This is a genomic window from Sphingomonas sp. S-NIH.Pt15_0812 (assembly GCF_003951315.1).
Lineage (GTDB): Bacteria > Pseudomonadota > Alphaproteobacteria > Sphingomonadales > Sphingomonadaceae > Sphingomonas.
The window spans coordinates 56,790-114,460 of the sequence record NZ_QLJH01000011.1; the positions used below are offsets into that span (position 1 = coordinate 56,790).

Consider the following 57,671-nt stretch of genomic DNA (forward strand, 5'->3'; position numbering starts at 1 on the left):
CACAAAGGGCGGACGATTACGCCCGGCTCAACCCGCAACGGCTGGTGCCGACGCTGAAGGCCGGCGACCTGGTGCTGACGCAAAGCGTCGCCATCCTCGAATGGCTGGACGAATGCCATCCGCAGCCACCGTTGCTGCCCGGCGATCCGAATGGCCGCGCGATCGTGCGGTCCATGGCGGCGACCATCGCCAGCGACACGCATCCGCTCCACAATCTGCGCGTGCTCAACGCCCTGCGGAAAGAGTTCGGCGCCGATGACACGGCGGTGCAGCGCTGGATCGCGCATTGGCTTGGCGACGGGCTGGCGGCGGTCGATCGGCTGGTCGAGCGGCATGGCGACGGCTTCGCCTATGGCGACCGGCCGACGCTGGCGGATTGCTGCATCGTGCCGGCGCTCTACGCGGCGCGACGTTTCGCGGTCGACCTGACGCGCTTCCCGGCGCTGGTCGATGCGGGAGAGCGGGCGATGGCGCTGCCCGAGATCGCAGCCGCGCATCCCGACCGCCAGCCCGACGCGGATCGGTGAGCGACGAACGTCTGACCGCAACGCCGGCCGGGGTGGCGCTGGGCGCGCTCGACCTGGTGGCGGACGGCGCGGCGCGCAACTTCGTCGTGCAGATGCGCGCCGGGCGCTTCCATGGCTTCGTCGTACGGCGGGGGAGCGAGGTGCACGGCTATGTCGATCGCTGTCCGCATCTGGGCCTGCCGCTGGCGCAGACGATGGACGACTATCTGACGCCGGACGGCGGCCGGATCGCGTGCAGCTGGCACGGCGCGCTGTTCGAGGTGGCGGACGGCCTGTGCGTCGGCGGCCCGTGCGCCGGGCAGCGTCTGACGCCCTGGCCGGTGACGGTGGTCGACGGGATCATCCGCACCGCCTAGACTGATCCACCCGGTCCCAGGCTGCCGGGTCGAGCCGTTCGCGCAGGAAGGCGATGAACGCGGGCACGGCCGGCGGCACTATCGTCGCGCGCAGATGGACGGCGTGGATACCGACCCGGCTCGATCCCTGGCATTCGGGCAGGACGCGAACCAAACGGCCGCCGCGCAAGGCGTCGCCCACGTCCCAGAGCGAACGCAGCGCGACCCCCATGCCGGACAGGGTCAGCTCGCGGATCAGCTCGCTGCTGTTGGTGCGGACATGGCTGGGCCGGTCGATCACGACATGGCGATGGCCGTGCAGCAGTCGCCACGGCATCTGCCCGTCCGCCGCGAGCAGGCGATGCGCGGATAGGTCGTCGATCGTGCGCGGGATGCCGGCCTCCGCCAGATAGGCGGGAGCGGCACACAGCACTCGGCGGCTGTCGCCCAGTCGGTGGGACTGCAGGCTGGACGGAATGTCGGAGGCGATGCGGATCGCGCAGTCGATGCGCCCGGCCACCAGATCGACAAAGCCATCGGACAGGTCGACCGACAGCGCGACCTGCGGATGGCGGACCAGGAACTCGGGCAACAGGGGGGCGATGTACAGCCGTCCGAAGGAGGTCGGCGCGGATAGGCGGAACGGCCCGGACGGCGTGTCGAGCCGGCCGCTGACCCGGACCTCGGCCTGATGCAATTGCGCCTGGATCTGCTGCAACTCGCCATGGAAGCGTTCGCCGGCCTGGGTCAGCGCGAAGCGGCGGGTGCTGCGATGGATGAGTTGCGCGCCCAGCCGCTGCTCCAGCCGGGCGATCCGCCGCGACGCCATGGTGGCGGAAATGCCGAGTGCGCGCCCGCCCGCCGCCAGACTGCCATGCAGCGCCGCCGCGACGAAGAGGTCATAATCGGGGTCCATCATCATTCATTCCCCAGAGGAACGACTGCATCGACATATCGGCGTCTACAGAACGACCGGGAGTGCTGTATACCGGCGGCAGAGGAGTGGACAATGAGCGATACGCAGCATCGACATGCCGGCCTGACCGTCGATCCGGCCCTGGCGACGTTCCTGGAAGACCGGGCGCTGCGGGGCACCGGGATCGCCCCGGCGGCATTCTGGTCCGGTTTCGCGGCGATCCTGGCCCGCTTCGCGCCGGAAAATGCGGCGCTGCTCGCCGGGCGCGATCGGATGCAGGCGGCGCTGGACGATTGGCATCGCCGCCATGCCGGCGCGCCGGTCGACCAGGCCGCCTATCAGGCGTTCCTGCGGGACATCGGCTATCTGGTCGACGCGCCCGCGCCGTTCACGATCGACCCGCAGGGCGTCGATGCGGAAGTGGCGCGGCTCGCCGGGCCGCAACTGGTCGTGCCGATCCTCAACGCCCGCTTCCTGCTCAACGCCGCCAATGCGCGCTGGGGCAGCCTGTACGATGCGTTGTACGGCAGCGATGCGATCGCACCGGTCGTGGCGGGCGGCGGCTATGATGCCGGTCGCGGCGCGCAGGTGATCGGCTGGGCCAAGGCGTTTCTCGACGCGGCGGTGCCGTTGGCGGAGGGGACATGGGCGGACTGGACCGGTGACACGCCCCGGCTGGCGGATGCGGCGCAACTGGTCGGCCGGGCCGGCGACCATTGGCTGCTGCGCCACCATGGCCTGCACATCGAACTGGTCATCGACCGCGATCACCCGATCGGCCGCGACGATCCGGCGGGGTTGGCCGATATCCTGCTCGAATCGGCGCTGACCACGATCTGCGACCTGGAGGATTCGGTCGCGGCGGTCGATGCGGCGGACAAGGTGCAGGCCTATGCCAATTGGCTGGGCCTGATGCGCGGCGACCTGTCCGAAACGTTCGAGAAGCAGGGGCGGCGGCTCGCGCGCGATCTCGCACCCGATCGGGCCTATCGGGGACTGGACGGCCGTCCCTTCACGCTGAAGGGCCGCAGCCTGTTGTTCGTCCGCAATGTCGGCCATCTGATGACCACCCCGGCAGTGCGGATGGCCGATGGCCGGGACGCGCCGGAGGGGATCGTCGATGCGATCGTCACCAGCCTGATCGCACTCCACGATCGCAACGGCGCGCGCGCGAACAGTCGCGCCGGGTCGATCTATATCGTCAAGCCCAAGATGCACGGTCCGGCCGAGGCGGCGTTCAGCGACCGGCTGTTCGATGCGGTCGAGGATCTGCTGGGGCTGGAGCGCCACACGATCAAGATCGGCCTGATGGACGAGGAGCGGCGCACCTCCGCCAATTTGGCCGCGTGCATCCATGCGGTGCGGCATCGGATCGTCTTCATCAACACCGGCTTTCTGGACCGGACCGGCGACGAGATCCACACCGCCATGCAGGCCGGCCCGATGATCCGGAAGGGCGCGATGAAGGCGGCCGACTGGATCGCCGCCTATGAGGATCGCAACGTGCAGATCGGGCTGGCCTGCGGCTTCGCCGGGCGGGCGCAGATCGGCAAGGGCATGTGGGCCGCCCCCGACCGGATGGCCGAGATGCTCGACCAGAAGATCGCGCATCCTCGTGCCGGGGCGACCACCGCCTGGGTGCCGAGCCCGACCGCCGCGACCCTGCACGCGACGCATTACCACCGGGTCGATGTCGCCGCGCGCCAGGCGGAGCGGGCGGCGGAGCCGGTCGCCGCGGTCGACCGCCTGCTGGCCCCGCCGGTCGCGATCCGGCCCGATTGGGACGCGGCGGCGATCGCCGAGGAACTCGATAATAATGCGCAGGGGCTGCTCGGTTATGTCGTCCGCTGGATCGATCAGGGGATCGGCTGTTCCAAGGTGCCCGACATCCATGACGTGGGGCTGATGGAGGATCGCGCGACGCTGCGTATCTCGTCGCAGCATATCGCCAATTGGCTGCTGCACGGGATCGTCACGGCGGAACAGGTCGAGGCGGCGCTGGCGCGGATGGCGGCGAAGGTCGATGCGCAGAATGACGGCGATCCGCTCTACCAGCCGATGGCGGGGCGCGCGGCGGACAGCATCGCCTTCCAGGCGGCGCGGGCGCTGGTGTTCGAGGGATGCGCGCAGCCCAATGGCTATACCGAGCCGCTGCTCCACCGCTTCCGCGCCGAGGCCAAGGCGGCCGCCTGACCGGGCCCGAGACGGGACCTGGCTCGTTGCCGCCGGATGATGACGCGATGGTGCATGGTGGCCGCCCTGATGCTCGGGGGATGTGCCGGATTGGGCGAGACGGAGCGGTTCGCCGCGCCGTCCCCGCCGTTCGAGCCGGCGGCGTTCTTCGCGGGCGCCAGCCATGGCGAGGCACGGCTGAAGATCCTGTTCCGCGCGCCGCAGCGGGTGACGGTGGACAGCCTCGGCCGGGTCGGGGCGGACGGCGTGCTGCTGCTCGACCAGCGCATCCGCCAGGGAGACGCGCCGGTGCGCGAGCGACGCTGGCGCATCCGCCCCGACGGACCCGGCCGCTATGTCGGGAGCCTGACCGATGCCGAGGGGCCGGTGACGGGGGAGGTGGAGGGCAACCGGCTGCACCTCCATTTTCGCACGCATGGCGGCCTGGACATGGAGCAATGGCTGTTCCTGGAACCGGGCGGACAGGTGGCGCATAACCGCATGGTAGTGCGCAAGCTAGGGCTGACCGTGGCGGTGCTGGACGAGGTCATCCGCCGGGCCCCGCCGTCCTCAGAACCGGCGGCGCACCGATAGCGCGCTGGTGCGCGGTCGCACCGGAGTATTCTGCTCGCCGAGCGCGATTGAGAAGGGGTTGCCGAAGGCGAAGCTGTTCGCCCGCGTATCGAGGATATTGTCGATCCCGAGCCGGAGCGTCCAGCGCCCGCGGGTCGCGGTGATGCTGGCGGCGGTCAGCGTCACCGCCTGGCTCTGGCGGTCGAGACCCGGATCGAAGCTCAACCGCGCATTGCCGACGAAGCTGGCGCGCGCGCCCAGGTCGATCGCCCAGCCGGCCTGTTCGAAGCCATAGGCGATCTCGCCATGCGCGCTGACATCGGGGACGACCGGCAGGCGACGATCGGGATTTTCCACCGTCACGACGCCGGAGCCGATCCGCGCCCGTTGCAGCAACAGGCCGGTGGTGATCGTCCAATGCCGGTCCGGTCGCCATCCCAGCGTCGTATCGATCCCGGTATTGTTGGCGAAGCCCGCATTGCGCGTGATCACCAGCCCGTCGCTGCGCAGGAAGTCCGCCTGCACGTTCGACCAGCGCGTGGTGAACAGCCCCAGGTCGAGCGACAGCCCGGTGGCGGGATGCTGCCAGCGCAGCCCCAGGTCGATCGCGCGCAGCGTATCGGCGCGGTAGCGGGTCGGCTGGTCGCTCGGCCGCACCGCCGCCTGGATGCCGCCCGGCCGCAAGGCGGAAGCGATGCGCGCGAACAGCAGCAACCGATCGTTCGCCTGCCAGGCCAGCGCCGCGCTGGGACTGCCCCGCAGGGACGCGCGATCGGCGGCGGCGTCGCTCGCCACTTCGCGTCGTTCATCGGCCACGGCGGAGCGGAACAGCCGCAGGCCGAGCGTGCCGCGCAGGCTGTGGCTGATCCGGTAGGTCGCCTCGCCGAACAGCGCCGCCTCGATCACGCTGCGGCGGAAGCGCAGGATACGGAGCGCCTCGCCGGTCGGCGCGATCAGGTCGCCCGAGGCATTGGTGTCGGCGACCAGCAGCGATGCGCCCGCCAGCCAGTCGACCCGTCCATCGGTCCGGGCGGCGCGCAATTCGGCATTGGCCACCTCGTAGCGGCGATCGTCGCGATAGGTGGCGGGCGCGGTGCCGCCGAGCAGCGTCGCGCGCGCCGAGGCGTCGTAGCGCACGTCCAGTTCCTGGCGCGCGGTGCTGACCACGCCCGTCACCTTGAACCCGGCGAGCGGGCCGGTGGCGGTCAGGCTGGCGATGCGGATATTGGTCTCCTGCGGCTCGGGCAGGCGCGCGGCGCGCGACAAGGTCCCGCGCTGCTCGACATATTGGCTGTCGGCGATGCGCGCTCCTTGCGCCACGCCGACCAAGTCGACCGTCCAGTCGCCGGTCGGCTTCGCCCGGATCGCGATCCGCCCGCCGCTGCTCTCGCCACGGTTGACGTTCGGCCCGCGTCCCGCCTCGTCGATCCAGCCCGACTGGCCGATTCGATAGCCGACCAGCCGCACCGCCAGCCGGTCGGGCAGGATGGGCACGTTCGCCATGACGTCCGCCGCGCCCTGCATCCCGCCATGCGCGGTCGCCCCCAGTCCCAGACGGATCGCACCGTCGACCTGGTCGAGCATCGGCTTTTCCGGCACCAACCGATAGACGCCGCCCAGGGCCCCGGTGCCGTAAAGCGGGCCCTGCGGCCCCTTCAGCAATTCGACCTGCGCCATGTCGATCAGCCGCAGATCGGGATCGGGTGCATCATAGGTCAGCCGCGCCTCGTCGAGCTGGACGCTGACGCTGGACTGGCCGAAGCCATCGAATGGGCTGTCGCCGATGCCGCGCAGGAACAGCCGGTCGCGACCCGATCCCAGATTGGTGCTCGACAGGCCGTTCAGGATCGTCGCGACCCCGCCGGCATCCGGCGCGTCGCCGATCGCCGCGAGGGTGCGGGCATCGGCGACGGAGAGGGCCAGCGCCACCCGGCTGGCAGGCTCGGGCTGTTTGGTGGCGGTGACGATGATGTCGGGACCGGGAGGGGGATCGATGCCATCGGAGGCCGGCCAGGCGGCCTTGGGACCCGCCTCGATCCGCCAGGCGCCCGGCCCTGCCGGCTTGGCGCGCAGGCCGGTGCAGCGCAGCATCCGGTGCAGCGCGGCGGCGACCGGCATCTTCCCCCTGACGCCCCGGACCCGCACCGCCGCCAGCGACCCCGGCGCGCCGATCGCCGCGCCGGATTGCTCCGCCAGCGCCTTGATCGCGGCGGACAGGGGGGCGGCGGGGATATTGATCGCGGCCGTCTGGGCACAGGCGGGGGCAGCGCATCCGGCCACCACCGCCAGGCCGACGCCGACCGCCCATGTCCCCCCGCGCCTGCGCATGTCCCTGGTCGTCGACCCCTTCCGAAAGCGGCATAGCCGGCTGTGCTGCACGGGGCCAGCTACCCCCTTAATCGAAGGCGGTCGGCAAGGTCGGATCGCGGCGATGGGCGAACATCTGCCGCAACTGTCCGGGCTGGATCCGACCGAGTGACAGATCGTCGGGCAATGCATCTTCCGCGAACCAGCCGATTTCCGATGTCTCGATCGACGGCGTCGCCGTGCCGCCGAGTAGGTCGCACAGGAAGAAGGCCTTGGCGCAGGAGAAGACCAGGGGCCCGTGACCCTGGCGCGTCCGGTCCCACAGCGCGACCAGCTTGCGCGCGCGGACCGCATAGCCGCTTTCCTCGCGCACTTCCTTCACGACATTTTCCGCCGGGGTCAGGTTCACGTCCGCCCAGCCGCCCGGTAGCGTCCAGCGCCCGTGATCGGCGGTCTCGCGCACCAGCAGCAGCCGACCCCCCGCGTCGAACACCGCGCCACGCACGTCGAGCTTGGGCGTCGCATAGCCCGTCTCCGCCGCGAACAGCCCGGCGATCCGCTCCATGGGTGCATCGCTACCCGCCGCCATCATCCGCGCGGCGAGATCGCGTAGCGCCTCATAGCGCTCGCGATCATAGGGATCGCGGGTGAAGGCCAGGCCGGTCTGCGCCGTCGCCTGGATCTCCCGTGCCCAGGCCAGCCATTCGGGTTCGGTGCCGCTCATGCCCGTTCGTCCTGTCGTGGAACATGGCCTGCCTCCTGCCGCGTCGGGCGGGGGCGGGCAAGGGACGCCGCGCACGAAAAAGGGCGCCTCCTTGTCAGGAGACGCCCCTTTCCATTCGCGATCCTGGGATCAGGATCAGTCGTTCAGATACTCGCCGGCATCCGCATCGGTGCCGTTGCCCGAGGGCACGACCTCGGCGAGCGGGTCGGGACCCGTGCCGGTGTCGTCGCGACGGCTGCGCTTCTCCTCGGCGGCGCGGAGTTCCGCGGCCGAGACGGGGGCGACGATCGCCGCCGACAGCGCGCGCTGCTGCGCGCGAAGCGCCGCGTCGCGGCTGGAGGCCGCCACGCGCAGGCGGTTCATGCCCGCACCGGTACCCGCCGGGATCAGGCGGCCGACGATGACATTCTCCTTCAGGCCCATCAGCGTGTCCTGCTTGCCCTGGACCGCCGCCTCGGTGAGGACGCGGGTGGTCTCCTGGAACGACGCCGCCGAAATGAAGCTGCGGGTCTGCAGGCTCGCCTTGGTGATGCCGAGCAGGACCGGCTTGCCCTGCGCACGCGCCTGGCCCGGCTCCAGCTTGTCGTTGGTCGCGTCCATCTCCTCGCGATCGACCTGCTCGCCCTTCAGCAGCGTGGTGTCGCCGCCGTCGGTGATCTCGACCTTCTGCAGCATCTGACGAACGATCGTCTCGATGTGCTTGTCGTTGATCTTCACGCCTTGGAGTCGATAGACCTCCTGGATTTCCGCCACGAGATATTCGGCCAGCGGCTCGATCCCCATGGTCTCCAGAATGTCGTGCGGGTTGGGCGAACCACCGATCAGGTTGTCGCCCCGCTTGACATAGTCGCCTTCCTGGACGTCGATCACCTTCGACTTGGGCACCAGATACTCGACGACGTCGCCGCCATCCTCGGGCTGGATGCCGATCTTGCGCTTCGCCTTATAGTCCTTGCCGAACACGACCCGGCCGGAAACCTTGGCGATGATCGCCGCTTCCTTGGGGATGCGCGCCTCGAACAGTTCGGCGACGCGCGGCAGACCGCCGGTGATGTCGCGGGTCTTGGCGGACTCGCGGCTGACACGGGCCAGAACGTCGCCGCCCTGGACCTGCGCATTGTCCTCGACCGACAGCACCGCGCCGGGGGCCAGCATGTAGCGGGCCGCCTCGCTCTCGTCCGCGCCCGTCAGGGTCAGGCGGGGACGGAGATCCTCCTTCGACTTGGTGGAGGTGCGGTATTCGATGACGACGCGTTGGGCGATGCCCGTCGCTTCGTCGGTCTGCTCGGTCAGCGTCTTGCCTTCGATCAGGTCCTGATACTTCACGACGCCCGAGTTTTCCGTGATCACCGGCATGGTGAACGGATCCCATTCCGCCATGCGATCGCCCTTCGACAGCATGTGGCCGTCGTCGAACAGCACATAGGCGCCGTACGGGATGCGGTGCGTCGACAGCTCGCGACCATCCATGTCGACGATCGCGATCTCGCCCGAACGGCTCAGCGTCACGCGACGGCCACGCTGGTCGGTGATCAGGCGCAGGTCGCGGAACTGGGCGGTGCCGTCGACCGGCGCCTCCAGGTTCGACTGCTCGTTGAGCTGCGCCGCGCCGCCGATGTGGAAGGTGCGCATCGTCAGCTGCGTGCCCGGCTCACCGATCGACTGCGCCGCGATGACGCCCACCGCTTCGCCGATATTGACCGGCGTGCCGCGCGCGAGGTCACGGCCATAGCACTTGCCGCAGACGCCGATCTTGCTCTCGCAGACCAGCGGCGAGCGGATCTTCATGCCCTGGATGCCGATCTTCTCGATCTGCACGATCATCGCCTCGTCGAGCAGCGTGCCCGTCGGGATGACGACCTCGCCGGTCTTCGGATCGACCACGTCCTCGGCCGTGGTGCGGCCCAGGATACGCTCGCCGAGCGAGGCGATGGTCGAGCCGCCCTGGACGATCGCCTTCATCTCGAGCGCGCGCTCGGTGCCGCAATCCTCCTCGATGATGACGCAGTCCTGCGAGACGTCGACCAGGCGGCGGGTCAGGTAGCCCGAGTTCGCCGTCTTGAGCGCCGTGTCCGCCAGGCCCTTGCGGGCGCCGTGGGTGGAGTTGAAATATTCAAGGACGGTCAGGCCCTCCTTGAAGTTCGAGATGATCGGCGTCTCGATGATCTCGCCCGACGGCTTGGCCATGAGGCCGCGCATGCCGGCGAGCTGCTTGATCTGCGCCTGCGAGCCACGGGCACCGGAGTGGGCCATCATGTAGATCGAGTTGATGTCCTTCTCGCGGCCGGCCATCGGGCCGTCCTCGTACCGGCGCACCGCCTTGATCTCGTTCATCATCGAGTTCGCGACCTGGTCGCCGCAACGGCTCCAGGCGTCGATCACCTTGTTGTACTTCTCCTGCTGCGTGATCAGGCCGTCCTGATACTGCTGCTCGAAGTCCTTCACCTGCTCGCGCGTCTCGTCGACCAGCGCATCCTTGTCCGGCGCGATGATCATGTCGTCCTTGCCGAACGAGATGCCGGCGCGGAACGCGTGACGGAAGCCCAGCGCCATGATCGCATCGGCGAACAGCACCGTCTCCTTCTGGCCGGTGTGACGATAGACCTCGTCGATCACGTCGCCCACGTCCTTCTTCGTGAGCAGGCGATTGACGGTCTCGAACGGCACCTTGTGGCTCTTCGGCAGCGTCTCGCCGAGCAGCATCCGGCCCGGCGTCGTCTCGTAGCGCTTGAGGTACTGGTTGCCCTGCTCGTCGGTCTGCGGAACGCGGCTGATGATCTTGGTGTGGAGCGTCACCGCCTGGGCGTTGAGCGCCTGGTGCACCTCGGCCATGTCGCCCAGCAACATGCCCTCGCCAGGCTCGCCTTCCTTCATCATCGACAGATAATAAAGGCCCAGCACCATGTCCTGCGACGGCACGATGATCGGCTTGCCGTTGGCGGGCGACAGGATGTTGTTGGTCGACATCATCAGGACGCGCGCTTCCAGCTGCGCCTCGAGCGACAGCGGGACGTGCACGGCCATCTGGTCGCCGTCGAAGTCGGCGTTGAACGCGGAGCAGACCAGCGGGTGGAGCTGGATCGCCTTGCCCTCGATCAGCACCGGCTCGAACGCCTGGATGCCCAGGCGGTGGAGCGTCGGCGCGCGGTTCAGCATCACCGGATGCTCGCGGATCACCTCGTCCAGGATGTCCCAGACTTCCTTGCGCTCCTTCTCGACCCACTTCTTGGCCTGCTTCAGGGTCATGGACAGACCCTTGGCGTCGAGCCGCGCATAGATGAACGGCTTGAACAGCTCGAGCGCCATCTTCTTCGGCAGGCCGCACTGGTGCAGCTTCAGCTCCGGACCGGTCACGATGACCGAACGGCCCGAATAGTCGACGCGCTTGCCGAGCAGGTTCTGGCGGAAGCGGCCCTGCTTGCCCTTCAGCATGTCGGACAGCGACTTGAGCGGACGCTTGTTGGCGCCGGTGATCGTGCGGCCGCGACGGCCGTTGTCGAACAGCGCGTCGACCGCTTCCTGCAACATGCGCTTCTCGTTGCGGACGATGATGTCCGGCGCACGCAGCTCCATGAGGCGCTTGAGGCGGTTGTTGCGGTTGATGACGCGGCGGTACAGGTCGTTCAGGTCCGACGTCGCGAAGCGGCCGCCGTCCAGCGGCACCAGCGGACGCAGTTCCGGCGGGATGACCGGCACGACCTCCAGGATCATCCACTCCGGACGGTTGCCCGATTCCAGGAAGGATTCGACGACCTTCAGGCGCTTGATGATCTTCTTGGGCTTCAGCTCCGACTTGGTCGTCGCCAGCTCCTCGAGCAGGTCACGCTTCTCGCCCTCGAGGTCGAGATTCTCCAGCATGATGCGGACCGCTTCCGCGCCGATGCCGGCCGAGAAGGCGTCCTCGCCATATTGGTCCTGCGCGTCGAGCAGCTCGTCCTCGGTGAGGAGCGAGTATTTCTCCAGCGGGGTCAGGCCCGGCTCAATGACGATATAGGCTTCGAAGTAGAGCACACGCTCCAGCTGCTTCAGCTGCATGTCGAGCAGCAGGCCGATGCGGCTGGGCAGCGACTTCAGGAACCAGATGTGCGCGACGGGGGCGGCGAGCTCGATATGGCCCATCCGCTCGCGGCGGACCTTGGACACCGTGACCTCGACACCGCACTTCTCGCAGACGATGCCCTTGTACTTCATGCGCTTGTACTTGCCGCACAAGCACTCATAGTCCTTGATCGGGCCGAAGATGCGCGCGCAGAACAGGCCGTCACGCTCGGGCTTGAACGTGCGGTAGTTGATCGTTTCCGGCTTCTTGATCTCGCCGAACGACCAGGAACGGATCTTATCGGGCGACGCGATGCCGATCTGGATCTGGTCGAAGGTTTCCGGCTTCGCGAGCGGATTGGCGAAATTGGTCAGTTCGTTCATGATTTCAGTCCCTCTAGGGGTAGCTTTCCGGGCGGGGAGGGCGGGGCGCTGCCGTGACGACAGCGCCCGCGATCCTTATTCCGCCGCCTCGGCCAGCCCGTCGTCCTGCGTGTCTTCCATCGTCTTGAGGTCGACATTGAGGCCGAGCGAGCGCATTTCCTTGACCAGCACGTTGAAGCTTTCGGGGATGCCGGCCTCGAACGTGTCGTCGCCCTTGACGATCGCCTCATAGACCTTGGTGCGGCCGACCACGTCGTCGGACTTCACCGTCAGCATCTCCTGCAGCGTGTACGCGGCGCCGTAGGCCTGGAGCGCCCAGACCTCCATCTCGCCGAAGCGCTGGCCGCCGAACTGCGCCTTGCCGCCCAGCGGCTGCTGGGTGACGAGCGAATAGGGGCCGATGGACCGGGCGTGGATCTTGTCGTCGACCAGGTGGTGCAGCTTCAGCATGTAGATGATGCCCACCGTGACCTTGCGGTCGAACTTGTCGCCCGTGCGGCCGTCGAACAGCTCCGACTGGCCCGACAGGTCGAGACCCGCCAGCGCCAGCATGTCGGTGACGTCCTTCTCGACCGCGCCGTCGAACACGGGGGTGCCCATCGGCACGCCGGTGCGGACGTTGTGGACCAGCTCGGCCAGGTCCTCCGGCTCGCGCGACGCGATGTCGTCGGCATAGTGATCGCCATAGACCTCGAGCAGCCGGTTCTTGACCGCGTCGGGCATCTCGCCCGCCTTGGCGTCCGGATTGGCCTCGCGCCACTCCTCGAGCTGCGCCGCGACCTGCATACCCAGGTTGCGGGCCGCCCAGCCGAGATGCGTCTCGAAGATCTGACCGACGTTCATGCGCGACGGCACGCCCAGCGGGTTGAGCACCAGATCGACCGGCGTACCGTCCGCGAGGAAGGGCATGTCCTCCTGCGGCAGGATGCGGCTGATCACGCCCTTGTTGCCGTGACGGCCGGCCATCTTGTCGCCCGGCTGCAGCTTGCGCTTCACCGCGACGAAGACCTTGACCATCTTGAGCACGCCCGGCGGCAGCTCGTCGCCCCGCTCCAGCTTCTCGCGACGGTCGTGGAACTTGTCGGTGATCAGCTTGGCGGCTTCGTCATATTGCTGCTTGACCGCTTCCAGATCGCTCTGGCGCGCATCGTCCTGCACCGCGAATTTCCACCATTCGTGGCGATCGACGCTGTCCAGCATGTCCATGTCGATGACCGAGCCCTTCTTCAGGCCCTTCGGCACGGCGGTCGCGACCTGGTCGAGCAGCATCTCGCGCAGGCGGCTCCAGGTCGCCCGGTTGAGGATGGTGCGCTCGTCGTCCGAGTCCTTCTTCAGGCGCTCGATCTCCTCGCGCTCGATCGCCATCGCGCGCTCGTCCTTGTCGATGCCGTGACGATTGAAGACGCGGACGTCGACGATCGTGCCGGCCACGCCCGGCGGCAGGCGCAGCGAGGTGTCGCGCACGTCCGACGCCTTCTCGCCGAAGATGGCGCGGAGCAGCTTCTCCTCCGGCGTCATCGGGCTCTCGCCCTTCGGCGTGATCTTGCCGACCAGGATGTCGCCCGGCTCCACCTCGGCGCCGACGTACACGATGCCCGCCTCGTCGAGGTTGCGCAGTGCTTCCTCGCCGACGTTCGGGATGTCGCGGGTGATGTCCTCCGGCCCGAGCTTCGTGTCGCGGGCCATCACCTCGAACTCGTCGATATGGATCGACGTGAACACGTCATCCTTCACGATCCGCTCGCTGATGAGGATCGAGTCCTCGTAGTTGTAGCCGTTCCAGGGCATGAACGCGACCAGCGCGTTGCGGCCCAGCGCCAGCTCGCCGAACTCGGTCGACGGGCCGTCGGCGATCACGTCGCCGGCATTGACCACGTCGCCCACCTTCACCAGCGGACGCTGGTTGATGCAGGTCGACTGGTTGGAACGCTGGAACTTCATCAGCGTGTAGATGTCGACGCCCGACTTGCCGGCATCGACCTCGCCGGTCGCCCGGACGACGATGCGCGACGCATCGACCTGGTCGACGATGCCGGCACGCTTGGCCGAGATCGCCGCGCCGGAATCGCGGGCCACCGTCTCTTCCATGCCGGTGCCGACGAACGGCGCCTCGGCACGAACCAGCGGCACCGCCTGGCGCTGCATGTTCGAGCCCATCAGCGCGCGGTTGGCGTCGTCATTCTCCAGGAAGGGGATGAGCGAGGCCGCGACCGAGACCAGCTGCTTGGGGCTGACGTCCATCAGCGTGATCTGGTCGGGCAGCGCCATCAGGAACTCGCCGCCCTGACGAGCCGACACCAGATCCTCGGAGAACGCGCCTTCGTCGGTCAACGCCGCCGAGGCCTGCGCGATCGTGTGCTTGGCCTCTTCCATCGCCGACAGATAGACGACCTCGTTGGTCACCTTGCCGTCGATGATCTTGCGGTAGGGCGTCTCGATGAAGCCGTACTTGTTGACCCGGCTGAACGACGCCAGCGAGTTGATCAGACCGATGTTCGGGCCTTCCGGCGTCTCGATCGGGCAGATACGGCCATAGTGGGTCGGGTGGACGTCGCGGACCTCGAAGCCCGCGCGCTCACGCGTCAGGCCGCCCGGCCCGAGCGCCGAGACGCGACGCTTGTGCGTCACTTCGGAGAGCGGGTTGGTCTGGTCCATGAACTGCGACAGCTGCGACGAACCGAAGAACTCGCGCACCGCGGCGACCGCGGGCTTGGCGTTGATCAGGTCGTTCGGCATCACCGTCGACACATCGACCGACGACATGCGCTCCTTCACGGCGCGCTCCATGCGGAGCAGGCCGACGCGATACTGGTTCTCCAGCAGCTCGCCCACCGAACGCACGCGGCGGTTGCCGAGATTGTCGATGTCGTCGATCTCGCCCTTGCCGTCCTTCAGGTCGACCAGCGTCTTGACGACCGCGAGGATGTCCTCGGTGCGCAGCGTCGTGACCGTGTCCGGGCAATCGAGGTCGAGGCGCATGTTGAGCTTGACGCGACCCACGGCCGACAGGTCGTAGCGATCGGGATCGAAGAACAGACCGGCGAACAACGCCTCGGCCGTCTCCAGCGTCGGCGGCTCGCCGGGGCGCATCACGCGATAGATGTCGGACAGCGCCTGCTCGCGCTCCTCGGCCTTGTCGGCCTTCAGCGTGTTGCGGATCCACGGGCCGGTCGCGACATGGTCGATGTCGAGCAGCTCGATCGTGTCGACGCCCGCCTGGTCCAGCTTCTCGAGATTCTCGGCAGAGATCTCGTCGCCCGCCTCGACATAGATCTCGCCCGTGGTCTCGTTGATGAGGTCATAGGCGGAATAGCGGCCGAAGATCTCCTCGGTCGGGATCAGCAGCTGGGACAGGCCGTCCTTGGCCGCCTTGTTGGCGGCGCGGGGGCTGATCTTCTGGCCGGCCGCGAACACGATCTCGCCCGACGCCGCATCGACGATGTCGAACATCGGCTTGGCGCCGCGCCAGTTCTCGACCTGGAAGGGGATCTTCCAGCCGCCGTCGCCGCGCACGAAGGTGAGGCGGTTGTAGAAATAGTTGAGGATCTCTTCCGAGTTCATCCCCAGCGCATAGAGCAGCGCCGTCACCGGCAGCTTGCGCTTGCGGTCGATACGGACGTTGACGATGTCCTTGGCGTCGAACTCGAAATCGAGCCACGAGCCGCGATAGGGGATGACGCGCGCGGCGAAGAGGTACTTGCCCGAGGCGTGGGTCTTGCCGCGATCATGGTCGAACAGCACGCCGGGCGACCGGTGCATCTGGCTGACGATGACGCGCTCGGTGCCGTTGATGAAGAAGGTGCCGTTCTCCGTCATCAGGGGCATGTCACCCATGTAGACGTCCTGCTCCTTGATATCGATGACCGACTTGGCCTCGGTATCCGGATCGACCTCGAAGGCGGTCAGGCGCAAGGTGACGCGCATCGGCGCGGCATAGGTGATGCCCCGCTGGCGGCATTCCTCGACGTCGAACTTCGGCGGCTCGAGGACATAGTCGTCGAAGTCGAGATAGGCGGTGCCGGCGAAATCCTGGATCGGGAAGACGCTGCGCAGCGTCTTCTCCAGGCCCGACACATGGCCGGTCGCCTTGTCCGAGCGCAGGAACTGCTCGTAGCTCTCGCGCTGCACCTCGATCAGGTTCGGCATCTGCACCACTTCGTGGATGTTGCCGAAAACCTTGCGGATGCGCCGCTTGGCGGTGCCGCCCTTGTGCTCGCGCCGGGCAGAGCCGCCGTCGATCGCCTTGGTTGCCATGTCTCGTTCGTGCCTCGTCAGCCAGAAATCCGGGCGCGGTTGCCTTGGACGGAAAAAAGCCGATCGCATGGGAATGCGTCGGCTTCAGCGTCCAAGAACCAGCAGTTTCCTATTCGTAACGACACGCTGCGCGACGGCATGTCCTATCCCGGAAAGCTGTGGTGAGAGGCGGATATAGGCGGCACGTCCCGGGATGTCAAAGGGGTCGGGAGAATGCGGCCGGTCGCCGTCGCGGCGCGCTTCGTCGCAGCACCGCTTGCGTGGCGGCGGAAAGCGGGGACCGGCGAGGCGATGCGTTTCCGTATCGCCGCCCTTGCCCTTCTGCCGCTGGCCATGCCCCTGGCGGCGCAGGAGGTTCCGCCGACCCGCGACGACGCGATCACCGCGCCGCTGGTCCTGCCGACGACCCCGGCGCCGTCGCCATCTCCCGCGCCAATCCCCAGTCCGGTGCCCACGCCACCGCCACCCGTGGTCAGCTTGCCATCGCCGGTGCGTCCGTCGCCGACCCCCCGCGCCACGGCTGCGGCCGGAGCGGTCGCCCGCCCATCGCTATCGCCGACGCCGACGCCACGTCCAACACCTACCCCGTCAGCCACGCCGGTCGCCCGTCCGACAGAAGTCGCTCCGTCCGCGCCGCTGCCCGAGGTGACGCCGGCCCCTGCGGCATCTCCGACGCCCGCCGTCTCGCCGCCGGCGACCGTTCCGGAAGAGGGGGGCGGGGCATGGTGGCTGGTTCCGCTGCTGCTCGCCCTGGTTGCCGCCGGCTGGGTGATGCTGCGGCGGTCGCGGGCCGATGCCGCGCCGGATGAGCCGGAGGATCGCCTCCCAGCCGAGAGGCCGGCGAAGCCCGCGCCCGTGCCGGCCCCTCCGGCCGCACCCTCGGTCACGCTGCGGCCGCTGCGGATCGGCCTCAACATGCTCACCGCCACCTTCGAGGGCGAGATCCTGCTGTCGAGCGAGGAGGCGATGGAGGATGTCCGGGTCAGCCTGCATCTGATGGCGGCATCGAAGGATGAGGGGCAGGCCATTGCCGCCCTGCACGATGCCCCCATCGGTCGCACGGTGGTGCCGGCCTTCGGCCTCGCGCCCGGCAGTGCCCGTACGGTGCGCGGCATCGGCGTGCTGGCGCGTGAGGCGACCGGCGGGCTGGAGGCGGCGGGGCGCCCCTTGTTCGTGCCGCTGGTCGCGGTGCGGCTCGGCTGGCGCGACGCGGGTGGCGTTCACCACCTGATCCAGGCCTTTGCGGTGGGGGTGGAGCGCGTCGACTCGCCCAAGCTCGCCCCCATCTGGCTCGACCAGCCGGCGCGCAGCTACGAACAGATCGCTGCCCGGCCGCATGGCAGGCCGATGGTTCGCGACGCGGCGATCGTCGGGGAGCGTTAATTCATGATGCCCGTCGCTAGCGTCACGGAACCGTCATCAAACTGTCGCACGATCCCGCGATAGGCGGGGCATGGCCACTACAGCATTGACTGGCGGTGAATCCGAATCCCGGGTTCGCGGTCCGCATCTCGACGCCAGCCTGCATCCGGCGGGCCGTTGGATTTTCGCCGCCCTCGTGATCGGCGGCCTCGCCTATGCGGGGATCAGCATCGTCGACGACACCGCACAGGTCGGCGAGCGCCTGGCGACGGGGGCGCTGCTGTTTCTGGGGCTGGCGCTGGTCATCGCGCTCGGCTTCGAATTCGTGAACGGCTTCCACGACACCGCCAATGCGGTGGCGACCGTGATCTACACGCATGCCATGCCCGCGCCGCTGGCGGTGATCTGGTCCGGCGTCTTCAACTTCCTCGGCGTGCTCGTCTCCTCGGGTGCGGTCGCCTATTCGATCATCACGCTGCTGCCGGTCGATCTGGTGCTGCATGTCGGCAGCGCGGGCGGCTATGCGATGATCTTCGCGCTGCTGCTCGCGGCGGTGGGCTGGAACCTCGCCACCTGGGCAGTCGGGCTGCCCAATTCGTCCAGCCATGCGCTGATCGGCTCGATCCTGGGCGTCGGCGTCGCCAACCAGATGCTGGCGGGCGGCAGCGGCACCGCCGGGCTCGACTGGGAGCAGGTGCGCAAGGTCATGTCGGCGCTGCTGGTCAGTCCGCTGATCGGCTTCGTCGCGGCGTTCATGCTGCTGCTGGTGATGAAGCGGCTCAAGCCCGACCCGGTCCTCTATGCCGAGCCGAAGGGCGACCAGCCGCCGCCCAAAGGCATCCGCGCCCTCCTGATCTTCACCTGCACCGCCGTCAGCTTCGCGCATGGCAATAATGACGGGCAGAAGGGCATGGGCCTGATCATGCTGATCCTGATCGGCTGCGCGCCCACCGCCTATGCGCTCAACCGCACCCTGCCGGCGCAGGAGACGCCGGCCTTCCTCCGCGCCGCCGATGCCGCCGAGCTGGCCTTTCGCCGCCAGGCGCAGGGACTGACGCCCGATCCGGCGGCGGCGCGCGTCGCGCTGACCGATGCGCTGCGCCTGCGGCACATCGAGGGGGCGCGCACCTTCGCGGCGCTCGCCTCGCTGTCGGACGATGTCAGCCAGCGGATCGCCGCGCACGGGTCGCTGGGCAGGGTGCCGGCGGCGGAGACGCCGAACCTGCGCAACGACATGTATCTGGTGCTCGACGCCTCGATCCTGGCCAAGCAATCGGCGCGGACGCGCGCGGTCATGACCGCCGCCGAGCTGGATGCGGTCGATGCCTATGACAAGAAGCTGCAGGACGGCACGCGCTACATCCCCGGCTGGGTCAAGGTCGCGGTGGCGCTGGCGCTGGGCCTGGGCACCATGGTCGGCTGGCGTCGGATCGTCGTCACGGTCGGCGAGCGGATCGGCAAGACCCACCTGACCTATGGCATGGGCGCGGCGGCGGAGCTGGTCGCGGCCTCCACCATCCTGCTGGCGGTCAAGTTCGGCATGCCGGTGTCGACCACGCATATCCTGTCGTCGGGCGTCGCGGGCGCATCGGTCGCGAACGGCGCAGGGTTGCAGGCGCGGACGGTGCGCAACATGGTGCTGGCCTGGGTGCTGACGCTGCCGGCGGCGATGCTGCTGTCGGGCACGCTCTACTGGGCGCTGCTCGGCCTGGCCCGCACCCTCGGCCTGTAAGCGACTGGACGGCCGATTTTTCATATGCGGCAGTAGCCCTGTCCGTCTCTTTCCTTTGTGCGGCGATCGTGGAAGAAGGGTGCCATCGCCATGCAACAGAATGACAGCCCGCTCGCGACCGATCAGGTCCGCACGATCAACGACCTCGCCCGGCTGGCGGGCGTCTCCGCCGGCACCGTCTCGCGGGCGCTGGCGGGCAAGTCCGTCGTCAACGACGAGACGCGCCGCCGGATCGAGGAACTGGCGGCGCAGCACCAGTTCCGCCCCAACCAGATGGCGCGGCGCCTGCGCACGCAGCAGACGGGGCTGATCGGCGTCGTCGTGCCCCTGGGGCATGAGCGTCGCCAGCATCTGTCCGACCCCTTCTTCATGAGCCTGCTCGGCCCTTTGGCGGATGCGCTGACCGAGCGCGGCTATGACCTGATGCTGTCGCGCGTCATCCCCGATGCGGACGACTGGCTGGAGCGGATCGTCACCTCCGGGATGCTCGACGGCGTGCTGGTGATCGGCCAGTCCGACCAGTTCGAGACGATCGAGCGCGTCGCCGCGCGCTATCGCCCGCTGGTGGTGTGGGGCAGCACCCTGCCGGGACAGCGCCACTGCGCGGTCGGCGTCGACAATTTCGAGGGCGGGCGACTGGTCGGCGAGCGGCTGATCGCGCGCGGGTGCCGGCGGCTTGCCTTTCTGGGCGAGATCCGATCGCTGGAGATTTTCGAGCGGCATCGCGGACTGTGCGCGGCGGCGGCGGCGGCGGGGCTGGACGCACCGCTGCAACTCGACACGCATCTCGCATCGGACGGCATGGCGGGCGAGATCGCCGCGCATCTCGACCGGATCGAGGGTCAGGTGGACGGCATCGCCGCCGCGTCGGACCTGATCGCGATGCGCGCGGTGCGCGACCTGACCGACCGGGGCCTGCGCGTGCCCGACGACATGGCGATCACCGGCTTCGACGACCTGCCCTTCGCCGAATATATGATCCCGCGCATCACCACCGTGCGGCAGGATCTGGCGACCGGCGCCAAGGCGATGGTCGAGGCCTTGTTCGCGCGGATCGACGGCAGCGAGGCCCCGTCGGTGGAGATGCGACCGGTGCTGGTGGAGCGGGATACGGCCTGACGGGCTACATTTGTTCCGTTTTGTTGGACAAAGCAGGTACGAAGCCCTAGCCGCGCGACATGGCGGCCTCCCTGTTCCTTCTGCTCGCGGTGATCCTGGCCTTTACCGGTGGCGACGGACCATGGGTCCTTGGCGCCACGGTGGTGCTGGCGGCGGCGGCGGGCACGCGGTTGCCCGATCTGGATACACCCTTGCGGTTGGGGCATCGCAGCGCGCTGATCCACAGCGTCCTGCCGGCCTTGGTCGCGATGCTCGACGTCCGCACCTGGCCGGTCGCGGCGGGGCTGGGGCTTGGTATCGGTCTGCATCTGGCTGCCGACCTGTTTCCGGGCAGTATGCGCGGCTATGCGACGATCAAGCTGCCGCTGGGGGGATCGATCGGCGTATGGCCGTCCTATCTCTGGATCGCGGCCCATGCGGCGGGCAATCTGATCGGCGGCACCCTGTTGCTGGAACGGATCGCCGATCGGCCGGTGGCCGTCGGCGCGCTGGCCGCGAGCGGCGTGGTCGGCCTGGCCTATCTGGTGCGGGCGCAGGGCGGATTGTGCGCGCTGGCGCTACTGGGTACGATCGGCTGGTTCCTCCACCGATAGCGACGCGGCCGGACGGGGATCAGCCCGCCACGCGCCGGATCACCGCCTCGACCTGTTCGGGCGTCAGCGGATCGGTATCGACCGAGTCATGGATGCCGATCCCCTCGATCAGCGCATCGATCGCGCGGGCCGTCAGGGGATCGAAATGCCGCTCGAGCGCGGCCCGGCTCCGCGCCATCCAGCCGCGCATGATCGCCGCGATCTCCGGGTGCCGCGCAGCATAGGCATAGAGTTCGTAACTGAGCAGCAGGGTCTGCGGCGTCGACCAGAGATTGCCGGCGATGACGTCGACCGTCGCCGTGATCGCTTCCTCGCGCGTCGTCGCCTGTTCCAGCCGCGCCAGTACGCCGTCCGAACTCGCTTCCGCCACCTGCTCGAAGGCCAGGCGGATCAGTTCGTCCAGTCCGGTGAAGTGATAGGTGAGCGAGCCGAGCGGTACGTCGGCGACGGCGGCGATGCGGCGATGGGTGGTGCCGGCCACGCCCTCCGCCTCGATCACCGCGATCGTCGCATCGATGATCCGGCGACGGCGATCGGGATCGACGCGGCGGCGGGGCGGCGAGCTGGTCATGACGGCGGAGAAATCCCGGTTGCACGATGTGTACAAATGTACATAACGATGTTCAGCATAGCGCAGCATGGCGATCGGGCCATCCGGGAAAGGGATTTATGGACGCGATGACCAGGCGGGGCATGATCGGCGGCACGCTGGCCACGGGCGCGCTGATGGGACTGGAAGGCACGGCCAAGGCGGCGGCCGGGGGGCCCTGGTCGCAGGGCGTGTGGCTGAACCGCCCGGCCCGGACGAGCATCACCGGCGATGCGCTGGCGATCGTCACGGACAAGGGCACCGATTTCTGGCGCGAGACCCATTACGGCTTCACCCGGGATTCCGGCCATTTCCTCGGCTTCGAGACGGGCGACGCCTTCACCGCCCAGCTGCGCATCCGCGGCGCGTACCAGAAGCTCTACGATCAGGCCGGCATCATGGTGCGGCTCGACGAGCGGCGCTGGGTCAAGGCGGGGATCGAACTGTCCGATGGTCGGGCGATGCTGAGCAGCGTGCTGACCGACGGCCGGTCGGACTGGGCGACCGGCCCCTATGAGGGCGACGCCCGTGATTTCTGGATGCGCGCGACGGTGGCGAAGGGCGTGCTGCGGCTCCAGGTGTCGGCGGACGGCCGGCACTGGCCGCTGGTGCGGCTCTGCCCGTTCCCCGTCGCCACGCGATACCGCGTCGGCCCGATGGCCTGCACGCCGGAGCGTGCGGGCCTGGCGGTGCGGTTCAGCGACTGGTCGTTGACGCCGCCGCTGGGCAAGGACCTGCATGATCTGAGCTGACCGACACGATCGTCGCCGTCTCCCCCGCCAGCGCCAGCCGGAACCAGGGCGCGACGGTGCCACCGAAATGCGCGCGGCGGATGGCGGCGGTATCGGGCGCGCGGCCATCCAGGCCCCAGAAGTCGGCGAAGCTGATCACGTCCAGCTCGCCCGTCACCCACCAGCAATAGGCCTGGAACGGTTCGGCGGGCGGATTGCCGGCGACCAGCCCGCTGCCGTTGAGCGGCCGCCACGGCCCCGCCATCGAGTTCGCGACCATGCCATAGAGGCCGGTCGGCGCGCCTAGGCCCGGGGCGAAGCGCTTCGCCTGGGTCGACCAGAACAGATAGTAGAGGCCGTCCCGGACGATGATATGCGGGCGTTCCAACTCGCTGTTGACTTCAATCGCCTCCACCAGGGGGCGCTGGAGGTGCCACGCGCCATCGTCCCGTCGCGCCACGCCGATGACGCCGTCGATCCGCGCGTCGGTCCAGCCGGCCGAGCCGACGAACAGCAGATACTCGCGATCGTCGGCCGGATCGCGGAAATAGCCCGGATCGCGAAAGCCCTTGATCCCGTGGGCGGGGGCCTCCGCCTCGTTGGCGACGACATAATCCCTGCCATCTGCGAAGACCGATTCCACCGGCGTAGTCCAATCGCTCAGACGGCCCTCGGCGAACACGCCTTGCGCCTCGAACAGGCGCTGCTCGAACCGGGGGCCGCCCTCGCGCCGTCCGGAGGCGGTGAAATAGAGGGTGAGGGTGCGATCGTCCGCTGCCAGCACCGCCGATCCCGACCACTCGCGGCTGCCGGGCGAGAAGCCGTCCGGAAAGGCATCGCCATGGTCGCGCCAGCCATCCGCGCCCAGGCTGGTCAGGCGGATGCGCGCCAGGTCATGTCGGTCGTCCGGATCGTCGCATTGGGGCGCGTCGAGGAAGAACCACCAGCTTCGCCCGTCGATACAGGCGGTGCGACCATCGGCATAGCCGATCGGCCACATGTCCCAGACGTCGCGGCCGGGCAGTACCGGAACCAGGTCGCCGATGCGGATGACGGGCAGGGCGGCGGCCGGCTGATCGGCGGCCAGCGCGGCAGAGGCGGCAGACCAATGGGTGGGCGATGAAGACATGCGGCATCCAATGACGAAGAAGGGAAAAGGGGGAGGGGCCGGCCGGCGGTCAGGGCGTCGCGCCGAGCGGCAATCCTTGCGCGTTGCGGGTGCGGACCGACCAGACGGCGGCGGCCGCCGCGAACATCAGCACGCCGCACAGGCTCAGCACGTTGCGTGGATCGCCATCGAGCAGGGGCTGGTAGATGAAGGGCAGGGTGGCCGCGAGCAGCAGCATGGGGATGACGATCATCATGTTGAAGATGCCCATGTACACGCCGGTCCGCTCCGGCGGGATCGACCCGGCGAGGATGACATAGGGATTGCCCATGATGCTCGCCCAGCCCAGGCCGATGCCGATCGCGGGCAGGAACAGCATCGCCTTGTCAGTGACATGCGGCAGCCAGAGCATCCCCGCGCCGGCGACGACCAGGCACAGCGCATGGAGCGTCGCCGCGCCCAGCCGCCGGGCGAGCGGGACCATCGCGAAGGCGGCGACGAAGGCGACGCCATTGTAGAAGGCGGCCATCTCGCCATTGGTCAGCACGGCGGAGTGGAAGCCGGACGAGGTCGGCACGTCGGTGCCATAGACCGAACGGCCGATGGCATAGATGACATAGGCCCAATAGGCCGCCATCGCATACCATTGGAACAGGCTCATCAGCGCCAGCTTGCGCATCGCCAGCGGCATGTCGCGGATCGCGCGGCCGATCTCCGCCACCGCCGGTCCCAGGCCCTTGGGCTGCGCGGCGATATGCGCTCGCTCGGCCGTCGTCAGCGGCAGCTCGGGCACGCGCCGGATCGACCAGAGGATCGTGCAGAAGCTCAGCACCGCACCGGCCATGAAGGTGGCGCGCGCGGTATAGGGGATGTTGTGCGCGTCGACCCAATCCTGGTTCATCCCGAACAGCACGAGCAGGGAGGGCGTCAGGAAGGCGAGCATCTGCGCCAGCCCGGTAAAGGCGGATTGGGTAAGGAAGCCGATCTGGTGCTGGTCCTCGTTCAGCCGGTCGGAGACATAGGCGCGATACGGCTCCATGGTGATGTTGTTGCCGGCGTCGAGGATCCACAGCATCGACACCGCCATCAGCAGCGAACTGCTCAGCGGCATGAAGAACAGGCCGATCGCGCACAGCACCGCGCCGAACAGGAAATAGGGCGTGCGCCGCCCCCAGCGGCTGTCGGTCCGATCGCTCAGCGCGCCGATCAGCGGCTGGACGAGCAGCCCGGTGATCGGCCCGGCGAGTTGCAGCACCGGCAACGACGCCTCGGACGCGCCGAGATAGCTGTAGATCGGGGCCATGTTGCCCTGTTGCAGGCCGAAGGAGAATTGCAGCCCCAGGAACCCCAGGTTCATCTCCAGGATGCGGGGTAGCGACAGACGGGGTTTTGCGGCGGGGGCGTGCATCCGATCATCCTCTCGGCCGCTTGTCGGCGGCTCTGGCGGCATCATGGCGGCAGTTGGACCAACTTGCAACAATCGATTGCAGGAACGGTACGGGCAGGGTGTGGTGCACGGCCGGCTTCCCGCCGTGCGGATCAGCGTGTACCGGACGGCAACGACCGGCAAGGGGGAGCATGATGGCGGGATCAGGCATTTTCAGGCGCAAGGCGATCGCGCTGCCAGAGGCGAAGCAGCAACTGGCGCGGACCTTGTCCTGGCCGCATCTGGTGGCGCTGGGCGTCGGTGCGATCGTCGGCACGGGCATATTGACGCTGATCGGCGTCGGGGCGGACCGCGCCGGACCGGCGGTGATCCTGTCCTTCGCCATCGCCGGCGCTATCTGCGCCTGCGCCGCGCTCGCCTATGCGGAGATGGCGACGATGATGCCCGTGTCGGGCAGCGCCTATACCTATAGCTATGCGGTGCTGGGCGAGGTGATCGCCTGGGTCGTGGGATGGAGCCTGCTGGCGGAATATACGCTGGTCGTCGCCACCGTCGCGGTCGGCTGGTCGGGCTATGCCAACGGCTTCCTGTTGGGCCTGGGCGTGCATCTGCCCGATGCGATGACCCATGGGCCGGCGCTGGTCGACGGCCGTATCGCGCAATGGGGCGTCAACGTGCCCGCCCTGGTCATCGTCGCCCTGGTCGCCGGGCTGCTGACGCTCGGCACGCGCGAGAGCGCCACGATCAACGCGGTGCTGGTGGTGGTGAAGATGATCGCGCTGGCCGTGTTCGTCGTCGTCGCCTTGCCCTATTTCGATACCGCCAACCTCAAGCCCTTCTCGCCCTTCGGCTTTGCCAAGGCGATGTCGCCGGATGGCGTCGAGCGCGGCGTGATGGCGGCGGCGGCGATCATCTTCTTCGCCTTTTACGGCTTCGACGCGATCTCGACGGCGGCCGAAGAGGCCAAGGATCCCGGCCGCGACCTGGCGATCGGCATCGTCGGTTCGATGGTGGTCTGCATCGTCATCTATATGGTCGTTGCGATCGCGGCGGTCGGGGCCGTACCCTTCACCCGCTTCGGCGCCAGCCCCGAGCCGCTGGCGCTGATCCTGCGCGAACTGCGCCGCCCGGGCGTCGCCGCCTTCCTGGCCGGGTCGGCGGTGATCGCGCTGCCGACCGTGATCCTCGCCTTCCTCTACGGGCAGAGCCGCATCTTCTTCGTCATGGCGCGGGATCGGCTGCTGCCGGAGGGGCTGGCGCAGGTGTCGCGGCGCGGTACGCCGGTGCGGATCACCATCTTCACCGCCCTGCTGGTGATGGTGTTCGCGGGCTTCCTGCCGATCGATGCCATCGCCGCGCTCGCCAATGCCGGGACGCTGACCGCCTTCGTCGCGGTGGCGGTGTGCATGTTGGTGATGCGCCGCCGCGCGCCCGACATGGCGCGGCCGTTCCGCACCCCCGCCGCCTGGGTCGTCGGCGCGGGCGCGATCCTGGGCTGCCTCTATCTGTTCGTCAGCCTGCCGACGCGGACGCAGCTCTGGTTCCTGGGCTGGAACCTGGTCGGGCTGGCGGTCTATTTTTTCTACGCGCGTCGGCGCGTCGCATGAGCGGCTGGACGATCGGCCTGTTGGGCGGCTCCGGCCTGTACCAGATCGACGGGCTGGAGGAGGCGCGCTGGCAGCAGGTGGAGACCCCCTGGGGCGAGCCGTCCGACGCGATCCTGACCGGGCGGATCGGCCATGTCCGCGTCGCCTTCCTGCCGCGCCATGGTCGCGGCCATCGCATCGCGCCGGGCGAGATCAATGCGCGTGCCAATATCGATGCGCTGAAGCGACTGGGCGTCACCGACCTGCTCGCCATCTCCTCGGTCGGATCGCTGCGCGAGGACCGCGCGCCGGGCAGCTTCACGATCGTCGACCAGTTCATCGACCGTACCCGGGGGCGGGCGGAAAGCTTCTTCGGCACGGGCCTGGTCGCGCATGTGTCGATGGCCGATCCGGTCTGCCCGCGCCTTTCGGCGCTGGCGGCGGACGCGGTGCGGGCAGCGGGCGGGACGGTGACGCGCGGCGGGACCTATCTGGCGATGGAGGGGCCCGCCTTCTCGACCCGCGCCGAAAGCCGGCTCTATCGCCAATGGGGCGCGGACGTGATCGGCATGACCGCCATGCCCGAGGCCAAGCTCGCCCGCGAGGCGGAGCTGCCCTATGCGCTGATCGCGATGGTCACCGATTACGACGCCTGGCGCGAGGAAGCGGCGGCGGTCGATGTCGCGCAGGTGCTGGCGCAGGTCGGCGCGAATACGGCGCTGGCGCGGGAGACGCTGCGCCGCCTGTTGCTGGCGCTGCCGGAGGAGCGACCGGGCTCGCCCATCGATACCGGGCTGGATCAGGCGATCATCACGCCGCCGCACGCGCGGGCGCCGGCGATGATCGCGAGGCTGGATGCGGTGGCGGGGCGGGCCGTCCGCTGAACCCGATCCTCACTCCGCCCGGGGCGCTCCGGACGGGGTGACCGGCCGGGGTCCGTCCGCGGTCGCCTCCAGCGAGGAGTCGCCGCCGATCGCGCGATAGATCGCGACCCGGTTCGATGCGCTGGTGAACAGCGTCGCGATCAGCGAGCGTTGCGCCGTGTAGAGCGTCCGCTGCGCGTCCAGCGTGTTGAGGAACGGGGTGACGCCGCCGCGATAGGCGGCATCGGTCAGACGCAGCGTATCGGCATTGGCGCCCACCAGCCGGCGATTGGCGGCGAGCTGGTCGGCGATGGTGCCTTGCCGGGCCAGGGCATCGGCGGTGTCGCGAAAGGCGGACTGGATCGTCCGCTCATAGCTGGCCAGCGCGGCATCGCGCTGCGCCTCGGTATAGCGGACGTTCGCCCGGCCGGCCCCGGCCTGGAAGATCGGATAGCTGACGTTCGGCGCGACCGAATAGTTGAAGGCGTCGCCGGTGAAGAGCGATGACAGGGCGGTCGAGGCGAAGCCGACCAGCCCGGTCAGCGAGATGCGCGGGAACAGCGCCGCGCGCGCCGCGCCGATCTCAGCGTTGTAGGCGCGAAGCTGATATTCCGCCTGCACCACGTCGGGCCGGCGCAGCAGGATCGAACTGTCCAGCCCGGCGGGCAGGGCCGCGATGCTGCCGGCGACGTCCTCGATCGGGCCGGGCAACAGCCGCTGATCGAAGGGCGCGCCAACCAGCAGTTGCAGGGCGTTGACGTCCTGCGCCACCAGCGTGCGCTGCTGGGCGAGATCGGCCTCGGCGGTCGCCAGCACCTGTTGCGCCTGGGTCAGGTCGGTACGGGGCGCGATGCCGCCGTCGAGCCGGGCCCGGGTCAGCTGGACGATGCGCCGCGCATTGGCGGCGGTATCGTTGGCGATGCGGTAGAGGCTCTGGTCGGCGGCATAGGTCAGCCATGCATCGGCGATGTCGCCGACCAGGGTCAGCCGGGTGGCGCGCGCGCCGGCCTCGGTCGCGAAATAGCGGTCGAGCGCGGCGCGGCTCAGGCTGCGGATGCGGCCGAACAGGTCGAGTTCGAAGGCGGTGGTGCCCAGGCCCACCGACCAGGCGCTGCCCGAGCGCGAGGTGGTGACGATCGTGCCGCCGCCATTATTGCCGCCGCCCACGCCACCGGTGCCGCCGCCCGTGGGATCGCCGGTTCCACCCGTGCCAGTCCCGCCGGTGCCCGTGCCGCCCGTCCCGGTTCCGCCGCCCGAGAGGTTGGTCGCGCCGTTGCCGCCGCCCTGATAGCTGTAGCGACCGGTCGCCGCGATCTGCGGCAACAGGCTGGCGCGCTGGACGCGATATTGCGCGCGCGCCGCCTCGATATTGGCCACGGCGATGCGCAGGTCGCGATTGTTGACCAGCGCCTGGCCGATCAGCGTCTGGAGACGCTGGTCGGTGAAGACCTGCGGATAGGTGATCGCGGGCAGCGACGCCTCTTGCTGGCGCAGATAGGCATCGCCCACCGGCCAGCTCGGCGGCACCGGCAATTCGGCGCGCTGGTATTTGGGCGCGAGGCTGCATGCCGACAGCGCGACGGTGGCGAGCAGCAGGGGGACGTTACGCATCATGCGGGTTCCGGTCGGGTCTGATGGCCGTTTTGGGGCTGATGCGGGCCCTGCGGCCGAGGCGGGCCATAGGGCGTGTCGCCGTCGCCATGATCGTCGTCCTTGCCCTGGTGACCAGTCGGGCGACCGCGCAGCTTGGCGATACCGTCGCGCACGCCGCGACGGACCAGGACGAAGAACAACGGGATGTAGAAGATCGCCAGGAAGGTGGCCGACAGCATCCCGCCGATCACCGCCGTACCGATCGCGATGCGGCTGTTGGCGCCCGCACCGGTCGAGATGGCGAGCGGCAGCACGCCGAAGATGAAGGCGAAGCTGGTCATCAGGATCGGCCGCAGACGGATCTTCGCCGCCTCCAGCGCCGCATCCATCACCCGCTTGCCCTGGCGTTCGGCCTGTTCGGCGAACTCGATCATCAGGATCGCGTTCTTCGCCGCCAGCCCCATCGTCGTCAGCAGGCCGATCTGGAGATAGACGTCGTTGGTCAGGCCGCGCAGCGTGACGAAGGCGATCGCGCCGATCAGCCCCAACGGGATGATGAGCAGCACCGCGAACGGAATCGACCAGCTTTCGTACAGCGCCGCCAGGCACAGGAACACAACCAGGATCGACAGGCCGTAGAGGATCGGCGCCTGGCCCGAGGAGACATCCTCCTGATAGGACAGGCCGGCCAGCGCCACCGAGGTGCCGGGGATCTGCCCCGCCAGCCGCCGCATCGTCTCCAACGCCTGGCCCGAACTCTGCCCCGGCGCGGCCGAGCCCTGGAATTCATAGGACTGGATGCCGTTGAAGCGCGACAGCGACACCGGCGCCTTCTGCCAGTTGGTGGTGGCGAAGGAGGAGAAGGGGACCATCTGCCCCTGCGATCCGCGCACGAACCACTGGTCCAGGTCCGATGGCTTCGAACGATACGGCGCGTCGCCCTGCACGAACACGCGCTTCACGCGACCCCGGTCGAGGAAGTCGTTGACATATTGGCCGCCCCAGGCCGCCGACAACGTCGCGTTGACGTTCGCCTGGGTCAGGCCGAAGCTGGACAGCTTCTGCGGATCGACATCGACATGCAGGGTCGGCACGTCGGGCAGTTCGGTCAGGCGGACGCCGACCAGCGATGGTTCGGCCGACGCGGCGGCCAGCAGCTTGTCGCGCTGGGCCTCGAACTTCTCGATGCTCATGCCGCTGGTGTTCTGCAACTCGATCGTGAAGCCGTTGGACTGGCCCAGACCGCGCACCGCCGGCGGCACCAGCGCATAGACCTGCGCGTCGCGCAGGTTGCTGAACGCGCCCGATGCGCGGCCGGTGATGGCGTCGGCGCTGTTCTCCTTGCCCTCGCGCTCCGCCCAGTTCTTGAGCGCGACGAAGCCCAGGCCGGTGTTCTGCCCGCCGGGCGCGCCGCCGCCGCCGATGCCGCTGACCGAGAAGGCGGTCGCGATGTTCTTGCCCTCGTTGGTCAGGAAGTATTTCTCGACTTCCTTCTGCACCTCGAAGGTGCGGTTCTGGGTCGAGCCGGGCGGCAACTGGAACTGGACGATGCCGATGCCCTGGTCCTCGGTCGGCAGGAAGCCGGTCGGCAGGCGCAGGAACAGCAAGGCCAGCACCGCGACCACGACGACATAGATGCCCAGCCACAGCCATTTGCGCGCGACGATCGCCTTGACCGCGCCGACATAGCGGTCGCTCGCCCGATCGAAGCCGTTGTTGAAATTGTCGCGCGCGCGTTCGAAGAAATGCGCGACCTTGGGGAAGCGGCGGCCGAGGAAGCTGTCGTCGATCGGATCGCCGCTCTCGTCCTGCTTCTTCTGCTTGAGCAGCGTCGCGGTGAGCGCGGGCGACAGGATCAAAGCGACCAGCACTGACAGGATCATCGCCGAAACGATGGTCAGCGAGAACTGCCGATAGATCACGCCGGTCGACCCGCCGAAGAACGCCATGGGCAGGAACACCGCCGACAGCACCAGCGCGATCGCGATCAGCGCGACGGTGATCTCGTCCATCGACTGGATCGTCGCCTCGCGCGGCGACATGCCGGGATTTTCCTCCAGCAGGCGCTCGACATTCTCCACCACGACGATCGCGTCGTCGACCAGCAGGCCGATCGCCAGCACGAGCCCGAACAGGGTCAGCGTGTTGATCGAGAAGCCGGCCAGATAGAAGACCGCGAAGGTGCCGAGCAGCACCACCGGCACCGCGATGGCGGGCACCAACGTCGCGCGCCAGCTTTGCAGGAAGACGAACATGACGATGACGACCAGGATGATCGCCTCGATCAGCGTCTTCACCACCTCCTCGATCGACAGCTTGATGAACTCGGTCGAGTCGTTGACGAAGGTATATTCGTAGCCGGGCGGGAAGGACTTGGCGCTCTCGGCGACCTGCGCCTTGACCAGCTCGGCGGTCTTCAGCGCGTCGGCGCCGGGGGCGAGCAGCACCGCGATGCCGGCGCCCGGATGCGCGTTGACGCGGCTGAGCGCGGCATAGCTTTCCGCGCCCAGTTCCACCCAGCCCACATCCTTGATGCGCACGGCCGCGCCGTCATTGGTGGTCTTGAGCAGGATGTTGCGGAACTGCTCGGGCGTCTGGAGCCGCGACTGGGCGGTGACGACCGCGTTCAGATACTGGTTGGCGCCCGAAGGCTGGCCGCCCAGTTCGCCCGCCGCGACCTCGGTATTCTGGGTCTGGATCGCCTGGACCACGTCCGACGGGATGAGCTGATAGGCGTTGAGCTTGTTGGGATCGAGCCAGATCCGCATCGCATATTGCGAGCCGAAGACATTGGTGTCGCCGACGCCCGGCGTGCGGCCGAGCGGGTCCTGGAGCGATGAGGTGAGATAGTCCGACACGTCGCGATTGGTCGTACGGTCGGTGGTGTCGTAGACGGCGGCGACCAGCAGGAAATCGGGGTTCGACTTGCGGACGATCAGGCCCTGCTGCTGCACCTGCTGGGGCAGGCGGGGCAGCGCCTGCTGCACCTGGTTCTGCACCTGGACCTGGGCGATGTCGGGGTCGGTGCCCTTGTCGAAGGTCACGGTGATCGTCACCTGGCCACGGCTGGACGAGGCGGACTGGAAATAGAGCAGCCCGTCGATGCCGGTCAGCGTCTGTTCGACGACCTGGGTGACGCTGTTCTGGATGGTCTGGGCGTTGGCGCCCGGATAGGTGGCGCGGATCGACACCTGGGGCGGGGCGACGTCGGGATATTGCGCGATCGGCAGGCCGAGGATGCCGCCCACGCCCGCCAGCATCACGATGATCGCGAGCACCCAGGCGAAGATCGGACGGTCGATGAAGATCCGGCTGAGCATCAGCGGCCCTTCTGCTGGCCGGCACTGCCGCCGCCGCCCTCACCCTGGGGCGGGGCCTGGACGTTCTGCGGCGTGTTGGCGGGGACCGGCTTCACCGTCTGGCCGGGGCGCAGCTTGCCCAGGCCCTGGACGATGATCTTGTCGCCGTCCGACAGGCCCTTGGTGACGACCCAGTTCGGTCCTTGCGTCCGCTCGGCGGTGACGGTCTTCTGCGTCGCCTTGTTGTTCGGGCCGACGACGATGACCGTGGCATTGCCCTGCGGATCGCGGCTGACGCCCGCCTGCGGCACCAGGAAGGCGCGGCGGTCGATCGCCTGGGCGAAGCTGGCGCGGACGAACATGCCCGGCGTCAGCAGCCCCTGCGCATTGGGGAAGCGGGCGCGCAGCGTCGTCGTGCCGGTGGTCGGATCGACCAGCGCCTCGGCGAACTCGATCGTGCCGGTCTGGCCGTAATCGCTGCCGTCGGGCAGCTTGAGGCGCACCTGTGCACGGGTCGGCGCGACGCCGCCGCTAGCCAGACTGCGGCGCAGCGACAGGATGTCGCCGGCCGATTGCTGGATGTCGACGAAGATCGGGTCGAGCCGCTGGATCTGCGCCAGCGGATCGGTCTGGGTCGAGGAGACGAGCGCGCCGACCGTGAACAGCGAGCGGCCGATGCGGCCGCTGATCGGTGCGGGCACGGTGGTGAATTGCAGGTTGATCCGCGCGGTTTCCAGCGCGGCCTGGTTCTGGGCGACGGCCGCGGCGGCCTGGCGCGCCTGCGCCACGGCATTGGTATAGTCCTGCTTCGAGATCGCCTCGATCTCGGCGAGCGGCTTGTAGCGCTGGGCCAGGATCGATGCGGCCTCGCGATTGGCTTGGGCGCTTTGCAGATTGGCGGCGGCCTGGTTGGCGGCGGCGCGATAGAGGCGCGGATCGATCTCGTAGAGCGGCTGGCCGCGCTGGACGATCGATCCTTCCTTGAACAGGCGGCGGCGGATGATGCCGGTCACCTGCGGGCGCACATCGGAACTCTCGAACGCGGTCGTGCGTCCTGCCAGCTCGGTCACCAATGCGGCATCGGTGGGCTGGACGACGACATAGCCGACCTGGGGCGTTCCTTGCCCCGGTTGGCCGCCATTCTTTCCCTTGCCCTTCTGCTGCGACTCACTACCGCCCCCGCACGCCGCCAAAGCGATGGCCAGAGCGATGACCGCGACGCGAGGCCGCATTGCCTGTGACTGCAAAATGTGCGCTTTCGTTCATTGGCCGGAAGGGACTGCCCGGAACGGGCGGGAAACCAACCGACGGTAAAAAGGTTGCCTTGGCTGTCATATTTTGCGCGGGTCGGGGATACCGATCAAGTCCTGGGAGGTTCTTTGCGACAATGTGTGACAAAGTTTTCCCCGGGCCGTCCCAGGCCGAGCTGGACAAGCGCGCGGCCGCCGAGGCGGCGGTTCGGGAAGTGCAGCCGGGCATGCTGGTCGGCTTGGGCACCGGGTCGACGGCGGCGGCGGCGATCCGGCTGATCGGCGAAAGCGGAGTCGCGATCGAGGCCGTGGCGACGTCGGAGGCGAGCGCGACGCTCGCCCGGTCGGTCGGCATCCGGGTGCGCGACTTCGCCGAGGTGTCGCGCGTCGACCTGACGATCGACGGGGCCGATGCGATCGATCCGCAGTTCCGGGCGATGAAAGGTGCCGGCGGCGCGATGCTGCGCGAGAAGGTGGTGGCGGCGGCGAGCGACCGGATGGTGGTGATCGCCGACGCGAGCAAGCGGGTAGACACGATCGGGGTCGCCAAGCTGCCGGTCGAGGTGCTGCCCTTCGCGAGGAGCTATGTCGAGGCGGCGGTGCGGCCGATGTTCGCCGAGGTCGCGGTGCGCGGCGGGCAGGGCGGGGCCTATCGCACCGACAATGGCAATATCGTGATCGACTGCCAAGCGCCGCTGCTCGCCGACTGGGACCGGCTGGCGGCCTGGCTGGGCAGCGTGCCGGGCGTCGCGGGCCACGGCCTGTTCCTGGGGGAGGTCGACGCCGCCTATATTGCGGATGCCGGCGTCGTTACGCGACTGGAACGGCGACTGGTCACGGGCTAACAGCAGCGCTACATCGCAACCCGTGCGGCGGACGGGCGTTCCGCCAACCGACCGGTTCACCTCAATTGCCAAGCGAGGCCTATTCCATGTCCGATACCCAGACCGCCCCCACCGCGACGGCGGGAGCGTCGTTGCACGAAGACGGCTCCCCAGAGCGCTTGGCGATCGACACGATCCGCACCCTGTCGATGGATGCGGTGCAGAAGGCCAATAGCGGCCACCCCGGCACGCCGATGGCGCTGGCGCCGGTCGGCTGGACGATCTGGGCCAAGTATCTGCGCTACGATCCCGCCCATGCCGACTGGCCCAATCGCGACCGCTTCGTGCTGTCGGTCGGCCATGCGTCGATGCTGCTCTATTCGCTCATCCACCTCGCCGGGATCGAGGAGATCGACGCGGAGGGCAACAAGACCGGCCGTCCGGCGCTGACGCTGGACGATCTGAAGGGCTTCCGCCAGCTCGCTTCGCGCACGCCGGGCCACCCCGAATATCGCCACACCACCGGTGTCGAGACGACCACGGGGCCGCTGGGCGCCGGGTGCAGCAACTCGGTCGGCATGGCGATCGCCGAGCGCTGGCTGGCGGCGCGGTACAACAAGGACGGCTACACGCTGTTCGACCATGACGTGTACACCGTCTGCGGCGACGGCGACATGATGGAGGGCGTGGCGTCCGAGGCGGCGAGCCTGGCCGGTCACCTCAAGCTGTCGAACCTCTGCTGGATCTACGACAGCAACCATATCTCGATCGAGGGCGGCACCGACCTGGCGTTCGACGAGGATGTGGGCCTGCGCTTCCAGGCCTATGGCTGGAACGTCATCCATGTCGACGACGCCAATGACATCGCCGCGCTGACCGCCGCGCTCGACTCGTTCCGTCGCACCGGCGACAAGCCGACGCTGATCGTCGTCCATTCGGTGATCGGCTGGGGCAGTCCCAAGGCGGGCAGCGAGAAGGCGCATGGCGAGCCGCTGGGCGAGGACAACATCCGCGCCACCAAGCGCGCCTATGGCTGGCCCGAGGACAAGCAGTTCTACGTGCCGGAGGGCGTGCAGGAGGCGTTCCAGTCGGCGATCTCGGAGCGTGGCAAGCCGCTGCGCGACGCCTGGGTCGAACTGGTCGAGCAATATCGCGGCGACTATCCGGAACTGGCTGCCGAACTGGATCACATGCTCGCCGACAAGCTGCCCGAGGGCTGGGACGCCGACATTCCGGAATTCCCGGCCGATGCCAAGGGTCTGGCCAGCCGTGATTCGGGTGGCAAGGTGCTGAATGCGATCGCCAAGCGCGTGCCCTGGCTGCTCGGCGGCTCGGCCGATCTCGCCCCCTCGACCAAGACGGACATCAAGGGTGCGCCGTCGTTCGAGGCGAACAATTACGGCGGCGCCAACTTCCACTTCGGCGTGCGCGAGCATGGCATGGGCGGCGTGGTGAACGGCATGGCGCTGTCGCACTTCCGTGCCTACGGCTCCACCTTCCTCGTCTTCCTCGACTATATGCGCGCCCCGGTGCGCCTGTCGGCGATCATGGAACTGGGTGCGGTCTGGGTCTTCACGCACGACTCGATCGGCGTGGGCGAGGATGGCCCCACGCACCAGCCGATCGAGCATCTGGCGACGATGCGCGCCATCCCGGGACTGGACACCATCCGCCCCGGGGATGCGAACGAGGTCTCCTGGGCCTGGCGCGCGGCGCTCGAACATGCCGATCGTCCGACCGCCCTGGTCCTGTCGCGCCAGGCGCTGCCGACGCTCGACCGCACCCGATACGCCGCTGCGGAGGGCGTGATGAAGGGCGCCTATGTCCTCGACAGCGACGCCGATCCCGAAGTCATCCTGATCGGCACCGGCAGCGAGCTGTCGATGGTGGTCGAGGCGCACGAGAAGCTGAAGGCGGAGGGCGTGCGCAGCCGCGTCGTCTCGATGCCGAGCTGGTATCGCTTCGAGCTGCAGGACGAGGCCTATAAGGAAAGCGTGCTGCCGAACACGGTGGATGCGCGCGTGGCCGTGGAGATGGCCGGTTCGATGGGCTGGGACCGCTATGTCGGGCGCAAGGGCCGCACAATCACCATGTCCACCTTCGGTGCTTCGGCGCCGATCACGAAGCTGCAGGACAAGTACGGCTTCACCGTCGACAATGTCGTCAAAGTGGCCCGCGAGGCGATCGCCAACGCGAACACCCGTGCGGGCGAGGAGAAGTAATCATGGGCAAGCTCAACGACCTCAGCGCCGCCGGCACCGCCGTCTGGCTGGATTTCGTCGATCGCAAGTTCCTGGAGGCCGGTGGCCTCAAGGCGCTGGTCGAGGAGGACAGCCTGACCGGCGTCACCTCCAATCCGTCGATCTTCGAAAAGGCGATGGGGCATGGCGATGCCTATGACGGGACCCTCGCCGCGTTCGACAAGGAGAACCCCGGCGCGGCGACGATCGACCGCTACGAGCATCTGGCGATCCAGGACATCAAGGCGGCAGCCGAGACGCTGACGCCCGTCTATGAGCGGTTGGACGCCAAGGACGGCTATGTCAGCCTGGAGGTGTCGCCCTATATCGCCGATGACACCGACGCGACGATCGCCGAGGCGGACAAGCTCTGGCACGCGGTCGACCGACCGAACCTGATGATCAAGATCCCCGGCACGCAGGCCGGCGCGCCCGCCATCTCGGCGACGATCGCCAAGGGGATCAACGTCAACGTCACGCTGCTCTTCTCGCAAGCGGACTATCAGCGCGTCGCCGAGGCCTATGCCACCGGTCTGGAGGAGCGTGTCCGTCAGGGCCAGCCGATCGACCGGATCGCCAGCGTCGCCAGCTTCTTCATCAGCCGCATCGACGCCGAGATCGACGGAGCGATCGACAAGCGCGTCGCCGAGGGCGATGCGGAGGCCGAGGCGCTGAAGGCGATCAAGGGCAAGGTGGCGATCGCCAACGCGAAGCTGGCCTATGCCTGGTATCGGGACTTCATCGCGTCGGATCGCTGGCAGGCGCTGGCCGCCAAGGGTGCGCAGCCGCAGCGGCTGCTCTGGGCCTCCACCGGCACCAAGAACCCGGACTATCCTGACACGCTCTATGTCGACGAGCTGATCGGGCCGGAGACGGTCAACACCATGCCGCCCAAGACGATGGACGCGTTCCGCGACCGTGGCACGGTGGCCGAGACGCTGACCCAGGATGTCGAGGGCGCGCGCCACGTCATCGCCGAGGTCGAGCGGCTGGGCCTGGATTTGGACGGCGTCACCGGCCGGCTGGTCGAGGCGGGCGTCGCGTCGTTCGCGGGCGCCTTCGACGACCTGCTCGGCGCGATCGCCAAGAAGCAGCCGGCGACGGCCTGATCCACCGGAAGGGCGGCCACACGGGCCGCCCTTCTTCTTTGTCCATCGGACGGATGATGCGCGTCGATCGGTCCGGTCAGCGCAACCATCGGCCCGCCGCCGGGTTTCATCCCGGCGGACGCGTACGGGATTGAAGTGAATGAAGATCGGAATGATCGGCCTCGGCCGGATGGGCGGCAACATGGCACGCCGGCTGATGGCCGGCGGTCATCAGGTCGTCGCCTATGACCGCGATGCGGACGCGGTCGCCAAGCTGACCGCGGACGGTGCCGAGGGCGTCGACTCGCTGGACGCGGTGCGCGGCAAGCTCGACAGCCCGGCCATCTGGTGGGTGATGCTGCCCGCCGGCGAGATCACCGAGGGCACGATCGCCCAGATCGCCGAAAAGGCCCAGGCGGGCGATATCATCATCGATGGCGGCAACAGCTTCTACAAGGACGATATCCGCCGCGCGAAGAGCCTGCGCGAAAAGGGCATCGAATATGTCGATGTCGGCACCTCGGGCGGCGTCTGGGGCAAGGATCGCGGCTATTGCATGATGATCGGCGCCGAGCCGCGCATCATGGAGCATCTCGACCCGATCTTCGAGACGCTGGCGCCGGGCGCGGGCACCATCCCCCGCACGCCGGGACGGGTCGCCGAGAAGGTCGATCAGCGCGCCGAGAAGGGCTATATCCATGCCGGGCCGGCGGGCGCGGGCCATTTCGTCAAGATGATCCACAACGGCATCGAATATGGCCTGATGCAGGCCTATGCCGAGGGCTTCGACATTCTGAAGTCGAAGAACAGCGACAAGCTGCCCGAGGACGAGCGGTTCGACCTGAACCTGACCGATATCGCCGAGGTCTGGCGGCGCGGCTCGGTCATCTCCTCCTGGCTGCTCGATCTGACCGCGATCGCGTTGGCCAAGGACGAGATGCTGGAACAGTTCAGCGGCCATGTCGCCGATTCCGGCGAGGGTCAGTGGACGATCGACGCGGCGATGGAGGAGAAGGTGCCGGCCAATGTGCTGACCGCCTCGCTCTTCGCGCGCTATCGCAGCCGGGTCGAGCATACGTTCGGCGACCAGGTGCTGTCGGCGATGCGCTTCGGCTTCGGCGGCCATGTCGAGATCCCGCAATAAGCTCCTGAGTTGAAGACGCGGGCGACCGCCGGAAAAGGAACACAAGGCGCATGGCCATCCGGCTGCTCGTATCCGATGTCGATGGAACGCTGGTCGATCCGCAGAAGCAACTGACCGATGGGGTGATCGCCGCCGTCGGTCGGTTGCGAGCGGCGGGGGTGGGGTTCACCATCATCTCCGCACGACCGCGCTCCGGCCTGATGCCGATCGCGGACGCCCTGTCGCTCGACGAGCCGATCGGCGCGTTCAACGGCGGCATCGTCTTCCGCCGCTCGGGCGAGGTGATGGCGCATCACCGCGTCGCCGGCGACGTGGCGCGCGGCATCTGGGCGGTGATCGGCGATGCGCCGGTCGATCGCTGGGTCTTCGCCGACGATCGCTGGTATGCCTCGACCGATCAGGGCGTGCATGTCGAGCATGAACGTCGCGCCTCGGCGCAGGAGCCGGTGGTCACGCAGGATTTCGACGCGCTGCTCGACCGCGCCGACAAGATCACCTTCGTCAGCGACGACGAGCCGTTGTTGCGGTCGCTGACCGCGCGGGTCGCGCCCGAATATGGTGCTCGTGCGACCGTGGTGCAGAGCCAGACCTATTATCTCGACATCACCGCGCTGGAAGCGAACAAGGGCGCCGGCATCACCCAGCTGGCCGAGGCGTTCGGCGTGACGCTGGCAGAGACGGCGGCGATCGGCGACCAGGCCAACGACCTGGCGATGCTGGAGAAAGCCGGGCTCGCCATCGTCATGGGCAATGCGCCCGACGCGGTGAAGGCGAAGGCCGACAAGGTCAGCCTGGGCAACGACCGCGACGGCGTCGCCCATGCGATCGATCACTTCATACTCGAAAAAGGGCAATAATCGATGAAGCAACTGGTCGCCTTCGACCTGGACGGCACGCTGGCCGAGAGCAAGCAGCCGCTGAAGGACAGCATGGGCGAGGCGCTGGCCGACCTGCTGACGGTCGCCCATGTCGCGGTCATCTCGGGCGGCGACTGGCCGCAGTTCGACAAGCAGGTCGCCAGCCGCCTGCCCGAACGCGCCGACCGGTCGAAGCTGTGGCTGATGCCGACCACGGGCACCAAGCTCTACACCTATGCCGATGGCCGTTGGAACACCGTCTACGCGGAGCTTTTCTCGGACGAGCAGAAGGCGGCGATCATCGAGGCCTTCCACGCCTCGCTGGAGGCGACCGGCTTCGTTCCCGAACAGACCTGGGGCGAGCGGATCGAGGATCGCGGCAGCCAGATCACCTTCTCCGCGCTGGGCCAGCAGGCGCCGCTGGATGCCAAGGAGCATTGGGACCCCGACTTCGCCAAGCGCAAGGTGATCCAGGCCGATCTGCGCCAGCGCCTGCCGGATCTGTCGATCAACATGGGCGGTGCGACCTCGATCGACATCACGCAGAAGGGCGTCGACAAGGCCTATGGCCTGAAGCGGCTCCGCGACGAAAGCGGCATCCCGCTCGACGCGATGATGTTCATCGGCGATGCGATCTTCCCCGGCGGCAATGACTATCCGGCCAAGGAACTGGGCCTCGACACGGTCAAGGTCCGCGACCCCGATGAAACGCTGAGCGTGATCGCCGCGATCGTCGCCTGCCAGAAGTGACGGGTTGATATAGATAAAAGCGGAGGGGAGGCGACGGCGCTACACGCCTTCGCCTCCCCCAGGCCTTGTGAGTGTGCACAATCGTCGATCGCCCGTGTCCATGAATGCCGATCCAGCCCGTCGCGTGCTGCCCGCGGAACAGTATCATGCGCTGTTCGACACCATCGATGCCGGCTTCTGCATCGTCGAGATGCTGTTCGACGGCGGTCGTGCGCACGACTATCGCTTCCTGGAAGTGAACGCCGCCTACGAGCGGCAGACCGGGCTGCGCGATCCGCTCGGTCGGACCGCGCGTGAGTTGGTGCCGGGGTTGGAGGATGTCTGGTTCGACATTTATGGCCGTGTCGCGACCACTCGGGAGCCGACGCGCTTCGACAATGGCTCCGATGCGATGGGCCGCTGGTTCGAGGTCCATGCCTTCCCGGTCGGCGAGCCGGAGCGGAACCTGGTCGGCATCCTGTTCACCGACGTCACCGAACGCCACCTGAGCGAACGGGCCCTGCGCGAGAGCGAGGAGCGGCTGGAACAGGCGCTGTCGGCTGGCGGGGGCATCGGCACCTGGGACTGGGACGTACCCAACGACCGCGTCTATGCCGATGAACGCTTCGCCACCTTGTACGGCGTCGACCCGGACATGGCGCGCGCCGGGGCGGCGGTCGGTGAATTCTTCCTCGGCATCCATCCGCACGACCGGCCGCGCGTCGAGGCGGAGATCGCCGAGGCGCTGGCCAAGGGAGGTGCCTTTGTCAGCCAATATCGTCTGGTGCAGGCGGATGGTTCGATCCGCTGGGCGGCGGCGCAGGGACAATGCCGGCTGGGGATCGACGGCCGGCCGCAACGCTTCCCCGGTGTCACCTTCGACATCACCCAGTCCAAACATTATGCCATCCGTCAGGCGGCGCTGCTCACCTTGGGCGACCAGATCCGCGACCTGTCCGAACCGGCGCGGATCGCCGCCTGTGGCGCGGAGGTGCTGGCGAAGACTCTGGACGTCAGCCGCGCCGGCTATGGCATCATCGATACCTTGGCCGAGACGATCCTGATCGAGGAGGACTGGAACGCCGAAGGCGTCCGCAGCATCGCCGGCACGCTGCGCTTCCGCGATTTCGGCAGCTATATCGACGATCTGAAGCGCGGCGACACGGCGATCGTCCATGACGCACGGACCGATCCGCGCACCCGCGACGCCGCTCCGGCGCTGGCCGCGATCCAGGCGACCAGCTTCGTCAACATGCCGATCGTCGAGCAGGGGCGGTTCGTCGCGCTGTTCTTCGCCAACCATGCCGAACCGCGCCACTGGAGCGAGGACGATCTCGGGCTGATGCGCGACATCGCCGAGCGTGTCCGCCTCGCCACCGAACGCGCCCGTGCCGAGGCGGAGCGTGCGCGGTTGACCGAAACGCTGGAGGAGCAGGTCGCCGAGCGCACGCGCGAGCTGATGCAGGCGGAAGAGGCGCTGCGCCAGAGTCAGAAGATGGAGGCGGTCGGGCAGCTGACGGGCGGGCTGGCGCATGACTTCAACAATCTGCTGACCGGCATCATCGGCAGCCTGGAGATGCTGTCGATCCGCATCGCGCAGGGCCGGATGGCCGATGTCGACCGCTATTCGCTGGCGGCGCAGGGCGCGGCGAAGCGGGCGGCGGCACTGACCCATCGGCTGCTGGCCTTTTCCCGCCGCCAGACGCTCGACCCGAAGCCGACCGACATCAACCGCCTGATCTCGGGCATGGAGGAACTGGTCCGCCGCACCGTCGGCCCCGCGATCGAGGTGGAGGCGGTGACGGCGGCGGGGCTGTGGCCGACCCTGGTCGACCCCAACCAGCTTGAGAATGCCCTGCTCAACCTGTGCATCAACGCGCGCGACGCGATGCCCGACGGTGGCCGGCTGACAATCGAAACCGGCAATCGCTGGCTCGACACGCGCACCGCCCGGGAACGGGACATGGAGCCGGGCCAATATGTCTCGCTCTGCGTATCGGACACCGGCACCGGCATGACGCCGGAGGTGATCGCCAAGGCGTTCGACCCCTTCTTCACCACCAAGCCGCTGGGCGTCGGCACGGGCTTGGGCCTGTCGATGATCTATGGCTTTGCTCGCCAGTCCGGCGGGCAGGTGCGGATCTATTCGGAGATCGGCGAGGGATCGATGGTCTGCATCTACCTGCCCCGCCATTTCGGCACGGCGGAGACGGTGGCCGACATGCCCGACCTGACCGAGGCGCCCCGCGCGGCGGCGGGCGAGACGGTGCTGGTGGTCGATGACGAGCCGACCGTGCGGATGCTGGTGATCGAGGTGCTGGAGGAACTGGGCTATGCCGCGATCGAGGCGGCGGACGGCGCGGCGGGCCTGAAGATTCTGCGCTCCAACCAGCGCATCGACCTGCTGGTGTCCGATGTCGGTCTGCCCGGCGGGATGAACGGCCGCCAGATGGCCGATGCGGGCCGGGAGGGGCGGCCCGATCTGAAGGTGCTGTTCATCACCGGCTATGCGGAAAATGCGGTGATCGGCAACGGCCAACTCGATGCCGGGATGCATGTCATGACCAAGCCCTTCGCCATGGAGGCGCTGGCCGCTCGCATCCGCGAACTGATCGAGCGGCCCTGAACGGCCGACTTACTCGACGGTGAAGGCGTATTGGCCCGTCGCATGGTCGCCCTTGCCCGACAGGACGTGCCATTCGACGCGGTAGGTGCCGGGCGTCAGCGGCTTGGCCATCGTCACCGTCAGGCCGTTGCCGGTCGGCGTGACGCTCGCCCGGGTGCCGGCGACCGGCATCGGCGCATGGGCGACGCCGTCCATGCCCGTCATCGCCACGCTGGCCGTCGACATGCGCGGCATCACCCGCTCGCTGAAGCGCAGGTCGATCCGGCTCGGCGTGGCGACCTTGGCGTCGGCGGCGGGGGTGGCGGAGACGAGGGTCGGCTCGGCCAGCGCCGGGGTCGTGACGAGGGCGGCGGCGAGCAGCAGCGGCAGGTGGATCATGAGGATTTTCTCCGGATCAAAAATATTTAAGCCAAGTGAGGTCCGGCCGCCGCCGCTTCAACCCTGCGAACCAGCGGGTCGGCGGGTAGAGCAGGACGATCAGGATGGCCGCCAGCAGCCAGACCGAGGCGAGCGCGTGGAAGCCATAGACCTTGCCCTGATTGGCTCCCCAGATCGCCAGCGCTCCCAGATAGAGGAGGCGCAGCACATAGAGGTGGAGCAGGTAGAAGCCCATCGGTGCGCCGCCCAGCACGGTCAGGCGTCGGACGATCGGGCCGTCCCAGCGTTCGAACGCGGCGAGCAGCCACGCGCCGATCCCCAGGGTCGGCAGCAGGTAGAGGAGGGACGGCGGGTATTTGGTGAGCGCCATCATGCTCATGGCGGTCCGCAGCGGCGATTCCGGCACGACGAACCAAGGGGCGTCGCCATAGAGGTTGACCGCGCGAAGGGTCACGAAGCCCAGCAGCAGGCCGGCGCCCCACCGGACCAGCCGCCGCCGGCGCAAGGCGGCCTCATCCGCGAACCAGGGGCCGATCGCATAGCCGAGCGCGATGACCCCGATCCAGGGCAATACCGGATAGGAGGTCTTCACGGTCAGCGCGCCGATCTGCAACGCCTCGCGATGGTGTAGCAGCGCCCAGGGGATGTGGAACGGATTGCCGGGCGGGACGGTGATGGGATCGAGCAGGTTATGGCCCAGCACGATCGCTGCGCCGACCGCGATCACGCCGGCACGCGGCAGGTGGATCAGCGCGGCGAGCGCGACCATGCTGACTCCGATCGCCCAGATCACCTGGAGCCACAGGGTCTGGGGCGGCAGGCGCGGGTCCCAGGCGAAGCCGACCAGCGTCACCTCCAGCAGCATCAGGAACAGACCGCGCTTGAGCAGGAAGGCGGAGGTGGCGGCGCGTCCGCGCGTCCGGCCATAGAGCCAGGCGGACAGGCCGGTCAGCGCGATGAACACCGGCGCGCAGATCGAACTGAGCAGCCGCGTCGCGAAATAGGCGGGAGCGATCAGCCGCGCGTCGACCGGATCGCCAACGGCCATGTGCGTGTAGAAGGTGTCGCGGACATGATCGAGCAGCATCACGACCATCACCAGACCGCGCAGCGCGTCGATGCTCGACAGGCGGCGGGTCGGGGCGGGGTCGATCATGAAATATTATCTCCTCGGCAGGTCGCGCCTCCTATCGTGAAAATCCTGTCATGCAAAGAAAGTTGATGGACGGATCAGTGGCTGCTCGCCTGATCCGCCCCGATCCCGGTTTCGGCGCGGACCCGTTGCGCCTCATAGCCGGAGCGGTCGACGACCCCGCGCGCACTGCGATCGGTGATCGACACCAGCCAGATCGTCAGGAAGGCGAGCGGCATGGAGAAGATCGCCGGCGAGGAGTAGGGGAAGATCGGATCGGCATGGCCCAGCACCGCCACCCAGACGGCGGGGGACAGGATGGTCAGCACCAGCGCCAGGCCCAGTCCCAGGCACCCTCCCGCGACCAGGCCGCGCGTGGTCGCGCCGCGCCACAGCAGCGACAGCAGCAGCACCGGGAAATTGCCCGACGCCGCGACCGCGAAGGCCAGGCTGACCATGAACGCGACATTCTGCTTCTCAAACAGGATGCCGAGCGCGATCGCCGCGACGGCCAGGACCAGCACGGTCCGTCGCGACACGCGAAGCTCGGCGGCGCTGTCGGCCTGCCCCTTGCGGAACACGGTGGCATAAAGGTCGTGCGACACCGCTGATGCCCCCGACAGCGTCAGTCCGGCGACCACCGCCAGGATCGTCGCGAAGGCGACGGCCGAGATGAAGCCCAGGAACAGGTTGCCGCCGACCGCATGGGCCAGGTGGATCGCCGCCATGTTGCCGCCGCCGATCAACGCGCCGGCGCCGTCCAAATATTGCCGGTCGGTCGCGACCATCACGATCGCGCCGAAGCCGATGATGAAGGTCAGCAGGTAGAAATAGCCGATCCACCCCGTCGCCCACAGCACCGAGGTCCGGGCCGCGCCGGCATCGGGCACGGTGAAGAAGCGCATCAGGATATGCGGCAGGCCAGCGGTGCCGAACATCAGCGCCATGCCGAAGGACAGGGCGCTGACCGGGTCCTTGATGAAATTGCCCGGCCCCATGATCGACCGACCCGCCGCGGCAGCCGCCGGTGCGCTGTCCCCCGCACGCGCGGCGAGCATCGTCTTCACCGCCACCGCATCGGCGAACATCGCCTCCGGCGAGAAGCCGTAGCGGGCCAGCACCATCACCGCCATGAAGGTGGCGCTGCCGAGCAGCAGCACCGCCTTGATGATCTGGACCCAGGTCGTCGCGGTCATGCCGCCGAACAGCACGTAGAGCGTCATCAGCACGCCGACGATCACCACCGCATATTCGTAGCGCAGGCCGAACAGCAGTTTGATGAGCTGGCCCGCGCCGACCATCTGCGCGATCAGGTAGAAGAGGACGACGACCAGCGTGCTGACCGCCGCGAAGCAGCGCACCGGCGTCTGCGCGAAGCGGAAGGAGGCGACGTCGGCGAAGGTGTAGCGACCCAGATTGCGCACCCGTTCCGCCATCAGGAACAGGATGATCGGCCAGCCCACCAGGAAGCCGATCGAATAGATCAGCCCGTCATATCCGTCCTTGAAGATCTGCGCCGAGATGCCGAGGAAGGAGGCGGCGGACATGAAGTCGCCCGCGATCGCCAGCCCGTTCTGGAAGCCGGTGATGCCGCCGCCCGCCGTATAGAAGTCGGAGGCGGTGCGCGTCCGCCGCGCCGCCCAGCGCGTGATCGCCAGGGTGAAGGCGGCGAAGGCGGCGAACATGGCGATCGCCGTCCAGTTGGTCGCCTGCTGCACCGTCTGCCCGGTCAGGGTGTCGGCACCGGCGATGCCCGGCAGTCCGAGCGCCAGCACGGCAAGGATGGTTCGCTTCACGCCTGATGATCCCGCACCAGCGCGGCGACCGCCGCGTCGAAGTCGCGATTGGCGCGATAGACATAGATGCCGGTCAGCGCGATCGCGAGCAGGATCAGGGAAAAGCCCAGCACGATCCCCAGCGAGGTGACCCCGCCGGGATGAATTGGGCGTGCCAGCAATGTCTTGTCGAAGGCGACGAGCAGGATGAAGCCAAAATAGGCGGCGAGCATCACGGCGGTCAGTGCAAGCGTGAACCGCCCGCGTCGTTGCAACAGCGCGCCAAAACGCGGGTCGGCCGCGATCCGTGCCGCCCGATCGGTTTCCCCCACACCGCTCTCCTCATCCCGTCCCGACCGATGCTTCGGCTTGGTAGCGGGATCATGCGGAAAGCGGCGCGGGGCGCAAGGATTATTCCGCTTCGGACTGATTTGCCGCGTCGGGCAGCGGCGGCGCTGCATCGTCGCCGCGCTTGGCGCGCGCGGTCATGCCGGTGGCGGAAGCATCGTCCAGCATCTGCTGGTCGACGCTGCGCTCCGGCGGCGGCGGCGGGGCAGGCTCCGCCTCGGCCATGTTGGTGTCCGGCTCGGCGATGTTGGCGACGGTCTCGGTCGGCTCGGGCGTCGGTTCCGCAACGGGTTCGTCGACATAATTCTCCGTTGGCGCCGGCTCGGGCTCTGAGCGCCAGCAGCCGGACAGGCCGAGGGCGAGAAGGCTCGCGGCCGCGATCGGCAGCGACAGGCGATGGATGGTCTTGCGCATGGAAACGGTCCTACACGGCAGGTCTATGGGTAGGCGAGCGACTTATCGCGCCGCCAGCGACTGGCGCGCGGCGGACCGCGCTTCGATCTTGCTCGCCAGCGTCGCGTCCCAGCCATAGGGATCGTCGCGGAAGCCGACCACGCCGTCCGCATTGGCGAAGGCCGTCCAGTAGAGCAGATAGACCGCGACCGGCTCCGCCATGGTGGCACGCACCGTCTTGCCCGAGGCGAGGACGCCATCGACCGCCGCCGGCTGCCAGTCCGGCGTCGTCTTCAGCATCAGCGCGGCGAGATCGGCTGGCTTCTCCAGCCGCACGCAGCCATGGCTCGCCAGCCGGTCGAAGCGCGAGAAACCCGATTGCGCCGGCGTATCGTGCAGATAGACGGCGAAGTCGTTGGGGAAATCGAACTTGAAACGACCCAGCGCGCTCTTCTCCGAATTCTGCTGGAGCCGCTTGCCGCCATTGCCGGTATCGATGATGCGGAAGCCGCTGCGCTTCAGATAGCCGGGATTGGCCTTTTCCTTCGGCCACAGCTCCTTGTTGGCGATCGACTCCGGCACGTTCCAGGGCGGGTTGAGCACGACGCTGTGGATCGAGGACACCAGCATCGGCGTCTCGTTGCCGGGGCGGCCGGTCACCGCCTTCATCGACAGGACCGGCGCGTCGCCGTCGAACACGGTCAGCACGGCGGCGGCGATGTTCACCTGCACGCGCTTCTGTTCCAGGTGATCGGGCAGCCAGCGCCAGCGTTCCATATTGGCGGCGATCTGGCGCATCCGCGTCGCGACGGGCACGTTGAGCGCGGCGATCGTCTGCGCGCCGACGGTGCCGACCGGGTTCAGGCCGTAGCGGCGCTGCGCACGGCGCACCGCGTCGAGCAAGGCAGCGTCGAAGCGGTTACCGGTGGCGGTGACGGCGGGGTCTTCCATCGCCAGCCGCTGGCGGAGCGCGGCGACACCGGGGCCGCTCTTGCCATAGGCCATGTCGGCGGTGGCGACGAGCGGCTGCCAGCCGCCCGCCGCGGCCATCGCGCGGTAGCGGGCAAGGCCGGCGACCAGCGCGTCATAGCCCGCATAGGGCGGCGGCAGCGAGGCGATCCAGGCGGCTAGCCGATCACGCTTCACCGCCTCCGCTAAGGCAGGCAGGGGATCGTAGCTTTGCGGCCGGATGCCCCAGTCGCGCTGGAAGTCGTTCGGGTCCAACCGGCCGACATGCACGGCATGGGCATGGTCCAGCGCGATGCGGACCAGCGCCTCGGGCGATGAGGCGGAGAGGTCGCGCGGCGCGCCTTGGCGCAGCCCTTGCGCGATTTCGTCGCGCGCGATCAACTGGGCGAGCTGACGGGCCTGGGCCTCGCTCAGCGTCGGCAGCGTGACGGGCGCGGCCGGCGGGGCGACCGGCTGCATCACCGTCGGCGCGACCGGCGGCGGGACGATCTGCGGCGTGGTGGCCGGCGCCGGTGCCGGCATGACGGGCGGTACGACCTGCGCGACGGCGGAGGTCCAGCTGGTTGCGAGCAGCGCGCCGAAGCCGATGGCGCGTGCCCCGTGGCGGCGGACGGACGAACGCGCCCGGCCATCCCAAATCGTCATGGTCTGAAAGTCCCTGCCTGTCATGCCGGCCCCTGTGCCCGGCCGAATACTACGCCAAGCTGAACGAGCGTACAGATGCTTCGATGCCTCAATCACCCCAAGACGCGCTATGCCGGCCACGCTGCGGCATGGATGCCACAGACAGGGGCGCTCATTGCGTCTGCACATCCTCCGCCGAGACGGCATAGCCACCGTCGAGCCAGCGCACGACCTCGGCGGCGACCGGATGATCGATCGCGGCATAGCGGGTGCGGGCGGCGCTGCGGCGCTCGGGCGACAGCCGTTCCAGGCCGCTATCCTCGAAGCTCAGCAGATCCGCCTCCAGCATCGCGGCGAGCGGTTCGCCCGCCACCGCCGCCGCCGCCGCCCGGAACGCGGCCATGTAGCGATAATCCGGGTCCGCATAGAGGCGCGGCAGGGTCAGCGCCGGAATGCAGCCGAGTCGGGGCTGGAGCGCCGGGTTGATCGCATGCCCCGCCAGCCAGCGTGCATTCTCCGCCGGCCGGCCGGTGAAGCCGCGCAGGTGCAGGTGCGTCGACATGCGCGGACCGTCATTGACCGGCCAATTGTCCCACAGCCACGGCTTGCGGCCGAGCCGACCGGCGACCTCGGCGAGATGGGCGGGATCGATGGCCCGCGCGCAGACCTCCTCGCCCGTCCAATAGACCTGGACGGCGGGGTCGAGCCGGCGGCCAAGCTCCTCCAGATAGCCGGGCGGACGCTGACCGAAGACCCGGTCGAGCACTCGGTCGTCGCTATAATAGCTGGGGCATGTGAAGAGGCGGGTCGCCCGGCTATGCTCGGCGCAGAAGGCGACGATCGCGGCCTGTCGTTCGGCCAGGTCGGGAAGGTCGCCGCGCATGTCGTCGAACAGGATGGCAAGATCGTCGATGCCGATCGCGTCCAGTTGCGCCACCCGCCGCGCCAGCGCCGCGCGTCCCTCCGCCCCGAAGTCGAGATGCAGGTCATAGGCGGTCAGGCCGATGCCGAACCGCATCCCGGCGGCGCGCGCATCGGCGGCAAAGCGGGCCAGCGCCGTCGCCGTCTCGACCGGATGTTCGCGCCGCCAGTCACGGCGCAGATGGGCGTCCGCCTTGGGCGCATAATGGAACAGGCCATATCCCGCCGGGGCCAGCCGCTCAACCACGGCGCGTCGTTCCGCCCAGGACCAGGCGGGACCGAAATAGCCCTCGATGATGCCGAGTTCGGGAAGGATGCGGGCCGGATCGATGCGCGTCATGGCCGGGGGCATCGCGCGGGACGCCGCGTCTGTCCAGCGGGTTGCGGGCCGGATTCAACCAGCTATAGCCGGCGGGATATAGAAGGATGTCGCTCGTGCCGACCCGCCGTCAATTTACCTTGTCCCTCGCCGCCACCCTGCTGCTGCCTTCCGCCGCGATCGCCGCGCCGGCGCGGCCGCCGCTGACGGTGTTCGCCGCCGCTTCGCTGACCGATGCGCTACAGGCGGTGGCGAAAGCCTATACCGCGCGCACCGGGCAGCCGGTGCGTTTCTCGTTCGAGAGCAGCGGCACCGCCGCGCGCCAGATCGCCGCGGGGGCACGGGCGGACCTGTTCCTGTCGGCGGACAGCCGGTGGATGGACGATCTGGCGGGGCGCAACCTGCTAGCGGCGCGGCACGACCTGCTCGGCGGCCGGCTGGCGCTGATCGCGCGGGCGGGCAGCAATGTCCGGCTGCGGCTGCGGCCCGGCGCGCCGCTGGCGGCCGCCCTGGGGGCGGACGGGCGGCTGGCGGTCGGCGATCCGCGCTCGGTTCCGGCCGGACGGTATGCGCAGGCGGCGCTGACCCGGCTCGGCCTGTGGTCCTCGGTCGAGCAGCGGTTGGCACCCGCGCAGGACGTGCGCGCAGCGCTGGCCTATGTCGCGCGCGGCGCATCGCCGCTCGGCATCGTCTATGAAAGCGATGCCTATGCCGATCGTACCGTGCGACTGGTGTCGCTGTTCCCGGCGGCCAGTCATCCGCCGATTGTCTATCCGGTCGCGGTGCTGCGCGGCGCATCGGCCGGGGCGAGCGACTTCTACCGCTTCCTCGGCAGCGGCGCGGCGCGATCGATCTTCGCCCGCTATCGCTTCCGCCCCTTGGGCTGAGCTATGCTGCTGACGCCCGAGGAGGGGCAGGCGCTGCTGCTCAGCCTGCGCATCGCGGGATGGGCGACCTTCTGGGGGATGATCGCGGCGACGGCATTCGCCTGGCTGCTGGCGCGGCACCGGTTTCCGGGGCGGGTGCTGCTCGATGCGCTGCTCCACGCGCCGCTGATCCTGCCGCCGGTGGTGATCGGCTTCGTGTTGCTGATGCTGTTCGGCGCACAGGGACCGATCGGGCAATGGCTGAATGCGACCTGGGGGGTCAGGCTGGCCTTCACGCCGGCCGGCGCGGCGCTGGCGGCGGGGGTATCCGCCTTTCCGCTGATGCTACGCGCGGTGCGGCAGGCGATCGAAGCGGTCGATCCCCGGCTGGAGGAAGCGGCGCGGAGCCTGGGCGCGGGGCCATGGGACCGCGCGGTCACCATCGTCCTGCCGCTGGCGCTGCCCGGACTGATCGCGGGCGGGGTGATCGGTTTCGCGGCGGCGCTGGGCGAGTTCGGCGCGGTCATCACCTTCGCCGCCAATATCCCCGGCGAGACCCAGACCCTGCCGCTGGCGATCTATTCCGCCTTGCAGGTGCCGGGCGGCGAGGGGGCGGCGCTGCGCCTGTCGCTCCTGTCCTTCGCGGCCGCGCTCGGCGGCTTGCTGCTCTCGGAACTGCTGCTGCGGCATGGCCGGCGGCGGGCGGGGCGGTGATGCGCGTCGCGGCGCAACGGCGGCTGGGGGACTTCCGCCTGTCGGTCGCCTTCGAAGGGCCGGAGGACGGGGCGACGATCCTGTTCGGTCCCTCGGGCGCGGGCAAGTCGGCGACGCTGGCGGTGGTCGCCGGACTGGCGAAGGCGGAACCGGCGTTGGTCGCGATCGGCGAGCGGGTGCTGACCGACACCGGCTCCGGCCGGTTCGTGCTGCCCGAGCGGCGACGGATCGGCATCGTCCATCAGGACGCCCGCCTGTTTCCGCATCTGAGCGTGGCGCGCAATCTGGCCTATGGCCAGCGCCGGGCCGGCGGGCGCGACCGGATCGCGGCCGATGCGGTGATCGACGTGCTGGCGATCCGCCCGCTGCTGGACCGCGCACCGCGCGACCTGTCCGGCGGCGAGCGACAGCGCGTGGCGCTGGGACGCGCGATGCTGAGCCAGCCCGACCTGTTGCTGCTCGACGAGCCGCTGTCGGCGTTGGATGCGGCGCGGCGCGAGGAGGTGCTGGCCTTCGTCCTGGCGCTCAAACGGCGCTTCGCCCTGCCGATGCTCTACGTCACGCACAGCGCCGAAGAGGCGCGCGCGCTGGGCGATCATTGCGTGTTGATGGCGGCGGGGAGCGTGACGGCGCAAGGAACGCCGGCCGACCTGCTGCCGGCGCCGACGCGGCTGGGGGAAGTGGTGGCGCCGGGCGTGGTGGTGATCGCGGGGCAGCGCATCGTGGTGCCGGGCCTCGATGCGCCGATCGGTACGGCGCTGCGACTGGAGCGATAGCGAGGCACGCGGCATGGGGCAGGGCATCGCCCGACCCCATGCACCTTGGCGGCTTTCCAGCGTTACCTCACGCCGCCAGGGCGAGCTGCCACGCCTCCGCCTTGGCGAGCGCGGCGGCGTCGTCGACGTCGATCCAGTCGAGGTCACTGCAATCGACGACGCCGGCCCGACCCCTGTCGGCGAGCATCCGCATCCCTTCGGTCAGCGACGGCGCGTCGAGACCGGAGAGCGCGGCGAACAGCCCTTCGCCGATCGCGAAGACGCCGGTGTCATAGGCGTCCGCCTCGGCCAGCCCCTTGCCGATCGCGACGATGCGGTCGCCCCGGGTGCGGACCCAGGTGACGTCGTCGGGGTCGACCCAGGGATGGCCGATCCGCCGATCGACGCCGAGCGTTGCCCCGTCGCCCACTTCCACCGCCGCCATCCGCGCGTAGAGGGCGGGCACGACCAGATGGTCGCACATGGCCAGCATCGCCGGCCGGCCATTGAGGCGCGGCGCGGCGGCGAGGACGGAGACGCCGTTGGGCTGGTGATGGTCGCGCGTCATCACCGTCTCGATCCTCAGCGGCCAGCAACGCGACGCCAGATGATCCTCGATCGCCTCCGCGCCATAACCCAGCACGACGATCGCGCGCGACAGTCCCGCTTCCGCCAGGCCGGTCAGGGCATGGTCGATCAACGGCCGCCCCGCCACCGGGCAGAGCGGCTTGTAGGGCGCATGGGTCCGCAACCGGCTGCCATGGCCGGCGGCGAGCAGGACGGCGGTGTCGATCATGCCCTATGGCCTTCAGGCGGCCGCGATGAACTTCTCGACCTCGACCTGAGCGATGTCGTCGGTCATCTGGGTGCGCGGATGCTTGCAGAAATAGGCGCTGGCGGGATCGATCACGCCCTTCAGCCCGCGGTCCTTGGCGATCTTGGCACAGCGGATCATGTCGATCGCGACGCCCGCCGAATTGGGCGAGTCCTCGACCGACAGGCGCAGCTCCAGGTTCATCGGCACGCCGCCGAACAGCTGGCCCTCCATGCGCAGGAAGCAGACCTTGTTGTCGTTCTGCCACGGCACATAGTCGGACGGGCCGATATGGACATTGTCCTCTTCCAGCCGCTCCGCCGCGACCGACTGCACCGCCTCGGTCTTGGAGATCTTCTTCGACTCGAGCCGGCGATGGTTCGACATGTTGAGGAAGTCGGTGTTGCCGCCGGTGTTGAGCTGGTAGGTGCGGTCCAGCTTGACGCCGCGCTTGGCGAACAGGTCGGTCAGCACGCGGTGGACGATGGTCGCGCCCAGCTGCGCCTTGATGTCGTCGCCGATGATCGGCACGCCCGCCGTCTCGAACTTCGCCGCCCATTCTGGGTTGGAGGCGATGAAGACGGGGATGTTGTTGACGAAGGCCACGCCCGCTTCCAGCGCGCATTCCGCATAGAATTCGGTCGCCTGCTGGCTACCGACGGGCAGATAGTTCATCAACACCTCGGCCCCCGACGCCTTCAGCTCGGCGACCACATCGGCCTTGCTCGGCTGGGTGTCGTTGGCGACGATGAAGGTGCGGTCGTCCTTGTAATCGGCCATGTGATCGGCGACGCCGTCCAGCACCGCGCCCATCTTCACGACCGTACCGGTCGCCGGGATGGTGGCGGCGAACACGGCGGTGCAGTTCGGCTTGGCGAAGATCGCCTCGGCCACGTCCTTGCCGACCTTGCGGCTGTCGACGTCCCAGGCGGCCACCACCTTGATGTCGGAGGGACGATAGCCGCCCATCTCCCAGTGCATCAGGCCGACGAGGTCGTTCGCGCCCTCGCGGTAATGCTCCAGACCCTGCACCAGCGAGCTTGCGCAATTGCCGATGCCGATGATGGCGATACGGATGCTACCCATTACTGACCTTGTTCCTTGACGAAGAAACGCGCCGGTTCTGCCGGCGACGTTGGATTATGTGTTGAAAATTGCAGGAGCCCGCGCTCGACCCGGCGGTGCCAGGCGAGGCCCGCGATCGCGACCAGCGTGAGCGGCACGATCTCGATCCACCAGAAGATGCGCGGATCGCCGATCAGGCAGGCGAGGAAGATCGCCAGGACGCGGACATTGGCGGTTTCCAATGACAGAAGCTTCATCGGCGCGGTCGCGCGCATGCCATAGATCTGCGCCAGCGCGCTCGGATCGGCGCTGGAGGCGAGCTTGCGCTCGAACGGCCGCGCCAGCCGGCCGGGCAGGCCGGCGAGGCGGTCATACTGGCGCACCAGCCAGCCGCCGCCGGCCGACGTCTCGCCCTCGGCGATGCCCTTGACCCGGCGATGGAAGCGGGTGCGTTCGCCCTCGTACAGGCTCGACTGCACGGCATGGGCCGCGCCCGCCGCGATCGCCAGCGCCCAGCCGCCGGGCGTGCCGACGCGGAGCGCCAGCGCGACATAGATGAGGATGAAGACGCCGTGGTCGCACACCCCGTCGAGCAGGCGGCCGAGCGCGCTCGCCGTGCCGGTGGCGCGGGCGATCATCCCGTCCAGCCCGTCCGCGACCAGCCACAGGACCGACAGCCCCAGACCGAGCAGCGCCATCGCGCCCGAGTCGAACCGCGAATAGGACAATGCCGCACCCAGCCCGATCAACAGTCCCGTCACCGACACGGCATTGGCAGACACGCCCATACGCAGGGCGTAAGGCAGCAGCCGCCGGCCAAGCGGATGAATCAAAAGGAGATTGGATGGATCCTCGATCCGGCGATCGCGCGATCCATCCGGTGGAGGGACTGTCATAGGAGGGTCACATTGCTCCCCGCCCGCGCGGTTGGCAAGATGGCAGAAACGTCACGGTACGTTGTTTTCCAACTCATCCAGCCAGATACGCGCGGTGCCGTCGGACGGCGCGCGCCAGTCGCCGCGCGGGCTGACCGCTCCGCCGGCCGACACTTTCGGCCCATTGGGAAGGGCGGAGCGCTTGAACTGGCTGGTCTGGAAGAAGCGGTGCAGGAACCGTTTCAGCCACAAGCGGATGGTCGGCAGGTCATAGGCGACGCGCGCATCGGCCGGGAAATCCTCCGGCCACCGCCCCGCCTCGACGTCGCGCCACGCCTGCCAGGCGAGGAAGGCGATCTTCGATGGCGCCAGCCCGTGGCGAAGCACGTAATGCGCGAAGAAATCGTTGAGCGCATAGGGGCCGACCCGCTCCTCGGTCGACTGCATCGCGCCGTCCGCGCCGGCCGGCACCAGTTCGGGGGAAATCTCCTGCGCCAGGATGCCGGCGAGCACGCGGTCCGTCTCCGCATCATATTGCCCGGTGCGGATGCACCAGCGGATCAGGAACTGGATGAGCGTCTTGGGCACGCCGGCATTGACGGCATAATGGCTCATCTGGTCGCCGACGCCGTATGTACACCAACCGAGTGCCAGCTCGCTGAGGTCGCCGGTGCCGAGCACCAGCCCGCCGCGTTGGTTGGCGAGGCGGAAGAGATAGTCGGTGCGCAGTCCCGCCTGCACATTCTCGAACGTGACGTCATAGACCGGCTGCCCCTCGGCGAAGGGGTGGCCCATGTCGGCGAGCATCTGCCGCGCGGCGGGGCGGATGTCGATCTCGTCGGCGGTGATGCCCAATGCGCGCATCAGCGCCCAGGCATGGGCCTTGCTGCCCTCGCCCGTGGCGAAACCCGGCATGGTGAAGCCGAGGATCGTCGAGCGCGGCCGCCCGATCCGGTCCATCGCCTTGGCCGCGACGATCAGCGCGTGGGTCGAGTCGAGCCCGCCCGACACGCCGATCGCCAGCGTCTCGGCATGGGCGGCGGCGAGGCGCTTGGCAAGGGCCTCGACCTGGATGTTGAACGCCTCGTAGCAATCCTCGTCGCGCCGTGCCGGATCGTTGGGGACGAAGGGGAAGCGGCGGATGTCGCGACGCAGCCCCAGGTCGCGGACATCCTCGCCATGCGTGAAGCCGATGCGGCGGAAGCGCCGTTCGGGATGGTCGAGCGCGGCGGCCGTGTCGTTGAACGTGCCGAAGCGCAGCCGTTCCTGGATCAGCCGCTCGCAATCCACGTCCGCGACCAGCAGTTGCGGTTCGGTGGCGAACCGCTCCGACCCGGCGATCAGCTCGCCCAGTTCATGGACCAGCCCCTGTCCGTCCCAGGCCAGGTCGGTGGTGCTCTCGCCCGGCCCGGCGGCGGAATAGACATAGGCGCAGACCGCGCGGGCGCTTTGCGCGGCGGCGAGCATCGCGCGCTCGCGCGCTTTGCCGATGACGATGTTGGACGCGGACAGGTTGCAACAGATCAAGGCGCCGGCCAGCGCGCCGGCCGTGGAGGGCGGGGCGGGGGCCCAATAGTCCTCGCAGATCTCCGCATGGACAGTGAAGAAGGGCAGGTCGCTGGCGGCGAAGATCAGGTCGGTGCCGAACGCCACCTCCTCCTCGCCCAGCATCATGGTCTGGCCCGACAGGCCGAGCGGCGAGGCGAACCAGCGCTTCTCGTAATATTCGCGATAGTTGGGGAAGAAGCTCTTCGGCACCACGCCCAGCACCCGACCGCGATGGACGGCGACGGCGCAATTGTAGAGCCGCCCGTTCCGCTCGACCGCCGCCCCCAGCAGCAGCAGCGGCTTCATCGTGCGGCTGGCGTCGCGCACCGCGGCGATGGCGGTCAGCGTCGCCCGTTGCTGCGCGCTTTGCAGGTGGAGATCGTCGATCGCATAGCTGGTGAGGTTCAGCTCGGGATAGACGACGAGGTCGCAACCTTCCTCATGCGCGCGGGTGGCCATGGCGATGGCGGCCTCGGCATTGGCGATCGTGTCGCCGACCGTGGCGCGCGGCGTCGCGGCGGCGACGCGGATCATGCGGTGGCGATGCAGCGCGAAGAAGGGATGCTGGGTCATGCCGCACGCGATACCGCGACGATGCCGGAATGCCTACTGATCGGCGTAAAGCACTCACTCGCCGACGATCCCGGTGATATCCACCTTCGCATCATCGAACCGGACCCGCCCGTCGACGATGCCACTGATCCGAACCTCTGCGCCGTCCTCGACGATCAGGTCGCCGCCGATGATGCCCTTCACCTCCAGGGACGAGCCGGCCCGCACCCTGGCGTCGCCATCGACGATGCCGCTGAAGGTGCCGGCGCTGGGGAGGGTCTGGGCTTGGTCTGTCATGGTCGCTCCATCCTGGCCTGTTCCGGCAGTATCCGCTGCGAAGCGCTTTGGTTCCAGACGATGCTGGCAGGTCGCTTGCCCATCGCCTCTCGCCGGGCGCATAGCGGCGCCAAACAACAGGAAAGGCGCGCGATGGACGTCACCCTATACGGCATTCCCAATTGCGACACGATGAAGAAGGCTCGTGCCTGGCTCGACCAGGCCGGCATCGCCTATCGCTTCCACGACTATAAGAAGGCGGGCATCGCCGAGACGGATCTCCGGCGCTGGGTCGGTCGGCTGGGTTGGGAGACGGTGCTCAACCGCGCCGGCACCACCTTCCGCAAGCTGCCCGAGGCCGCGCGCGCCGGGATCGACGCCGACAAGGCCGTGGCGC

The 57,671-nt window shown here is 68.5% G+C and carries 45 protein-coding genes (2 of these 45 cut by a window edge); 22 read left to right on the forward strand and 23 right to left on the reverse strand.

The annotated features are described in order from the left end of the window. Nucleotides 1-527, forward strand: the 3' portion of a protein-coding gene (gene maiA, locus BRX43_RS09290) for a maleylacetoacetate isomerase (RefSeq protein WP_206433172.1). Its footprint begins 112 nt before the window's first position; 527 of the gene's 639 nt are visible here — the last part of the coding sequence; its start codon lies beyond the left edge, outside the window; the stop codon is at nt 525-527. Further along, the gene (locus BRX43_RS09295) at nt 524-883 is read left to right on the forward strand and encodes a Rieske (2Fe-2S) protein (protein ID WP_125994577.1); all 360 of its coding nucleotides are present in this window, start codon (nt 524-526) and stop codon (nt 881-883) included. The genes maiA and BRX43_RS09295 overlap by 4 nt, the downstream gene beginning before the upstream one ends. On the opposite strand, the gene BRX43_RS09300 is transcribed toward BRX43_RS09295, so the two are convergent. Continuing rightward, the gene (locus BRX43_RS09300; RefSeq protein ID WP_241214874.1) at nt 867-1,778 is read right to left on the reverse strand and encodes a LysR family transcriptional regulator; all 912 of its coding nucleotides are present in this window, start codon (nt 1,776-1,778) and stop codon (nt 867-869) included. The genes BRX43_RS09295 and BRX43_RS09300 overlap by 17 nt on opposite strands. 93 nt (nt 1,779-1,871) lie before the next feature. On the opposite strand from BRX43_RS09300, the gene BRX43_RS09305 reads away from it, so the two are divergent. Beyond that, entirely contained in the window at nt 1,872-3,971 is a 2,100-nt protein-coding gene (locus BRX43_RS09305; protein ID WP_125994579.1) for a malate synthase G, read from the forward strand. Between the two features lie 54 nt (nt 3,972-4,025). After that, nucleotides 4,026-4,544, forward strand: a complete 519-nt coding sequence (locus BRX43_RS09310; protein WP_164523572.1) for a DUF3833 family protein — start codon at nt 4,026-4,028, stop codon at nt 4,542-4,544. Here the strand turns inward: BRX43_RS09310 and BRX43_RS09315 are convergent. The 4 genes from BRX43_RS09315 to rpoB all read right to left on the reverse strand — a co-directional run bounded on the left by BRX43_RS09315 (nt 4,521) and on the right by rpoB (nt 16,230). Further along, complete coding sequence (locus tag BRX43_RS09315) at nt 4,521-6,851, reverse strand: TonB-dependent receptor (RefSeq protein ID WP_125994581.1); 2,331 nt, start codon at nt 6,849-6,851, stop codon at nt 4,521-4,523. The genes BRX43_RS09310 and BRX43_RS09315 overlap by 24 nt on opposite strands. Before the next feature lie 67 nt (nt 6,852-6,918). Then, nucleotides 6,919-7,554 carry an NUDIX hydrolase gene (locus BRX43_RS09320; protein ID WP_125994582.1) on the reverse strand — a complete coding sequence of 212 codons (636 nt, stop codon included), beginning with the start codon at nt 7,552-7,554 and terminating at the stop codon, nt 6,919-6,921. A gap of 135 nt (nt 7,555-7,689) precedes the next feature. Continuing rightward, on the reverse strand, nt 7,690-11,976 hold the full coding sequence (rpoC, locus tag BRX43_RS09325) for a DNA-directed RNA polymerase subunit beta' (protein WP_125994583.1): 4,287 nt from the start codon (nt 11,974-11,976) through the stop codon (nt 7,690-7,692). Nucleotides 11,977-12,051: 75 nt separating this feature from the next. Then, a complete protein-coding gene (gene rpoB / locus BRX43_RS09330) occupies nt 12,052-16,230 on the reverse strand; it encodes a DNA-directed RNA polymerase subunit beta (RefSeq protein WP_125994584.1) in 4,179 nt (1,392 codons plus the stop codon). A gap of 213 nt (nt 16,231-16,443) precedes the next feature. Between rpoB and BRX43_RS09335 the strand changes: the two genes are divergently transcribed. The 4 genes from BRX43_RS09335 to BRX43_RS09350 all read left to right on the forward strand — a co-directional run bounded on the left by BRX43_RS09335 (nt 16,444) and on the right by BRX43_RS09350 (nt 21,036). After that, entirely contained in the window at nt 16,444-17,613 is a 1,170-nt protein-coding gene (locus BRX43_RS09335; protein WP_125994585.1) for a hypothetical protein, read from the forward strand. 70 nt (nt 17,614-17,683) lie between these two features. Further along, nucleotides 17,684-19,324, forward strand: coding sequence for an inorganic phosphate transporter (locus tag BRX43_RS09340; protein ID WP_125994586.1), 1,641 nt, complete (start codon nt 17,684-17,686; stop codon nt 19,322-19,324). Nucleotides 19,325-19,414: 90 nt separating this feature from the next. Continuing rightward, a complete protein-coding gene (locus BRX43_RS09345) occupies nt 19,415-20,443 on the forward strand; it encodes a LacI family DNA-binding transcriptional regulator (protein ID WP_125994587.1) in 1,029 nt (342 codons plus the stop codon). 59 nt (nt 20,444-20,502) lie between these two features. After that, a complete protein-coding gene (locus tag BRX43_RS09350; RefSeq protein WP_125994588.1) occupies nt 20,503-21,036 on the forward strand; it encodes a hypothetical protein in 534 nt (177 codons plus the stop codon). Nucleotides 21,037-21,055: 19 nt separating this feature from the next. Here the strand turns inward: BRX43_RS09350 and BRX43_RS09355 are convergent, their stop codons facing one another. Further along, entirely contained in the window at nt 21,056-21,607 is a 552-nt protein-coding gene (locus tag BRX43_RS09355) for a TetR family transcriptional regulator (RefSeq protein ID WP_125994589.1), read from the reverse strand. Nucleotides 21,608-21,714: 107 nt separating this feature from the next. Here BRX43_RS09355 and BRX43_RS09360 point away from each other — a divergent pair, with 107 nt between their 5' ends. Beyond that, nucleotides 21,715-22,377, forward strand: a complete 663-nt coding sequence (locus tag BRX43_RS09360; RefSeq protein ID WP_206433173.1) for a DUF1349 domain-containing protein — start codon at nt 21,715-21,717, stop codon at nt 22,375-22,377. Here BRX43_RS09360 and BRX43_RS09365 read toward each other — a convergent pair. Further along, nucleotides 22,322-23,485 carry a glycoside hydrolase family 68 protein gene (locus tag BRX43_RS09365; RefSeq protein WP_125994591.1) on the reverse strand — a complete coding sequence of 388 codons (1,164 nt, stop codon included), beginning with the start codon at nt 23,483-23,485 and terminating at the stop codon, nt 22,322-22,324. The genes BRX43_RS09360 and BRX43_RS09365 overlap by 56 nt on opposite strands. A gap of 49 nt (nt 23,486-23,534) precedes the next feature. After that, complete coding sequence (locus BRX43_RS09370) at nt 23,535-24,872, reverse strand: MFS transporter (RefSeq protein ID WP_241214875.1); 1,338 nt, start codon at nt 24,870-24,872, stop codon at nt 23,535-23,537. Between the two features lie 173 nt (nt 24,873-25,045). Here BRX43_RS09370 and BRX43_RS09375 point away from each other — a divergent pair, with 173 nt between their 5' ends. Next, entirely contained in the window at nt 25,046-26,458 is a 1,413-nt protein-coding gene (locus BRX43_RS09375) for an amino acid permease (RefSeq protein ID WP_125994641.1), read from the forward strand. Further along, nucleotides 26,455-27,321, forward strand: a complete 867-nt coding sequence (mtnP, locus tag BRX43_RS09380; protein ID WP_125994592.1) for an S-methyl-5'-thioadenosine phosphorylase — start codon at nt 26,455-26,457, stop codon at nt 27,319-27,321. The genes BRX43_RS09375 and mtnP overlap by 4 nt, the downstream gene beginning before the upstream one ends. A 9-nt stretch (nt 27,322-27,330) precedes the next feature. Here mtnP and BRX43_RS09385 read toward each other — a convergent pair whose 3' ends face one another. From BRX43_RS09385 to BRX43_RS09395, 3 genes are read right to left on the reverse strand one after another with little or no spacing between them, the layout of a single operon-like run. Continuing rightward, a complete protein-coding gene (locus BRX43_RS09385) occupies nt 27,331-28,914 on the reverse strand; it encodes an efflux transporter outer membrane subunit (RefSeq protein ID WP_125994593.1) in 1,584 nt (527 codons plus the stop codon). Further along, nucleotides 28,911-32,213, reverse strand: a complete 3,303-nt coding sequence (locus tag BRX43_RS09390; protein WP_125994594.1) for a multidrug efflux RND transporter permease subunit — start codon at nt 32,211-32,213, stop codon at nt 28,911-28,913. The genes BRX43_RS09385 and BRX43_RS09390 overlap by 4 nt, the downstream gene beginning before the upstream one ends. Then, on the reverse strand, nt 32,213-33,424 hold the full coding sequence (locus BRX43_RS09395) for an efflux RND transporter periplasmic adaptor subunit (protein WP_125994595.1): 1,212 nt from the start codon (nt 33,422-33,424) through the stop codon (nt 32,213-32,215). Before BRX43_RS09395 ends, BRX43_RS09390 begins: the two co-directional genes overlap by 1 nt. A 155-nt stretch (nt 33,425-33,579) precedes the next feature. Here BRX43_RS09395 and rpiA point away from each other — a divergent pair, with 155 nt between their 5' ends. The 7 genes from rpiA (at nt 33,580) to BRX43_RS09430 (ending at nt 42,950) form a co-directional block, all read left to right on the forward strand. Then, nucleotides 33,580-34,287 carry a ribose-5-phosphate isomerase RpiA gene (gene rpiA, locus BRX43_RS09400; protein ID WP_125994596.1) on the forward strand — a complete coding sequence of 236 codons (708 nt, stop codon included), beginning with the start codon at nt 33,580-33,582 and terminating at the stop codon, nt 34,285-34,287. Nucleotides 34,288-34,373: 86 nt separating this feature from the next. After that, on the forward strand, nt 34,374-36,488 hold the full coding sequence (tkt, locus tag BRX43_RS09405) for a transketolase (RefSeq protein ID WP_125994597.1): 2,115 nt from the start codon (nt 34,374-34,376) through the stop codon (nt 36,486-36,488). A 2-nt stretch (nt 36,489-36,490) separates the two neighbouring features. Then, nucleotides 36,491-37,615, forward strand: coding sequence for a transaldolase (tal, locus tag BRX43_RS09410; protein WP_125994598.1), 1,125 nt, complete (start codon nt 36,491-36,493; stop codon nt 37,613-37,615). A 139-nt stretch (nt 37,616-37,754) separates the two neighbouring features. Further along, nucleotides 37,755-38,738 (forward strand): phosphogluconate dehydrogenase (NAD(+)-dependent, decarboxylating), encoded by a 984-nt coding sequence (gene gnd, locus BRX43_RS09415; protein WP_125994599.1) that lies wholly within the window; start codon nt 37,755-37,757, stop codon nt 38,736-38,738. 50 nt (nt 38,739-38,788) lie between these two features. Then, nucleotides 38,789-39,595, forward strand: a complete 807-nt coding sequence (locus tag BRX43_RS09420; RefSeq protein WP_125994600.1) for a Cof-type HAD-IIB family hydrolase — start codon at nt 38,789-38,791, stop codon at nt 39,593-39,595. A 3-nt stretch (nt 39,596-39,598) separates the two neighbouring features. Next, nucleotides 39,599-40,345 (forward strand): HAD-IIB family hydrolase, encoded by a 747-nt coding sequence (locus BRX43_RS09425; RefSeq protein ID WP_125994601.1) that lies wholly within the window; start codon nt 39,599-39,601, stop codon nt 40,343-40,345. A 100-nt stretch (nt 40,346-40,445) separates the two neighbouring features. Next, nucleotides 40,446-42,950 carry an ATP-binding protein gene (locus tag BRX43_RS09430; RefSeq protein WP_125994602.1) on the forward strand — a complete coding sequence of 835 codons (2,505 nt, stop codon included), beginning with the start codon at nt 40,446-40,448 and terminating at the stop codon, nt 42,948-42,950. A gap of 9 nt (nt 42,951-42,959) precedes the next feature. On the opposite strand, the gene copC is transcribed toward BRX43_RS09430, so the two are convergent. The 7 genes from copC to BRX43_RS09470 form a co-directional block, all read right to left on the reverse strand. Beyond that, the gene (gene copC, locus BRX43_RS09435; RefSeq protein ID WP_125994603.1) at nt 42,960-43,328 is read right to left on the reverse strand and encodes a copper homeostasis periplasmic binding protein CopC; all 369 of its coding nucleotides are present in this window, start codon (nt 43,326-43,328) and stop codon (nt 42,960-42,962) included. 16 nt (nt 43,329-43,344) lie between these two features. After that, nucleotides 43,345-44,484 (reverse strand): heparan-alpha-glucosaminide N-acetyltransferase domain-containing protein, encoded by a 1,140-nt coding sequence (locus BRX43_RS09440; protein WP_125994604.1) that lies wholly within the window; start codon nt 44,482-44,484, stop codon nt 43,345-43,347. Nucleotides 44,485-44,558: 74 nt separating this feature from the next. Continuing rightward, the gene (locus BRX43_RS09445; protein WP_346962857.1) at nt 44,559-46,235 is read right to left on the reverse strand and encodes a cation acetate symporter; all 1,677 of its coding nucleotides are present in this window, start codon (nt 46,233-46,235) and stop codon (nt 44,559-44,561) included. Between the two features lie 17 nt (nt 46,236-46,252). Beyond that, complete coding sequence (locus BRX43_RS09450) at nt 46,253-46,567, reverse strand: DUF485 domain-containing protein (protein ID WP_241214876.1); 315 nt, start codon at nt 46,565-46,567, stop codon at nt 46,253-46,255. A 79-nt stretch (nt 46,568-46,646) separates the two neighbouring features. Beyond that, entirely contained in the window at nt 46,647-46,997 is a 351-nt protein-coding gene (locus tag BRX43_RS09455; RefSeq protein WP_125994607.1) for a hypothetical protein, read from the reverse strand. Nucleotides 46,998-47,039: 42 nt separating this feature from the next. Further along, nucleotides 47,040-48,590: a L,D-transpeptidase family protein gene (locus BRX43_RS09460; RefSeq protein ID WP_206433174.1), complete on the reverse strand. Its 1,551-nt coding sequence runs from the start codon at nt 48,588-48,590 to the stop codon at nt 47,040-47,042. 151 nt (nt 48,591-48,741) lie between these two features. Continuing rightward, the gene (locus BRX43_RS09470; protein WP_241214877.1) at nt 48,742-49,830 is read right to left on the reverse strand and encodes a beta-N-acetylglucosaminidase domain-containing protein; all 1,089 of its coding nucleotides are present in this window, start codon (nt 49,828-49,830) and stop codon (nt 48,742-48,744) included. Between the two features lie 95 nt (nt 49,831-49,925). On the opposite strand from BRX43_RS09470, the gene modA reads away from it, so the two are divergent. The 3 genes from modA to BRX43_RS09485 are packed head-to-tail and all read left to right on the forward strand — an operon-like array spanning nt 49,926 to nt 52,165. After that, nucleotides 49,926-50,696: a molybdate ABC transporter substrate-binding protein gene (modA, locus tag BRX43_RS09475; RefSeq protein WP_241214878.1), complete on the forward strand. Its 771-nt coding sequence runs from the start codon at nt 49,926-49,928 to the stop codon at nt 50,694-50,696. 3 nt (nt 50,697-50,699) lie between these two features. Continuing rightward, nucleotides 50,700-51,389, forward strand: a complete 690-nt coding sequence (modB, locus tag BRX43_RS09480) for a molybdate ABC transporter permease subunit (RefSeq protein ID WP_125994609.1) — start codon at nt 50,700-50,702, stop codon at nt 51,387-51,389. Beyond that, nucleotides 51,389-52,165: an ATP-binding cassette domain-containing protein gene (locus tag BRX43_RS09485; RefSeq protein ID WP_241214879.1), complete on the forward strand. Its 777-nt coding sequence runs from the start codon at nt 51,389-51,391 to the stop codon at nt 52,163-52,165. The genes modB and BRX43_RS09485 overlap by 1 nt, the downstream gene beginning before the upstream one ends. A 67-nt stretch (nt 52,166-52,232) precedes the next feature. On the opposite strand, the gene BRX43_RS09490 is transcribed toward BRX43_RS09485, so the two are convergent. The 5 genes from BRX43_RS09490 to BRX43_RS09510 all read right to left on the reverse strand — a co-directional run bounded on the left by BRX43_RS09490 (nt 52,233) and on the right by BRX43_RS09510 (nt 57,295). Next, nucleotides 52,233-52,940, reverse strand: a complete 708-nt coding sequence (locus BRX43_RS09490) for an NTP transferase domain-containing protein (RefSeq protein WP_125994610.1) — start codon at nt 52,938-52,940, stop codon at nt 52,233-52,235. Nucleotides 52,941-52,952: 12 nt separating this feature from the next. Then, the gene (locus BRX43_RS09495) at nt 52,953-54,044 is read right to left on the reverse strand and encodes an inositol-3-phosphate synthase (RefSeq protein WP_125994611.1); all 1,092 of its coding nucleotides are present in this window, start codon (nt 54,042-54,044) and stop codon (nt 52,953-52,955) included. Continuing rightward, nucleotides 54,044-54,856, reverse strand: coding sequence for a CDP-alcohol phosphatidyltransferase family protein (locus tag BRX43_RS09500; RefSeq protein WP_241214880.1), 813 nt, complete (start codon nt 54,854-54,856; stop codon nt 54,044-54,046). The genes BRX43_RS09495 and BRX43_RS09500 overlap by 1 nt, the downstream gene beginning before the upstream one ends. A 114-nt stretch (nt 54,857-54,970) precedes the next feature. After that, nucleotides 54,971-57,019: an NAD(+) synthase gene (locus BRX43_RS09505; protein WP_125994613.1), complete on the reverse strand. Its 2,049-nt coding sequence runs from the start codon at nt 57,017-57,019 to the stop codon at nt 54,971-54,973. A gap of 54 nt (nt 57,020-57,073) precedes the next feature. After that, nucleotides 57,074-57,295, reverse strand: coding sequence for a hypothetical protein (locus BRX43_RS09510; RefSeq protein WP_125994614.1), 222 nt, complete (start codon nt 57,293-57,295; stop codon nt 57,074-57,076). Nucleotides 57,296-57,427: 132 nt separating this feature from the next. On the opposite strand from BRX43_RS09510, the gene BRX43_RS09515 reads away from it, so the two are divergent. Then, nucleotides 57,428-57,671: the 5' portion of an ArsC family reductase gene (locus tag BRX43_RS09515; protein ID WP_125994615.1), read on the forward strand. The gene runs 107 nt beyond the window's last position; the window shows 244 of its 351 coding nt (coding positions 1-244); its start codon is at nt 57,428-57,430; the stop codon falls past the right edge of the window.

What these genes read in the sequence shown, in the direction of transcription:
- BRX43_RS09350 (WP_125994588.1), top strand. Translation starts at nt 20,503, where the DNA reads ATGGCGGCCTCCCTGTTCCTTCTGCTCGCGGTGATCCTGGCCTTTACC.
- BRX43_RS09385 (WP_125994593.1), bottom strand. Translation starts at nt 28,914, where the DNA reads ATGATGCGTAACGTCCCCCTGCTGCTCGCCACCGTCGCGCTGTCGGCA.
- rpiA (WP_125994596.1), top strand. Translation starts at nt 33,580, where the DNA reads ATGTGTGACAAAGTTTTCCCCGGGCCGTCCCAGGCCGAGCTGGACAAG.
- BRX43_RS09390 (WP_125994594.1), bottom strand. Translation starts at nt 32,213, where the DNA reads ATGCTCAGCCGGATCTTCATCGACCGTCCGATCTTCGCCTGGGTGCTC.
- rpoC (WP_125994583.1), bottom strand. Translation starts at nt 11,976, where the DNA reads ATGAACGAACTGACCAATTTCGCCAATCCGCTCGCGAAGCCGGAAACC.
- BRX43_RS09490 (WP_125994610.1), bottom strand. Translation starts at nt 52,940, where the DNA reads ATGATCGACACCGCCGTCCTGCTCGCCGCCGGCCATGGCAGCCGGTTG.
- BRX43_RS09365 (WP_125994591.1), bottom strand. Translation starts at nt 23,485, where the DNA reads ATGTCTTCATCGCCCACCCATTGGTCTGCCGCCTCTGCCGCGCTGGCC.
- mtnP (WP_125994592.1), top strand. Translation starts at nt 26,455, where the DNA reads ATGAGCGGCTGGACGATCGGCCTGTTGGGCGGCTCCGGCCTGTACCAG.
- BRX43_RS09300 (WP_241214874.1), bottom strand. Translation starts at nt 1,778, where the DNA reads ATGGACCCCGATTATGACCTCTTCGTCGCGGCGGCGCTGCATGGCAGT.
- BRX43_RS09395 (WP_125994595.1), bottom strand. Translation starts at nt 33,424, where the DNA reads ATGCGGCCTCGCGTCGCGGTCATCGCTCTGGCCATCGCTTTGGCGGCG.
- tkt (WP_125994597.1), top strand. Translation starts at nt 34,374, where the DNA reads ATGTCCGATACCCAGACCGCCCCCACCGCGACGGCGGGAGCGTCGTTG.
- BRX43_RS09510 (WP_125994614.1), bottom strand. Translation starts at nt 57,295, where the DNA reads ATGACAGACCAAGCCCAGACCCTCCCCAGCGCCGGCACCTTCAGCGGC.
- BRX43_RS09455 (WP_125994607.1), bottom strand. Translation starts at nt 46,997, where the DNA reads ATGCGCAAGACCATCCATCGCCTGTCGCTGCCGATCGCGGCCGCGAGC.
- BRX43_RS09440 (WP_125994604.1), bottom strand. Translation starts at nt 44,484, where the DNA reads ATGATCGACCCCGCCCCGACCCGCCGCCTGTCGAGCATCGACGCGCTG.
- BRX43_RS09375 (WP_125994641.1), top strand. Translation starts at nt 25,046, where the DNA reads ATGGCGGGATCAGGCATTTTCAGGCGCAAGGCGATCGCGCTGCCAGAG.
- copC (WP_125994603.1), bottom strand. Translation starts at nt 43,328, where the DNA reads ATGATCCACCTGCCGCTGCTGCTCGCCGCCGCCCTCGTCACGACCCCG.
- BRX43_RS09420 (WP_125994600.1), top strand. Translation starts at nt 38,789, where the DNA reads ATGGCCATCCGGCTGCTCGTATCCGATGTCGATGGAACGCTGGTCGAT.
- BRX43_RS09505 (WP_125994613.1), bottom strand. Translation starts at nt 57,019, where the DNA reads ATGACCCAGCATCCCTTCTTCGCGCTGCATCGCCACCGCATGATCCGC.
- rpoB (WP_125994584.1), bottom strand. Translation starts at nt 16,230, where the DNA reads ATGGCAACCAAGGCGATCGACGGCGGCTCTGCCCGGCGCGAGCACAAG.
- BRX43_RS09460 (WP_206433174.1), bottom strand. Translation starts at nt 48,590, where the DNA reads ATGACGATTTGGGATGGCCGGGCGCGTTCGTCCGTCCGCCGCCACGGG.
- tal (WP_125994598.1), top strand. Translation starts at nt 36,491, where the DNA reads ATGGGCAAGCTCAACGACCTCAGCGCCGCCGGCACCGCCGTCTGGCTG.
- BRX43_RS09320 (WP_125994582.1), bottom strand. Translation starts at nt 7,554, where the DNA reads ATGAGCGGCACCGAACCCGAATGGCTGGCCTGGGCACGGGAGATCCAG.
- BRX43_RS09315 (WP_125994581.1), bottom strand. Translation starts at nt 6,851, where the DNA reads ATGCGCAGGCGCGGGGGGACATGGGCGGTCGGCGTCGGCCTGGCGGTG.
- BRX43_RS09355 (WP_125994589.1), bottom strand. Translation starts at nt 21,607, where the DNA reads ATGACCAGCTCGCCGCCCCGCCGCCGCGTCGATCCCGATCGCCGTCGC.
- BRX43_RS09340 (WP_125994586.1), top strand. Translation starts at nt 17,684, where the DNA reads ATGGCCACTACAGCATTGACTGGCGGTGAATCCGAATCCCGGGTTCGC.
- BRX43_RS09495 (WP_125994611.1), bottom strand. Translation starts at nt 54,044, where the DNA reads ATGGGTAGCATCCGTATCGCCATCATCGGCATCGGCAATTGCGCAAGC.
- BRX43_RS09360 (WP_206433173.1), top strand. Translation starts at nt 21,715, where the DNA reads ATGACCAGGCGGGGCATGATCGGCGGCACGCTGGCCACGGGCGCGCTG.
- BRX43_RS09430 (WP_125994602.1), top strand. Translation starts at nt 40,446, where the DNA reads ATGAATGCCGATCCAGCCCGTCGCGTGCTGCCCGCGGAACAGTATCAT.
- BRX43_RS09345 (WP_125994587.1), top strand. Translation starts at nt 19,415, where the DNA reads ATGCAACAGAATGACAGCCCGCTCGCGACCGATCAGGTCCGCACGATC.
- BRX43_RS09310 (WP_164523572.1), top strand. Translation starts at nt 4,026, where the DNA reads ATGGTGGCCGCCCTGATGCTCGGGGGATGTGCCGGATTGGGCGAGACG.
- gnd (WP_125994599.1), top strand. Translation starts at nt 37,755, where the DNA reads ATGAAGATCGGAATGATCGGCCTCGGCCGGATGGGCGGCAACATGGCA.
- BRX43_RS09470 (WP_241214877.1), bottom strand. Translation starts at nt 49,830, where the DNA reads ATGACGCGCATCGATCCGGCCCGCATCCTTCCCGAACTCGGCATCATC.
- BRX43_RS09485 (WP_241214879.1), top strand. Translation starts at nt 51,389, where the DNA reads ATGCGCGTCGCGGCGCAACGGCGGCTGGGGGACTTCCGCCTGTCGGTC.
- BRX43_RS09425 (WP_125994601.1), top strand. Translation starts at nt 39,599, where the DNA reads ATGAAGCAACTGGTCGCCTTCGACCTGGACGGCACGCTGGCCGAGAGC.
- BRX43_RS09370 (WP_241214875.1), bottom strand. Translation starts at nt 24,872, where the DNA reads ATGCACGCCCCCGCCGCAAAACCCCGTCTGTCGCTACCCCGCATCCTG.
- modB (WP_125994609.1), top strand. Translation starts at nt 50,700, where the DNA reads ATGCTGCTGACGCCCGAGGAGGGGCAGGCGCTGCTGCTCAGCCTGCGC.
- BRX43_RS09335 (WP_125994585.1), top strand. Translation starts at nt 16,444, where the DNA reads ATGCGGCCGGTCGCCGTCGCGGCGCGCTTCGTCGCAGCACCGCTTGCG.
- BRX43_RS09305 (WP_125994579.1), top strand. Translation starts at nt 1,872, where the DNA reads ATGAGCGATACGCAGCATCGACATGCCGGCCTGACCGTCGATCCGGCC.